A 57,671-nucleotide genomic window follows, 5' to 3' on the forward strand; every position below is an offset into this window, starting at 1 on the left:
TCCTGTCCTGATCTCTTGTCCGGTCTGTTTCACCACCCCTAAACCTGATTCCTTCTCCTAAGCCCGTCTAAATTATCTCGAACCGATCTGCTTCTCTACCAAATATTTTCTTCTCCCGAGCTTTTCTGTTTCTCTGCCAACTGATCAAACGGGATAATCGTGCAAAGAACTCCAGACAGCGAGTGTTGATCTGTCGCCCACCCCAAGAAAAGAATACTTTAAAGCGCTTGGCAGTTGATTTAGGTCGGGCTGATGGTCTATAACAATGAAAGACAACTCTTCTGTCTGATCATAGAAGCTCGTCACTCTCGCTTTACCAAACGAAGCGGTGTCTTTCTATTTTGCAAGCCGCCTTCTCAAGGATAAATCATAACCAAAGAGGTTTGATATAATACTTAGGGAACTTTATTCATTAAGATCCTGGAGAGTTTCTGAAGGGGATATGAAATACGCCGGGACCAATGATACTTGGCCCGGGCGATACCTTCGCAAGCTTGACAAACCAACGAGAATAAGTCGTAACAATTTTCATCAATCAATTGAACGAACGGAAGTATCCGATCCTGTTGAGAAGTCTTCCAGATCATGTTAAGACCGCCTGTTCTTGTCTCGTTTAACATCAAGGCATTAAAAAAGGCGTGTCTTTAGCTGGTTGTTTGCTCCCAAAAAGGGGCCAAATTGACCGATAGAACCTCAATGACTTCGTCAAACATCGTTTCCACTGAGCGATCTTGAGGGTTCCGGCTCCACTGTAAAGCCGATCCGAATATGCCCCAACTGATAACGAGCGCCATAGCTTCCAATTTTTCTTGCGAAAAGCCCTGTGTATCCACTTCATTTACCCGTTTAAGCAGGAGCCGATGAAGATCCTGATGCATGGCATTTTCAAACATCGCTTCAAACGGCTTGTCTCCCGGCGTACTATTTTGTTGAAACCGCAAAAGAAAATCGAATATGGTTTGAATAAGAATTCGCAGATTGTCCGCATTGCATCTTGTTTCTTCCGGCAGTTTATCCCTTATAGTCATTTGGAATTTTTCCGTCATCCAATATTCAAGAAAATCATATTTATCCTGAAAATGCGCATAAAATGTTGTTCGATTTACGGTTGCTTGATTCGTGATATCATGCACAGAAATGGAATAGATGTTTCTCTTTTTCCCAACCAAATCGTTAAAAGCCTGCACGAATAATTGACGGGTTCTTTTAACACGAGGATCCTCGGGATTTACCGACATTTTACCCCCCTCTTTCTCTTGAACTCAAATAACAGACAAAAGGACAAAAATGTTGGGAACACAACAAAAACAGCTTTTTGCAGGTTGTTCGCATGGGCTCAATCCTTTTATCCTTTACTTACGATTATGATTGCACAAACAAAATCGTATGACAAGAAACTCTTTATCTGATTTGCGACCGAAAGGATGAGTGTAGAAATGATTGTTGTTACAGGAGCGAATGGAAAATTAGGCCGGAAGGTCGTAGACGAACTTCTCAAGCGTGTTCCTGCCGGGGATATTGGTGTAAGTGTCCGTGATGTGAACAAGGCACAGGATCTAAAAGAACGCGGAGTTCGTGTTCGGGAAGGAAGTTTCGATGATGCCGAAAGTCTTCTTCACGCTTTTGAGGAAGCGTCTCAAGTTCTCATTGTCTCGTCCCACTCCTTGGGAGAAGTTGCTGTTCGTCAGCATCAAACCGCAATCGACGCGGCAAAGAAAGCTGGTGTTAGCCGACTGCTGTACACTAGCCAAATGTTTTCATCCGCAACTTCGCATTTTCCTCCCATGAACGTTCATGCCGCTACAGAAGAGCTGCTAAAATCTTCAGGAATGGCTTTCACGTCGCTGCGAAACGGCTTTTATGCCGCATCAGCGATCATGTGGATGGGGGATGCCTTGAAAACAGGGGAATTGATTGCTCCGGAAGATGGTCCTGTTGCCTGGACCACGCATTCCGACCTGGCTGAAGCCACAGCGGCCATCCTGACAGAGCAGAGATATGACGGTATGACTCCTAACCTTACGGCTTCCGAAGCGATTGACATGGATAGAATCGCATCGATTGCTTCCAAGGTCTTGAATCGGCCGATTCGGCGAATCGTCGTGTCGGATGATGAATATCGGAAACACTTGATGTCCCGAGGACTGCCGGAAGCGATGGTCGGCATGCTAACGGGTATGTTTCAGGCAAGCCGCCAGGGAGATTTCTCGCAAATCAATCCCGCTTTGGAAAATCTGATTGGCAGATCCCCAATGAGTTTTACGGATTTTTTAAAAGACTCGATTTCTCAATAACACTTTTGAAAAAAAGTTATAAACGCAAAGCATGAAATTGCCAAGTAAACGCTGTTGTAACCGGACGAGGCGGCTATCCAGATCTGGAGTTGAATAAGCCAATGAAGAGTTTGAACATCCTGGCATAAGAACTAAGAAGTATCGCCCGGGCCAAGTATCATTGGTCCCGGGCGTTTTTTAATTAAATGGAAACCTACCGCTTCACCAAATCTCGCGAATCGGCGTAAAGACGTCCAATTACCCTATTACGGGGGCTAAACCAGCAGCAACGACCTCCAAAACATCTCGCGCCCTGTCTTCCGCTGATCTATCTTGCGGATGTCTGCTCCACTCGACGGCCGAGCCAAATATGCCCCAGCTTGCTATCAGGGCGGTAGTCTCCACCGTCTCTCGTGCAACGGATGGTTCCGCTTGTTCGCTTAACCAGGTAAATAATAGGTCATATAGTTCCTTTTGCATCGCGACCTCAAAGAGCGTTTCATACTGACGATCAGCAAAAGTCATATACGGACGAGTACAGAAAAGAAAATCGAAAACGATTAAAATAAGCGTTCGCAAGCTCCCTATATCGGATAAAGCAGCATTCGGCAGCTCATCCTTTAGCTTCTCTAGGAATTTCTCCCTCATCCAGCTCTCAAGAAATGCGAATTTGTCTTCAAAATGCGCATAGAACGTGGAGCGGTTTACGGTCGCGTTGGCCGTAATATCTTGTACGGTAATGGAAGAGACATTCTTCTTCCTCTGCTCAAGCAATTCCATAAAAGCTTGCATCAATAGTTGACGCGTCCGTTTTACACGGGGATCGTTTGTATTAGTGGGCATGTTACGTTTCTCCCTCTCCCTCAGATTATATTAGTTAACGTGCGTTTATTGGAAAGCTAAAGGACAACAAATAAGCTCGTGTGTTGTATAAGCCACAAATGCGCTTGTTTACTGGTTGTACAGCCCAAACCGCTAAGCTAAGATTAGCACAGACAGTGTAGATTTTACTACACTGTCGGGTCAATCGCCCGTCAAAAGTAAAACACGAAAACTAGAAAGAATGGGTTCTGTGAAAGCAGTAAACACCCATTATGGTGCTTGTTTGTGCAATTTACCTACGGGCTTCTTATCCAACAATTGACCGTTAGTTTAGCAAGATTATATACCGGATAAACCAAGGGAGGAAGATGAAAATGGAAAACAATCCAGTAAGTAAATACGCAGGCAAGAAAGTAGTGATCACGGGAGGAAGCAGCGGGCTAGGCCTCGCGACAGCGAAGCTGCTGGCGGATGAAGGAGCACGCGTTCTGATCACCGGCCGTACCCAGGCTAAGCTTGACTCAGCTCGTGAACAACTTGGCAACAACGCGGTCGCAGTGCAAAGCGACGCCGCGTCGTTAACGGATATCGACGAGTTGGCCGACCGGGTAAAGGCCGAGTTCGGAACGATCGATGCCCTGTTCGTAAACGCCGGTATCACGCGCTTTGTCCCCTTCGAGTCGATGACCGAGGAAGTGTACGACGAGTTACTTACAGTCAACGCCAAAGGTCCGTACTTCACCGTGCAGAAACTCGCCCCATTGCTAAACGCAGGAAGCGGCGTGGTGCTCACCACCTCTATCACGAACGTATTGGGTGTCCCGATGATCAGTGCGTACGCGTCCAGTAAAGCAGCGCTGCGCTCCATGACTCGCAGTCTGGCCCGCGAGCTGTTGCCGCGGAAGATTCGCGTCAACGCGGTCAGCCCCGGCCCCATCGACACCGGCATCATGGACAAGTCGATGCCGAAGGAAGCTGCAGAACAGACCAAGGAACAGATGAGACAGCAGATCCCAATGCTGCGTTTCGGTGACCCCCTCGAGGTTGCCAAAGCAGTCGCATTCCTTGCGTTCGACGCGACTTACACAACCGGAGCCGAGTTCCCCGTGGACGGAGGCGGCTCTCAGATCTAAGTTCGGGAGGAAGGACGAAACCACATGACAACACCATGGACAGAAGACCACATGCCAGATCAGACCGGACGAGTGGCCATTGTAACCGGATCTAACAGCGGGATTGGATGGGAAGCGGCGCGGGCGCTAGCCAACAAAGGGGCGACGGTCATTATGGCCTGCCGCAGTATCGCCAAAGCCAACCTTGCCGCTGACCAGATTAAAGCCCTTAAGCCGTCGGGCAAGGTCGTAGGAATGGCCCTCGATCTGGGCGATCTGGCGAGCGTCCGCGCTTTTGCGGCGGCCTTTCGCCAGGACTACCAGCGGCTTGATCTCCTGATCAACAACGGCGGCGTGGCGAAGCCACCTTACGGGAAGACGGCGCAGGGCTTCGAACAGCAATTTGGGATCAATCACCTGGGGCATTTTGCGCTGACCGGTTTGCTGCTGGATAGGCTCGACGCGACGCCGGGCGCACGCATTGTGACAGTAAGCAGTTTGTCGCATCGGTCGGGAATCATTCACTTTGATGACCTGAACTTGGAGCGGAATTACACGCCAGCGCGCGCCTATGCTCAGAGCAAGCTGGCGAATCTGCTGTTCACCTACGAGCTGCAGCGCCGGGTTGTTGCGGCAGGCCAATCAACGCTGGCAGTAGCTGTGCATCCGGGCTGGACAGCGACCAATGCGCTGCGGCATTCCAGCATGATGCGGCGCTTGAATCCGATTTTCGCCCAGACCTCGAAAATGGGTGTCTTGCCGACCCTTTATGCGGCCACTGCGCCAGACGTCCGAGGTGGAGATTACTTTGGGCCAAGCAGTCTCGAATTGCGCGGCTACCCCAAGAAGGTCGAATCGAGTGAGCGCTCGCATGACGAAGCAGTTGCACGGCGGTTGTGGACGGTTTCCGAGGAGCTGACACAAGTGAAGTATGCGCTCGCGCCGGCCCCAATATAATGAAGATTTACCGTGAAGAAGGCTTCCTGATTTCGATCATAACGCCAAGTCGCACCTATGATAAGCGTTCCATACCGCTTGTCGCGCAAGGAAGGAATGGAACGTGGCAGGTTGCCAAACGTTGCTGGAAAACAAAAAATTGGAGGTTATCGAATTGGAGAATTTAGATACGTCGAGCAAAGATGTGAACTATCAAGCATCCAGCCCTGCTATTATGCGGACGATCCGTTTCCACAACTACGGCGAACCGGCCGAAGTCCTGCGCATGGAACAGGTCGCGGTCCCTGAACCAGGCCCAGGACGCATTCGCGTGACGGTGCGAGCTTGCGGGCTGAATCCGGTCGACTGGGCCATATGCAAAGGGCTATTTCCCGGCAATCTGCCCCGCGGTATCGGGCTGGAGCTGTCCGGGATTGTGGAGGCGGTCGGTGCGGACGTCACCGATGTCGTCATCGGTGACGCCGTCCTGGGCACCACCGACTTTATCGGCGCCCCGAGCGCCGGCGCGTCGGATCGGGCGATCCTGGACCATTGGGTCCGCATCCCTGCAGGACTCGAGTTCGTGCAAGCTGCGGCGCTTCCAATGGCGGTCACAATTGCATACAACCACCTTAAAGCACTAGGTGTTAAGCCGGGCCACACCTTACTGGTGCACGGAGCAGGCACAATGATGGGCTTCGCTGCCGTCCAGATCGCCCTCATGCGCGGCGCCAGCGTGATCGCTACCGCCGGTAACACTTACGCCGACCGGCTCCGTTCGCTGGGAGCGGCAGTGACTTCGTACGGTGACGGAATGGTCGAGCGGGTAACCGAGCTCGCCGGACAGCCGGTGGACTTGGTCCTGGACACTGCACCGGTCAGCGGCATAATACCCGACCTTATCCGGATCGCCGGCGGTGATCCCCGCCGTGTTCTAACCATCAGCGACTTCGCCGCAGCCGCCGAACTCGGCGTCCGCGCCAGCACCGGAGAACACCAGACCTTCCGCTATGATGTTCTCAGGGAGTTCGCCCAGTACGCCGCAGACGGCAAGTTCACCGTTCCGGTCGCCCAGACTTTCGCCCTCGAGGACTGGCGTAGAGCACTCGACATTAGCCAGAGCGGGCAAGCCCGCGGCAAACTGATCCTCCTGCCTGCCGGCGGCTGATGTAGAGACTGTTCTTCCGCGGACGGGTATGCCGGGGCCGATGGAAACAAGACGAAGCTCACGTATTGAACGATCGATCGTCACGACACCGATTTTATCGAGCAAAAAATCAAAGAATACGAGGTCAAGCCCATGGAGTATTGAACTTGGGCTTGTCTTTTTTCGTTAAATCAAAGGAGCTTCGCTTATTCGGTAATTGCTTTTCTCTTCGCTTTAAATATGTGAATCAGGTAATCCACAACAAGCCCCACGATTAAGAAGTTGGATTTTTAAGCGAACCTTTATATTTTGCTTATGGATTTGATTCTAAGCATAATACCGTACGACGTTTATACCGGTTCATCAATGGGAACTTTGAGAGGTACGACCCCGTCGGGGTTACCTGGAAACCTGATCCGGAGGATCTTTATAGGTGAAGATTGGGATTATGACGAAATAACCGAGGAGCAAGCGAATAGTTTGCATGTTGTATGTTAATTAACTCGAGTTATAGGTATTTGAAAGAAGACCATTAGTTAAGGGATCATTGTTTACTAATCGTTCTTAAACTTGTATGATAAGTGAAGGAAGGAGGAGGCTGTAAATGGCAAGACCCAGAGAATTTGATCAGGAGACCGCATTGAACAAAGCCATGGAATTGTTCTGGGAGAAAGGGTATGAGAGAACATCCATTCAGGATTTGGTCGAACGCACCGGAGTTCATAGGGGGAGCCTGTACGATACGTTTGGCGATAAAAATCAATTGTTTCTCACCTGCTTGGATCGATTCAGGGAAGTGACGAAAGATCGAGCCTTTCGCATCCTTGAGGAGGACGGGGAACCCAAAGAATTGTTACGTCGTTTTTTCGATACATTGATTGATGTGGCTCTAAGCAACGAAACGGGACGCCGAGGCTGCTTTATCGCAAATACAGCAATGGAACTGGGCGCAGTAGATTCGGCGATCTCCTCTCGGATCGAAGCTTATACGTTGGATATGGAGATCGCTTTTTATAAATTTCTGATGCGCGCTCAGCAGTTGGGTAAATTAAAGGCAAAGCTGAACGTTCGTGAGACGGCCAGATTTCTTGTGGGGACGAGGCACGGGCTTTATGTACTCGCTAAAACAGCCACGGATCGTAAAGTATTGGAGGATGCCGCTAAAGTAGCCATGTCCATTATCTTGTGATCTTAGGGTTTAGGGAATCAGCTAGCAGAGGGAAGACACGATTATAGTTGACTAATCGTTCTTAAATCGTGTATGATAGCTCTGGAGGTTGAACTTCCTGAACATTTACGAGAACGATCATTCTAGAAATGAAATTGACATAGTGGAGGGGGGAGCAGCAACTTCATAGGGGTAATATTTTTTTTTGATTATTAAAGAACGATCGTTCAAGAAAAGAAAGCCGAATCGAATAGATCCCAAATTTGTGAAAAGGAGCTGTTAACTATGGATATTTCAAAACAAGTTGCGTTGGTTACTGGTGCTAACCGAGGGCTTGGCCACCACCTTGCAAATGAGCTTCTCTCTAGTGGAGCCATGGTTTATGCCGGAGCGAGAGACCCAAAAACAATTCAATTGCCGGGAGTGATCCCGGTACAACTGGATATTACGGATCCCCAATCGGTAGCTGAAGCGGCACGGGCGGTTCCCGATCTGACTTTGCTGATCAACAATGCAGGATCACATACGGGAGCATCATTGCTTGATGGGGATATCGATCAGATTCGCTTGGATATGGATACTCACTTCTTCGGCACATTATCGATGATTCGTGCTTTTGCACCGATTATTGAAAAAAATGGCGGTGGGTCCATTCTAAATATCCTCTCCACCCTGTCCTGGTTTAGTGTGGGTGTAACGGCATATCCTGCCGCAAAATCGGCTGAATGGAATATGACGAATACGCTTCGATTGGCTCTGGCTGAGAAAAATATCAGAGTGGCCGGGCTGCATGTGGCATATATGGACACGGATATGACAGCAAATGTTAAAGCACCTAAAGCTAGTCCTGCTGATATAGCCAGAATCGCGATCGATGGGATTGCAGCTGATAGCTATGAAATTATAGCCGATGATTGGAGCCGCAAAGTGCAGCGTGATTTTGCTGGCGGCATACAAGCCGTGTATCCTCAATTGTTCCAATAAGAAAAATAAGGAGCGGAATTATTATGGCAACTGTGTTGTACGTGACAGCACATCCTTTCCAAGACGATTCTCACAGCTTGCGCGTGGGCAGACATTTTATCGAAACTTATCAGGAAGCCAACCCCGGTGATGAAGTAATTCATCTGGATCTGTATCGCATGGATCTTCCGCAAATCGACGCGGATCTATTGAGACGTTGGGGTCAACCGGCAAGCGGATCCTCCTTTGATGAGCTTAGCGAAGAGTCAAAGAAAAAAGCGGTACGGATGAGCGAAATTGTAGATCAATTCATGGCGGCGGATAAAATCGTCATTGTCAATCCGGTATGGAACTATTCTTTCCCGTCAATCCTGAAAATGTATCTTGACGCCGTTTTGGTTCCGGGTAAAACGTTTACACGAGCCAATAATGGATTGCGGGGGTTATCCGGTCTGATGGGAACGCAGCAAGGTAAGAAGGTAATGCACATTCAGGCTTCCGGTACGGTGCTTTCCCATGGAAAATTTGAAGATGTAGAATTTAGTCATCGTTATATCAAAGCCGCGATGAATTTCCTCGGGATAGAAGATGTACGAGCGATTTTTGTTGAGGGCACCAGTGAGCATCCGGACAAGGCGCAAAACATCATGGAACAAGCGATCCGGCAAGCCGTATCGGCAGCCAAAAACTTTTAAAATAATAAAGTTTTTCCGGCTACAACAAGGAATTCTTGTTGTAGCCTTATTTTATTTCAAGCGCATTATTCAGGAGCTTTTTGGGAGGAAAGCGGGAAGAAAGTGGGAGGTGATTTAATCCAGTCGCTAATCCTTTGGACCTCCGTCAGATCTTGCGAGGTAAGGATAATTGTTCGGCTTAAACATATTCGCTGAAAATCCCAGGCATCCTGAACTCGATATAAAAAAGCTGCAAGGGAAAACGAACCTTTATCGTTTAAGAGTAGGGACTTGTCGCATTCTCTACAATATTAGAAAATCTTTTAGTTGTATATGTCGTAACAATTGGTTCACGACGCAATGTACATAAATGACCCATACAAGCCACTTTGTATGGGTCATTTTTTGTAGATTGTTCAATAAAATTCTATCTCTTCACCAAATCCTCGCGAATCGGCGTAAAGACGTCAAGCAGAGCGGAGTCTTCTTCCAGCGCGGTTACGCCATGTTTTGCGTTTCCGGGAATATTAATCGTGTCTCCGGCTCCGATGCAGTATTCCCGGCCATCGATGCGGAAAATAAAGCTTCCGCGCAGGCAGTAGCTCATTTGCTGGTGGGGGTGGCTATGCTCGTAACCTTCGGCCCCTTTTGCAAAATGCACTTCCATCATCATCAGACTGTCCTCGGCTCTTAAAATGCAGCGTTTCACGCCCGGTTCGGCATTTTCCCATACTCCAATATTGCTCATAAATTTAACTCCTCCCGTATTTGGATTGCGGCAGCAGGACGCAAAGGCGGTTGGCTTCTATATGCAGCGATTGTCCGATTAGTTCGCAGCCGTTTCCTCCGTTTCCGCCATTCGCCTGATTCTGCCCGCCCAATAATCTCAATGATCCCAAGGCTGCTAGATTTAAAGTTTGCGTCCGCTTCGACCCATTCACTACAACGATACACCATGCCCCGTCGGGTTTGGTGATTTTGTAGCAGCGCACTTGCGGCCGAGGATCGGAATGGGGGGCCTCGGCTTGGTTCGACGGCCGGCTATCCAAATGGGCAGCTTGGGCTGGCAGCTGATCATCCAATTGGATAGCTTCGATACGAGCGCTTAGTTCCCCTTCTTCATGAGGATGCAGCAGCACCAAATAATCATCGCTTGCCCGGCCGTATACTTTAAAATACTGCTGCACCGGCAGAGGGTAGTTGCCGGCGACGGCGCCTTGATCCGTAACGATTACAGGCCGCTTAGGTTCGGCGATAACGGCGCTTAAGTGCATTCCGCCCAAACCGTGGGCTTCGATGTGCTGCTCCCCAATATCCGCATCGGTGCTCAGCGTGTGCAGGTTCCATACGCGTCCCGACTCACCGTCGATGTGATCCCAGACCAGGTAAACTTCCAATCCGGCTTTGATAAAAACAAAATGCCGATGATATTCGCGGATGTTCGGATCGGGGATCCGGCTTCGGACATAATCCAGTTCCGCGGAGAAAACCGCCTGTTCGCATTGGCTGCGCAGCGGGACTTCCTGCCATTCTCCCGCAGGGCCGGCAAACTGCACGACATTGTGGGCGGCGCTGGATACGTACCAATGCCTGTCGCCATTGTAGTAACCACCGGTTCCCGAATCGAGCGTCAAAGGCACTTGATGGCTCCAGATCGAGAAATGCCCCTCATCGTGATGGGCATGGTACGTAAGCGGGGAAGCCTCGTAAATTGCATAATGCTCATACCGGTTCGGACCCTGCGGATTGCGGAAAATCACGTAGCCCATGCCGGGATAATGAATCGAACCTAATTCGGGAGCTTCTTCCGGCAAATCCGGCTCGGGAAACAGCAGGGCCGCGAGCGGGTAGGGAGAAGCGCCGGAATCCCGGACGGGCGCACCCCCGCGCCGCCAAGCCCACATCATTTCCTTGGCCAACTTGGGTTCATTCTCCACGAAAGAAGGAGCCGCATAACCCAGCAGCCGGAACCAGTGCTCTTGCACATTGGCATCGCCGACCGCTGGCGTCAGCATGACGGCGGGGCTGTCCGACCCGGCTTGAATCCGGTCCGCCGGCACGGCCGTTCCGATCAAAAAACGGTACATGCTTTTGACCTTCTCACGCTGAAAATAATCGACTCCCTTGATCCGTTTCAGCAGGACAAAAAATAGAAAATAACGATGGAGCACCGCGCAATGGTATCTGATATTTTCCGGCCAGGCTCCGCAATCGTCCACGACGTGATCGAGCTGCCAATCCACCACCGCCAAGGCGTGCGCCAGATATTCCCCCGCCTTCGGCTCCTGCGGGAACAGCAGAGCATACACTCCCAGGCCTGTGGCCCGGTCCGCGTTCCAGTTGCTGCGCATCCCGCCTTTTTCATCAGGGAATTCTGCGAGGTCATAACGGTAATACCCCGTATCCATCATTAAATTGGAAATATAGCGGAAGTGCGCCAATAGCGCTGCTGTCTCATCCCGGTCAAACACACCGGAAGGGGCGATCTGACGATAGATCACCGAGATGACTGCCAAACCTCTGCCGATATGGACCGCACCGTAAACATCGTCGTCATGCCAACCCGTGGCTTTAAAAATGTCCATGCCCTGGATCATATCGCGCAGCATGTACAGTAATTTTTGCTTACAGCGCTCGGCGCTGGAGAAATCGCTTTCCACCATAAACCGGTTGGCGTCCGCTCCGGCCGCTTCAAGAAAATAAGACCAAGGGCTTGGCGTGGGCCGGTTGAAGGGAGGCGAACATAGGGGAATTTCGCGCTCCAGCGGGCCTTCGCTGCTCCGGAAACGAACCTCCGTATATACGCCAACGGTTAAGGGAACTTCCAAACTCAGCGTAATCTGGACGCTGTAGTGTTCGCCCGCCCGCATGGGAATCGGCGCGCCGTAATGCAGCACAGTGTCCGCATCCGCCGAGGCATTGGTCACGCAAACGCACTGGGCTTTTGCCGTGGAGTCCGTGCCGCTGACCGGTGTTACCCCGGAAGGCTGCATAGCCGCCGCGCCCAAGGGCAGGGGTTGAATCCGAAGCTCGCTTCCTTCGGCCACTTCGGCCTCCCAGTGGGCCAAATCCTGCGCAAAATTCGCGTTCTCCAGCTCCATGGGCAGCCCGCGCTGGGAAAACGTCAGCTTCATGCCGCTGATGCGGGCCGTCCCTTTTCCGGCGATATGAATGGAAATGAGCGCATATCGGACTCCTTCAGGCACCTTAAAAACAAACGGATACGTACGAAAATTGGCTTGCTCTCTAAGCGGAGCGGTTATGGCCCGGGCGGCATAACGCTGCGAGAGCTCTTTTTGCCGTAGATACTCCTCCTGCAGCGCGGGATTTGTCCTGATGCGGTCTCGCACGGCCTCCAGTTCACCCGCATCGTACAAGCCGTAAGAGGCTGCTGCCCCTTCGCCGTTCATAGGTTTCATCGTCCTCGTCACCTTCCTAAAAGTTGAAGTTCCAGTTCAACGATAATCATCTCTCGTCCTAATTCTAATTGAATACAGGTTACCGCCGGGATGGAGAAACAAGCGAAGGGCAGGGGACAAATCGACTGAAAAGTGATTTTCCCCCCTTAACACAGTGGGTTTCTCCCTAACCGCTTCCGCCTGCGGGCTTTTATCTTAGGATTAAGAAAGGCAACGCTTGATGACAGGAGGAAAAACAGTGAACAACGCAAAACGCCAAATCCATGCCTGGACGTTCGTCGCGCCGAGTTTGATTTTGACGCTGGTGTTTGGGGTGTACCCGATTATTTGGGCGCTCAAGTACATGTTTTACGATTATCAGGGGTATGGGGAGCCGTTATTTATCGGACTGAATAACTTCGGGCGGTTGTTCCGGGATACGGAGTTTTGGCAGTCGGTGTTGAATACGTTCGTGTATGCTGGCGGGAAGCTGCTGGTGACGATTCCTTTGTCCTTTGTGCTGGCGGTCATTTTGAACCGGGCTTTCGCGGGAAGGCAGCTATTGCGGGCGGTGTATTTCCTCCCTACCATCGTAAGTTCTTCCGTGATGGCGATTGTATTCTATGTCGTGTTCAACTCCTATAACGGGATGATCAATCAGATGCTGCTCGCCTCCGGCATCATTTCGGCGCCCATAGACTGGTTAGGGCCCAAGTATGCCTTGCTAACTTCCATTATTGTGGCGATTTGGGGAGCGATCGGCAACTATATGCTGCTGTTCCTGGCCGGGCTGCAAAATATTCCCGAAGATCTGTACGAAGCTGCATCCCTGGATGGAGCCGGACCCGTCCGCAAAATGTGGAGCATTACCGTGCCGATGCTTGGACCGGTGCTGCAAATGATCGTGATGCTGGCGATAATCGTTTCGCTGAAAGGGTACGAGAGTATCATGGTGCTGACGGAAGGCGGACCTTACGGCAAGACGAATGTCATGTACCTCTATTTGTATAAATTATTTTTCCCGGTATCCAGCGGGGGAGCAAGCGCCCAGCAATTCGGATACGGGAGCGCGGTCGGTTTTGCCACGGCGGTCATCGTCGGGGTGATCACTTTGCTTTACTTCCGTCTTTCCAAAAAACTGAACGAAATCTACTGACAGGGAGGAGTCTGGCCGATGAATAAGATATCAAGCGTTTTATTATGGATATTTCTTTTGGTCGTCGCCGTATTTACCTTATTTCCGATCTTGCTTGCTTTCTTCGGCTCCTTAAAGTCGAATTTGGAGCTGACCACGGGCGCTACGCTACTTCCAAAAGAGTGGAAATTCAGCAATTACGCGCAGGCCTGGGAGGTCGCCAATTTCGCCCGGTTTACCTGGAACAGCGTGTTTACCAGCTTTTTTACGACGGTCGGCACGCTGCTGATCGGGACCATGGCCGCCTATGCCGTGGCGAGAATCGATTTTATCGGGAAAAAATTTTATGTGCTGCTGCAATCCGGCACGCTGTTTATTTCCATCGGCGCGGTGGTCCTCAGGCCGCAATTCGATCTGATGGTGGCGCTGCACCTGCAAAAATCGCTTTGGGGCGTCATTATCTTGCTGATCAGCGCCCATGCCACAGTCTTTTTTATGCTGATCGGGTTTGTGCGCGCTCTTCCGAAGGAATTGGATGAAGCCGCTTACATTGACGGTTGCAATTTTTACAGCACGTATTATAGAATTGTACTGCCTTTGCTGGCCCCGGCATTGGGCGTGGCCGGACTTTGGAGCTTCCGCGGGGCGTGGAACGAATATATTCTGCCATTGGTGTTTACGATGACCCAGCCCGAATTGCAAACATTGACGGTGGGGCTGGCCAGCCTGAAATACGGCGTGGGCGACGCCGCGCAGCCGCAGCTGATGTTGGCCGGCGCCTGCTTGTCCATCCTGCCGATGCTGGTGGTGTATGTGTTCGCCAATAAATCGTTTATGCAAATGACGGCAGGTTCGGTGAAGGGCTGACCTTCGGCTGCCCCTATTCCGGTACCATTAGTAGTTCAACTTTTATCATGGCGGGCAGACATTACGAGGGAGCGTGACGGCATTGAAATCCTGGATCTACCGAACTTCGCTGCAAAAAAGGATATGGATCTCTTTTGCCGTGCTGACGGTGCTTTGTATCGCGGTGACGGGCCTATGTTCCTATTTGATCGCGGCCCGCGCGATGGAGCGCAATTCCGTGGAGCTGAACCGCAGCGTGCTCAACCAGTCTGTCAACGTGCTGGACCAGAAGCTGAAGCAGATCGTCGTGGCTTCGTCCACGATGACTCTAAGCGAAACTTACAAGCAAACGATTCGCGATATTCAGGCTGACAACCGCAGCCGGTATTTCGCGAATTTTTCGCTGCTTCAAGGCCCTTTTTCACAAGCCGAGCTGACGGAAAACTCGATCGATTCGATCCTGATCACCACGCCCGGCGGCGACTTCTATTCCAGCGGCAAAATCCGCAAATCCGGCGTGCCGTTTACCTCCACCGCCATTTACCAGCGGATCAAAGAACATCCCGATACCCGGTGGATCGAGAGCCATGAGGATGAGTTGTTTGCCGGAAAACACCGGGTCGTCACTTTGGTTTTGCAACCGCTAACAGAGAGTAATGTTCCGGACGTGTTCTTGATCGTCAATGTCGATGAGAAGATGCTGGGCCAGGTGGTCCGGGAAGGGCTGAATCCCGGTGCGGCGCATTTTTTGCTGATCAACACCGCAGGGGCCAGCGTGCTGGGGGATCAGGGACGGCCGGAATGGACGCGCTCGCCGGAATTTATCGATCAACTACGGGAAAATAAGGCCGGGAACTTCGAATATAAAAGTTCGGAAGGCACGATGCTGGTCAGTTACGCTTCCTCCGCGTTTGCCACGGACTGGATTTTGGTCAGCTATTTGTCGAAAACGGATCTGCTTGGCCCCGTGCTCCAGATCAAGTGGCTGGTGCTGGCGATCATGGCCTGCTGCATCCTGATGGCGCTGCTGCTGGCCCGGTACTTGTCGAGACTGCTGCTATCCCCGCTGCTGAAACTGCAAAGAACGATGAAACGGGTCGAGCAGGAGGATTTGCGGGCGCGTTTCGTGAGTCCGTTCCAGGATGAGATCGGCGAGGCCGGACGGAAGTTCAATCAGATGCTCGACCGTATCGGGCAGCTCATCACCGAAGTGAAGGAGACGGAGAAAGAGAAACGGAAAGCGGAAATTAAAGCGCTGCAGGCGCAAATCGACCCGCATTTTTTATATAACACGTTAAATACGATTTTCTGGAAATGCGAGATGGACGAATACGAGGATGTAAAGGAGATGGTGCTTTCGTTATCCGCGTTGTTCAAATTGGGTCTGAACCAGGGGCAGGAAATTACGACGCTGGGCCGGGAGCTGGAGCATGCCCGCCAATATTTGAACCTGCAGCAGCAATGTTATGAGGGATTGTTTCAATATGCCATCCATGCGCCGCCCGAACTGCTTAACTTGCCCGTGTTAAAAATTATCATTCAGCCGCTCGTGGAAAACTCCATCCTGCACGGTTTGCAGGACAAACGGGACTCCGGCATGATCCGGATCGCGGCGGAGGCGAGGGGCGGCAGCTTAATCATTACGGTGACGGATAACGGGGTTGGATTTGATGCCGAGCAAATGAACGAGAAACTGCAGCTCCCCGCGGGCGGCAAAGGGTATGCGTTATTCAATATTTGCAATCGGTTAAATCTGTACTACGGCAAGGAGGCCGGGCTGCGCTTTGCCAGCCGCCCCGAGGAAACAGTGGCCGTCATTACCATTCCAATGGAAAGCGGGTTAAGCCATGAATCAAAACGAACCGATGAAAATCTGCATTATTGACGATATTCCGGCGGTCGTGCGCGGACTGTCCACACGGATTCCCTGGGAGGAGCACGGCCTGACGGTCGCGGCAACGGCCGCCAATGGCTTAGAGGGGCTGGAGTGCCTGCGCCGGGAGCGTCCCGACATCGTGCTGACGGATATCCGCATGCCGCTGATGGACGGGCTGGAGATGATGCGGACGATTGTGCCGGAGCTGCCGGAGGTCAAAGTGATCTTTTTTACCGCGTATACCGATTTTGCCTATGCCCAGGAGGCGGTCAAATTGGGCGCGTTCGATTTTATCGTCAAGCCCTTTACCCCCCTGAGCGTGCTGGATGTGGTGCTGAAAGCGAAGGAAGCGCTGGAGCGGGAGCGGAGCAAAACCGAGTATATGCAGGGCATGGAGCGGAAGTTAAGGGAAAGTCTGCCCTATCTGCGCCAGGAGTTCATGCGTCTGCTCATCCGTTACGGCACCCGGCAGCAGAGCCAAAGCCGGCAGTGGGATTTTTACGGGATCACGATGGAGCCCAGCGGCTTTTGGGTGATGGTGGCGGAGATGGATGGGTTTTCGCAGCGGACGGCGGATTTGCCCGTGAACGAGGTGGAGCTGATCCGGTTTGCCGTGCAGAATATTTTGGAGGAGACCGTCTCTTTCTATACTAGGGGCATCGTGTTCCGCGAAAATATCAACCAATTCGTTATCGTCGCCAATCCGGCGGCCTCCCTGGATGCCGGACAGCTGGCGGAGAATTGCCGCGAAAATGTCCGTAAACATACCTATTATACTGTGTCGATTGGCTTGAGCGGCGAAGTGCAGGAGACTGCGCAGTTGTCCGTTTCGTACGCGCAAGCGCTGGCCGCGTTGGCCAACACCTTTTTGTCCGGCGGCAACAGCGTATATCAGTACGAGGAGGGGGACAGCCGGGGCGCGGCCTGGCCGCAGTATTCCTATGACAAGGAGAAGGAGCTGCTATTTTGCTTGCGTTCGGCGAATGTGGACAAGGCGGAGGAGCAGCTCCACAGTATCTGGGACGAATGGATTTCGGCCAGCAAGCATCCGAACCCTGCGCTTTTGCAAACGTTATGCCTGGAGCTGGCGCATTCGATGCACCGGGTGTTTGCGGAAAAAGGTTCGGCAGAGGAGATTCAGGAGCTGGAGAGCAAGCTGGCGGAGATGAACAAGGCGGCCACGTTTGAAGCGCTGTGCGGCTTGATCCGGGATTTCTGCCGGCAGGGCTGCGCCCAATTGCGGAAGCGGCAGGTGAGCGAATCGCGGCTGCTGGTCGAGCGGGGCGTCGCCTACATTCAGAGCCATCTGCAGCAAAATTTGTCCGTGGCGGACTGCGCCAAAGCGGTGCATTTGAGCCCGAGCTATTTTTCCAACTTGTTCAAAAAAGAAATGGGCGTCACCTTGGCCCAGTATATTACCCATTGCCGGATGGAGAAAGCGAAGGAACTGGTGCTCGAGGGGATGCAGGTGCAGGATATCGCCGGATCGCTTGGTTATGAGGATCGTCCGTATTTTACCGAATTGTTCAAAAAGCACACCGGGATGACGCCAACGGAGTTTCGGATGAAATATGCGGCGTGTGCCGAGACGTGAAAGTGCGAGTTCAAAAAGTCGGGTTTCCAGGACCGAGAAGATTGGATGAAGCTAGGGACTGAGTAGCGGAGCGTAGGTGAGCCTACGTGAGCAACGGAAGGCCCGGCTGAATTCAAGATTCGACGTCGAATCAACCCCTTGAACTGCTTCGTCATGGGAAGACGACTTTTTGAACAACCTCTGAAAGAGTCGTTTTCTCACCCCCGGAGAGTTGTTTTATCCTTCACGAGGCGGAAGGCGGATGATTTATATTTTAAGTGGAAATGAATGCGATTACATTGTTCTAAGGGGGCATATTCATGAGTGTTAGAAGGCGGTTTGTGTCGGGAATGATCTTGTTGTTGGCGGGAGTTTTGGCGGCCTGCTCACCGGCGGGCAACAGCGGTGTTTCAAAGGCAAACGCCGGCGCAGAAGACATGAAGACGAAGCTTACGTATTGGACGATTGACCGTCACGACACCGATTTTATCGAGCAAAAAATCAAGGAATACGAAGAAAGCAATCCCGATGTCGAGATTGAAATGAAGGTGATGGCGGAAAACTATGAACAATCCGTAGAAATCGCCTTTGCCAGCAATCAGGCGCCGGACATCTTTCGCATCACGGGAAAAATGCCGATTTGGGTGGAGCGAGGTTACCTGGAACCGTTTGATGATTACCTCTCGGCCGAAATGAAGGAGAACTTCAAAAACGTCCTGATCGAGGAGAAAAACATGGTTGACGGCAAAATATATACCCTGCCGAGTACAGGGCAATTCTGGAGACTGATCTACAACGTTGATCTGTTTGAACAAGCGGGCATTGACGGGCCGCCGGCGACGATTGCGGAAATGGTCGAGGACGCCAAGAAGATCACGGAAGCGGGCAAGGATACCGGTGCTTACGGGTTTGCCGGGAACTTCAAGAGCGCCAGCGGCTTTGAGCGGATCGCTTATCCGATCGTGTCGCTGAGCACAAACACGGGGAACGAGGGCTTCAATTTCCAAACCGGACAGTTCGATTTTACCGTGTATAAAGAAGTGCTGCAGGCCCTGCATCAAATCAAAGCGGACGGCAGCATGCTGCCCGGCTCCGAATCGCTTGACATCGATCCGCTGCGGGCCCAGTTCGCGCAAGGCAAGATCGGCATGTATTTCAATCACTCCGCGGAACCAAGCGTGTACAAAACGCAATTTCCGACGGACATCCGCTGGGCCGCGGCCATGCCGCCGACGATCGACGGTCAGCAGAACGGGGCCGTTCAAGTCCTTGCCGGCAGTTACTTGGCCTTAAGCAGGAATTCCGAGCATAAAGAAGAAGCTTGGAAATTTATCGAATGGATGTACAGCGACGAGGTACGGATCGCCTATCAAGAGGGAGGATACGGCATCTCCGTCATCCCGTCCGTGTCGGCCAAAGCCAAAGCCCCGGACATCGCCGGCATCGATAACTTCCTGCCGACCTCGCTGGACGGCATCTACCCCGCCACCCCGCTGGTCGCCACCGAAGGCCGCGTCGAAGGCACCAAAAAAGTCGACGTCTTCAACAAATTCATCTTCGACGGCCAGGACCTGGACAGAGTATTGAGCGATTTGAACACTCGCTACAATGCCGCGCTTGAGAAAGCCAAAGCGGTGGGGGATACAACGATTGAAGCCGATCCGGGATTTAATGCGGCGAATCTGCAGGGGTCGTTGGTGGAGAAGTAGGAGAGGGAATACGAAGACAAGCCCATTGCGTATTAACTTGGGCTTGTCTTTTTTCGTTTAATTAGGGCGTTTCGCCTTAAATATGTAAATCAGATAATCCGCAACAAGCCCCACTAATAAGAAGCTTCCAAAGTGTATCAAATAAGCCGGAAAGCGCAGGGGAATTAAAGCGCTATTCGTCATCCATTTGGGATTATTGATATTGATAATCCAACTTGTGAAAGGCTCTGTGAACTTAATGGAATCGATTAGTGGATTGAATTTTATTAATAGGATATTTGCTAGGCCGCTTCCTAAGTAGTCGCTTAGGCATATTAGGATGCTTATGATAGAGAGCCAAAGTGTGGCACGTTTTAATAGAGACAGGGGGGTCACCTCCATTGACTTCCATATTTTTATTGTATCATCGGAACTTTGAGTGTGGAAATTAAACGAATGGATGTCTGTGGTGGGGACAAATCGCTTATCAAGAGGGCGGAAATACAATATGCGAATATCGCATAAAATTCAACTTGCTGGAATCATTTGAGGTAAACTCGTCCTTGAGGGGAGTGTAGTTAAGTTAACACATTACCCCAAATTATTAAGAGGGTGAGCCAGTGAAGAATATTATAGAAGAACTATATTACGGTAACCTGCATCCCGAAGGGTTTATAGTCCCCACAGATTCCGAATATCGCCCGCTCAATAGAAAAATTTCCGATTTGATGGAAGAAGCCAAGCAAAGATTTTCGGAGGACGACTTCAAAACCCTTGAGGAAATCTTGGATTTGAACGGGGAAACTAGTTCTATGCTTACAAGTGAGGCTTTTGTACAGGGGTTTAGGATGGGGGCTTTAGTGATGGTGGAGGTGTTTTGTGGGGAGGGGAAGGGTTTTGAGAAGGGAGATTGATGGAGGCAGACTTGGGAGAGTGTTCATGAAGTTGGAATGTATATTTGGCAATATTGAGTTAAAAAAATAAGGCACTAATTTAATGAACTGTAATTTTTTTTATTGATTAATCAACCGATTCATTGAAATGAATGGGATCGTAGAGGGAGAAAAGGTATTGATCCACTTGCTTAAGGCATTTAATAATGATTCGATCCGGAGTAGCCATACAGAGGCTACTCTGTTTTTTTACAACTGTGAAGAACCAGGACTGGAGTGATAGTACAATTTTTATAATCTTCTGGTTCAATTATTTGGGAGGGGAACAATCAAATGTGATTATATGGTAAAATAAATTATATAATCTTAGGAAATTAGGCTTGCTAGATGCAGGAGGTATCCAACTTGAAAACTATTTTGTTAGATCCACCCAAAGCACCTAAGGACACTAGTCGGATATTCGATAATTCAATAGATCCACTAGTTCGCTTAAGAACAATTGAAGCCGGGGAATTTGAAGATATAGTTTGTGAATGGGCAGTAGGGTATTTAATGCAATGTGAAAATTATAAAAGTGTCGCGCAAATAGGTGGATCTAAAGATTCTGGACGTGATATTGTAGCCTATTTAGATGATTCCATGCAAGTTTTTGATATTTTTCAATGTAAAAGGTATAAAGATCCACTTGCACCTTCAGGGTATATGAGTGAGTTTGGAAAGCTCTGTTACTATACGATGATTGGAAAATATAATAAACCTCGAAAGTATTTTATTGTTGCAAGTAATGGTATTGGACAAGATTTGAGGGATTTAGTCGAACATCCATCAAAAATAAATAAAGAATTAATTGATTCTTGGGATAAGTACTGTGCAGGAAAAAGAAAGATACTTTCTTCTGGATTAAAGTTATCTTCTGAATTGAAAACGTATATTGAACAGTTCGATTTTTCAATTATTTCTGAGATTTCACCAGCTACTCTTATAGAACAGTTTGCTAAAACAAGATGGTACAAATATCATTTTGGTGGAGGACTGAAGCAACGTCCTAAAGTCAACAAGCCTCAGGAAGATATTGAAGATGAAGAATTACGAATGAAATACGTTGATCAATTACTACAAGTGTATTCAAATCATGAGAACAGACCAATAAAGGATATTGAGAGTCTTAAACTTAAGAAGAATTTGCACCGACATTTTAAGAGACAAAGAGAGAGTTTTCATAATGCACAGGCCTTAAAAAGATTTGCTCGGGATGAATTAGTTAACGATGATTCCTATGATGATGTAAAAAACCAAGTTCTTCATGGAGTTATAGCGACGTGTGAATTGGAATACGATACTGATTTGGAACGAGTAGATGAAACTGTTGGAAGATCACAACTTCTTCCCATTAACAGTTCTGAGTTAGGAGTTATTAGTATATTAGAAAAAAGTGGTATTTGTCATGAGTTGGTTAACGATGAGGAGTTGCAATGGATTTATGATGACAACGAAAATTAAAATATTTAATTCGCCCGAAGAAGTTGGTGTCAGAGTATTATTTATTTTATCATTATGTGAAAAGCGAATGAGCTCACAGCGAATTATGTACTACGATTACTTTATCCTTCATTTAAACGATATTGACGATATGCATAGTAGCTTGCATCCAGATAATCCCAATCATTCTTCTGAAATCGCGGTTAAAAGGAATATTGTAAATAAAGGATTATCACTAATAATTTCTAAAGGACTAATAGATGTTAAATACATGAAGACAGGGGTCTATTATCAGAAGAATAGTTTAACTGATCCATTCATCAGCTTATTCTCTAATGGTTATGTTGAGCGTTTGAAGAAAAACATTATTGTAGTAAATGAAAAATTCTCAAAGTTTTCTGATACTCAAATATACAAGTACATTAATAAGAATATAGGCTCGTGGACAGGTGAATTTGAAAAAGAATATAACTCGGTGGGTGAATTATTTGAGTGATTTTGGATTGATTATACAGAAACTTGTACTGCAAGGGATAGGTAAAAAAAATGCAATACTAACCTTCAATCGTGGATTAAATGTAATTGCTGGAGCATCCGATACAGGAAAATCATTTGCATTTGAATGTATCAATTACATATTAGGTGGAACTGAAATTCCAGAGAAACCTAAGGAGTCTGCAGGATATACTAATATTCTTTTAGAATTCAAAGAAAGGAAATCTGGACAGATAGTTACTTTGAAAAGAAGTTTAAATGAAAGCGAAAAAACTAATATATTAATGTACAATTCAGATATCGATCATATTAGTGATGTTTCAGAGAATGTTCTTTCAAGCGATTCAAAAGCTAAAAATAGCTTATCATCTAAACTTTTGAGTTTAATCAACTGTAAATATGAAAATGTTTTGAAATCAACATCTCAAGGTAAAACCGAAGCGTTTACATTTAGAAAATTTGTACCGCTAATGATGGTGAATGAATCGAGAATAGTGCAACGGAACTCAGCAATTTTTCTAGGTGATACAACACGCGATGCAAAATCTACTAAAGAAATAGCAACCTTCTTTACCATATTAACAGGGAATGATTATAAAAAATATGACAAATCTGAGAGCGTTGAAGTGAAGAAGGCCCAGCTTAGAGGTAGAATTGAGGAGCTAACACTTATAAGTAATGAATTAAGGATAGAAATTTCTCGGCTAGAAAATTCTCTAGAGGGAATTAATGAGAGAAATGTTGATGGAAAAATTAGTGAACTAGAGCTTTTTATAAAAGAGAAAAAATTGCAAATAGAACAACAAGAAAACAAATACACATTATTAATGGATGAATATCTTACTTTGTCGAGTGAAAGAAGACGAATAAAGGATAACTTATTTAAATTTCGAATGCTAAAAAAGAATTATGAATCAGATATTGAAAGGCTAGATTTTATTGATCAGTCTCACAATTATATTGATCAACTTGCAAATATAAAATGTCCGGTTTGTAGTTCGCAAATTGACAACGAAAATAATAATCTGCCAAAAGAAATCTACTATATTGCAATTAATAAAGAAAAACAGAAATTAAAGTCGCACTTATCCGATTTAGATGAAACGATATCAGATTTTGAGAATGATTTATTAGAGAACGATGTTTTAATGAAAAAAAACCAAAACTCAATTGATGAACTAGAAAGTTTGTTAAATACCCATTCAATGCAGATTTCTTCAAAAATATCTGATTATGAAAGGTACTTAACAATAAGAGATAATATCCTGGACATTCAAAAAGGAAAAAATAAGTTAGCTGATTTGGGTAAGCGTATTCTGGAGCTTAATGATAAAATTGAAAATACCAAAGCAGATACAAACAAGGCTGAAATCAACAAATTATCTGAGGAATTATTGGGTGAATTCTGCGATATCATAAAGATGTTTCTCGAAAAATGGAGTTTTATTAAGAATAGCGAAAATGTCCAATTTAATAATAAAACTACTGATGTTATTGTAGCAGATAAAACAAAAGCTTCTTACGGAAAAGGAGCCAGGGCAATAATTAATTCAGCCTTTATTTTGGCTATTATGGATTATTGCACCAATCGTAGTCTTTCTCATCCCGGGTTTGTTATGTTAGATTCACCTTTAACTACCTATAAGGAACGGGATAAAATGCAAAATGTAAAAAACGAAGAGGTCAATACCAGTGTGAAAGAATCATTTTTCGAACAGTTGGCAATATATTCCAATGGATTTCAAATTATAATTTTCGATAATGAAATACCTCCAGATAGTTTGAAAGGTATTACATATCACCATTTTACAGGTAACAAAGAAATAGAACGAACGGGGTTCATTCCAAATTGACTTTAAAGTTTTTGAAATGTGGCGGGTTTGCCCCCCTATCGCTGTAAGGGTTGGTTGAACGCCAAGCTACAGGATTCGCTTGCTTTTGCGGAGAAGACACTTGCTTGCTCATCGGATTAGCTTTGTTTTTTACACCCAAGCACTGCTCCTGGCTTATCAGATTGAACTTTGGTTCAGAATTTTTGCCTGTCGTCTGATCAAGCGCAGTAGCTTTATGAACAAGTTGGATCTGCAAAAGAAATTATTTCAGTTTATCGACTACTTCAACGCAACCATTCCAAACCGTTTAAGTGGACTTATAGAGGGAAACCATTTGTTTTTAACTGTTGGTTTATTTCAGGATTAGTGCACTAGGTTCATACCGAATCTATTATGTAGATAAAACAACACCAAAGAATATTTGTCAAAATTTGCAGGACTTTTGATAGTACTGCAGAATCACTTTTATTAGGAGTATGTTCAAAGAACGCTCTTGTTGACGTATATTAGTGGTTGATATAATTAAATGTAAGCTAAAAGGATTACATACTTCAACAAGAATAAACGTGGGGGCTATGAAGTGAATGAATTTTTGAACCGTTTTATTACGGGTAAATGCGAAGAAGTACTTACATTATTTCCAAATGAATGCGTGGATTTTGTGATGACATCACCACCATATGCAGATCAAAGATTTTATGGAACGGAAGAATCCAAAGTACCTCCGGATGAGTTTGTGGATTGGTTTCTCCCGAAAGCAGCAGAAATAAAGCGTGTTCTCAAAAAAAACGGAAGTTTTGTTTTGAATATAAACGACAAGGTCGTCAATGGCAAACAGCATATTTATGTATATGAGCTTGTCGTTAGAATGACTAAAGAACTGGGGTATAATTTAGTTCGGGATTATATTTGGTACAATCCTTCGACACCACCAAATGTTTTTTCTTCTGGCAGGTTCGGTAGAACTAAAAAATCGCATGAGTACTGTTTCTGGTTCAGTAAGGGTGAAGATTGGACATTTAACTTAGATCCAATTAGAAAACCTTACAGTAAAGATATGCAAAAATATTTGGACGGTAATGGGAAAGGAGATCGAAACTATAACACAAGGCCAAGTACGCATAATTTCAATTGCGAAAAGACTTGGGAAGATAAGGGGGGATCTGACCCAGGTAGTGTAATTGAAATAGGAAATACAAGTAGTAATGATAACTTTATAAAATTGTGCAAAGAGCGAGGAATTGCTCATCCGGCAAGATTTCCTGAGAAATTAGTTGAGTTTTTCATTCTGGCAGGAACAAACGAGAATGACATTGTGTTAGATCCATTTTCTGGTTCAGGTACAACAGCTGTTTCAGCTCATCGTAACAAAAGACAATGGATTGGGATTGATTCAAATCAAGATTATTGTGATCTTGCTTACGAAAGAATGAAAATTGAATTTCCAAATGAATTTGAAATAAGGGCTGAAATAAATGCTTGAGAACATTCAAAATAAAAGGTATGTAGTTCGTTGTTTGGATGGTGCTCAAGGGATGCTACTGCTTCCTGATTCTTCGATCAAACTTGTGTATGGCTCACCGCCTTATCCAAACGCAGAACGAAATTATGGAGTGTGGAAGTCTAAAGATTATATTGAAAAGATTTCTCCATTTATTGTTTCTGCTAAACAAAAGCTTAGAGACGATGGTTTCATTGTCATTAATGTAAAAGCAAATCGTGATCGTCACAAAGGGGATCATTGTACTACTCGTTCTCTGGTTATTGAGAAATTAGCAATAATGATGGAAGAAGAGTGGGGACTTAGTTGTGTAGATATCGAAATTTGGGTCAAGGACAATCCTGTATCAACCGGATTAAGAGTTGCTTGCCAAGATACTTATGAGCAAAACTTATGGTTTTCAAAAAGCCCTGCTTGGACTATTAACCTTGATGCTATACGAAGGCCATATTCTGAAACCACTTTAACTAAATATGAAAATAATGAATATAAGCCGAGAGCAAATGGTTTGAGTTATGTTAGAAAGAACAAGCGAATTGAGGCTAACCCCCTTGGTGCTCTTCCTGTAAATGTTATAAGAGGAGCTGTATCAGCGAAAAAAGGAGAACATCAAGCAATACAACCGAGTTATTTGCCCAACAAATATATCAAAGCAACTACACAAGTTAACGACCTAGTAGTTGATCCATGGATGGGCACTGGAACCACAGGCATCGAAGCACTAAGACTGGGGCGTACTTTTATTGGGTTTGATATTTTTAAAGAGTATGTAGAAAAAGCTGAAAGTACATTACGAGAGACGTTAGATGGTGTACAAGATGATTAAAAATAGAAGTCCGTTTAAGGCTTCGCAAAAAATAAACGAATACTTTATTAAGAAACTTGGACTTGCAGTTAAACGGGTGGACGATTTGGAATATCGTCCTTTCTTGCTTGAATTGAATAAGCCACTACCACTTAAAGCTAGGGTATATTTGTTTAATTGTGGAAATCCTCCAGGAGGAAGGCCGATTAATGAGTATAAGTTGGTCTTAAATGTTGACCAGAAAGAGAAACATGAAACTGGTAATTTTGATTTTTCAGGTGGCTTCTATGCAATGATAATCGGTTACATACAAGAATATGATGTATTTGTTTTTTGGGATGCAACCAAGCATAAAAACTTTGGGCGAAATAAGAATCTTCAAGTTAAAACAGATACGGTTATTCATTCACTACTTGTTCCATTCGAAACACAGACTAGAAATACAAAAAATGGAACTGAAATTGTTATTGTCGCAAGAAGTGATTACTTAGTAGATGCAATTAACGAAAGAATGCGGATATTTTATTATGAATTACTAGAGGGATAACAATGAGCTTAAACCAATTTGAGTTTAAGACTGATTACAATAAAGCTACAGATGATATAGCTTATGAGTTTTATTTGCCCTGCATGGAAAACTCGATTTACTATGATCGAGTTTCGGGTTATTTCGGCAGTACAGTGTACATAATTGCATGGACAGCCTTAAAGCGATTTGTTGAAAATGGCGGTAAAATGAGAATTATTTGCTCACCTTATATAGTCGAAACAGACCAAACAGCAGTCAACGAAGGATACGAAGCACGCTCAGCAAAGCATATAGAAGCTCTTGAAAACGAAATCAAAGATTTATTTAATGATAGCTACCTTAATAAACCAACGAGAGCATTAGCTTGCTTGGTTGCACTTGATATTATAGATATAAAAATTGCTGTAATACAGTCTAATGCAAATCCTGAAGTCAAAAGACTATTTCATGATAAAGTTGGCATTTTTCAAGATAAAGAAATGAACTGCGTTGGATTTAGAGGCTCTATGAATGAAACTTTTAAGGGTTTATCTTCAGATGGTAATATCGAATCGATAGATGTTTTTCCTAGTTGGATTGATGGAAGGGATAAACAACGTGTGGAAAATGCGACTACATATTTCAATGAATTATGGGGAAATCGCATTGAGGGGATTGAGGTATCTGACTTTCCAAAAGTAGCAAAAGAATTGTTTATTAAATATGCCTCCACAGATAAATGGAAGGAACTTGTCGAAGAGATTGAGGCAGAGATAGATTTGGGAAGAAAATGGGCGGCAGAGAGAAGGACCGGAGGGAGAATACCACGAACACATCAAATACAAGCTCTTGAAGCTTGGGAACGTTCAGGACGAAGAGGGATATTCGAGCATGCAACTGGAAGTGGAAAAACATATACTGCAATGTGCGCGATAAAAGCGGCTATAAATTTAAATGAGGTTGTCATTGTATTGGTTCCTTCAACAGAACTCTTGGGCCAGTGGCATAAAGAATTAACTCAAGTTTTTAACGATGGCGACATCATGTTTCTTGTATGCGGGGATGGAAATAATGTTTGGAAGAAACGAGGATATCTATCTGCTTGGACACAAAGAAGCTTGACAAAGAAAAAAATAATCATTGCTACTATGGACACTGCAGCTTCTGAGCAGTTCATTAACGGTATTGAACAAGGAGAGCATTTGTTTTTGGTAGCAGATGAAGTTCATCGATTAGGCAGCTTCTATCGTAGGAACGTCTTTAAAATCAATGCAGGTGCTCGCCTTGGATTAAGCGCAACACCGAGACGATTTGGTGATGAAGAAGGTACCAGAGCAATTTTTTCTTATTTTGGAGATATCATTCCTCCACCCTTTACATTAGAAGATGCCATATCATCAAAAGTATTAACTAAATATTTTTATTACCCGCATGAAATTAAGCTTAACCATAAAGAACAAGAGCAATGGGACTCAATAACATTAGAATTACGCAAATATCTTGCGATAAACAAGAAGCCAGAATCTGATTTTAATAAACTAACAAATGATCCTAAAGTGAGAAAAATGCTGATTCAAAGAGCGAGAATAATTAAGAATGCTGCCGTAAAAATAGAATTGGCTCTAGATGTAATAAAGCAATACTACCGGGAGGGTCAAAGATGGATTGTTTATTGCGACAATCAAGTTCAATTAGGAAAAGTACTCAGTATTTTATCGGAAAATTCTTTTAATGCTTATGAATATCATTCTGCAATGTTAGGGGATAAGAAAGCAACATTAGGCTATTTTGCAATTCACGGTGGTATATTGGTTTCCATTAAATGTTTGGACGAAGGTGTTGATATTCCTGCGGCTACACATGCACTAATTTTAGCATCATCCAAAAATCCAAGAGAGTTTATTCAACGTAGAGGAAGGATATTGCGCCGCGCGGATAAAAAGTACTTTGCGTACTTACATGATGCCATTGTTACTCCTAATCAGAGTGACGAGGAAAATCTTAAGCAATTATCAATAATTGAAGCTGAGCTCGCAAGAGCGATTCAATTTGGGACTTGGGCGGAAAACCCCACTTGTATTACGAAATTAAAAAATGTTGCTATTGATTTTAATGTTAACATTACTGAGTCAGTATCAGGGGGATATGAAGAAGATGACGAAGAACAGCAATCTGGATGATCTGTTTGATGCTTTAGAAGCTATAAGAATTGAAGAATATCCTGAACTGCCTAAAAGTATGCTTGAAGAATTACTTAGAATCGAATACGAAAATCAGGACAATAGAGTAGAGGCACAAACCCAAGCGCTAAAACTAATTGATAAATACTTATCTGAAATTATAGATTCATAGATAGGGGGGATCGAATGTTACATTTTACAAGTCTGTCGCTAGAGAATTTTGGGCCGTATAAAGGCAAGCAAGTAATTGAGTTTTCTTCTGAGAATGGAGTTACGATTATTTGGGGTAATAATGGGTTGGGGAAAACCACTCTATTAAACGTATTTCGTTATGCACTTTTCGGAAAAGTGCAAGGGAGAGGAAGTAAATCGCATTCCCTAAAGCAGATTGCGAATTGGGAGAGTTTCGATGAAGGCGAATACGGTTTTAAAGCAATCATTAAAATGAACAGTGACGGGATTAATTATGAGTTAACTCGGCAGTTTGTAGTAAGGGATGAGATTATAAGACCGGAGAAAGACCAGGATTATAGGGAAGAAGTGTTTTTAAAGAGAGGTGTCAGTATTTTATCAGGTGAGAAAAGGGATCATGTTTTAAATAGCCTTATGCCAGAACAGGTTTCACGATTTTTTCTGTTTGATGGTGAATTGCTTCAAGAGTATGAGGAATTACTTGTAGATGAAAACAATGTTGGAACCAAAATAAAGGAGTCCATCGAGACAATACTTGGTGTCCCGGTTTTAACGAATGGTTTGACAGATACGAATGTGGCTGTAAAGGAATATTCAAAAAAACTTACAAAAGCAGCTCAGAAAAATAAGGATACTGAGTTGCTTGGCATTGCGTTGGAGTCTAAGCAAGCTGAGTTAATAAGTCATGAATATGAACTTGACAGCTTGAAAAAGAAACTTGCTGAACTCATCTCTGAGCGGCATAATCTTGAAGAAGAATTGAAGCAAACAGAAAAAATAAGAGATTGGCAAAATCAACAGAAAAGACTTAAGGAAAATATTGATCAAAAGGAAGAATTACTCGCAACAAAACAATCGGAAATGAAAATGTTAACAAAGAATGTTTGGCAGGGAATGCTTGGTAAACGAATACAAGAAGTGTTGTTGCAATTGGAAGATGAAATTAAGATTATTGAAGAAAAAAAATCAAGACACCTGATTTCAAAACAATTATTAGAGGAATTGAAAAAAGGGTGTGAGACAGGGAAATGTCCGATTTGTGAGCAAGGTCTAACACATCACGCTGTAACGTTAATTAAGGAAAAAACAGAAAATTATGATTCCGAACACTCTGGTTTAACTGAGAGTGAAGAAAATACGTTAATTGAATTGCAGGGAAGGCGTGCGCAGTTAAAAAAATTGAGTGTAGAAGAAATGAAACTACAGGTAATATATCACGAAAACATGATTTCAGATATTACTGTTGAACTCAGTGATTTAGAACAGAAATTAAAAGACTTAAATAAAAATATTTTTGAAGCCGGCGATACATCCCGTGCAAGTAATGTTCCTTTTGAGTTAGCTAAATGTTTACAGAAGATTACAAATACAGAAAATGGAATTAAGGATCAACAGGAATTAATTGCAAGAGCTAAAGAAGAAAAAAAGCGGTTTGAGGAGAAGTTAAAACATGAAGCCTCGACAAGCGAATTGTTAGTAGCTGAACGAAAAAGAGAAGCGTGTGAGAAAATCAAAAGAATCTTTGAACGGGGAGTTGAACTGTACAGAGATAACCTGAAGCGGAAAGTGGAAAAAGACGCATCAGACATCTTTGTGAGTATTTCCAATCAACCCGAATATGTCCGACTTCAAATTAATGACAATTACGGATTAGCTATCATCCATCAAAGTGGACGAGTTGTTGAAATTCGTTCTGCTGGTTACGAACATATGGTGGCGTTATCTTTGATTGGAGCATTACATAAAAATGCTCCACTTCAAGGTCCAATTATTATGGATTCTCCATTTGGTCGTCTCGATCCAGAACATAAAAGAAAAATTACATATGCACTTCCTAATCTTGCCGAGCAAGTTGTATTACTTGTATATAGTGGAGAAATAGATGAGCAATTGGCAAGAACGATACTGGGAAGACACTTGAAAAATGAATACAAATTATATAACAAATCAGCCTTTAACACTCGAATTGTTAAAAGCTGAGGAGGGTGAACTATGGCAGAAGATAGAATTAACATTGGCCTTTCTGTTGAGTCAAATAAGATAGCTGACATACTTGAGAATACCGGATATTTTGAAGATAGAATTGCAATAGCAAAATTTGCTTTGGCATACGCTGTGAGAAACAATCTTGACACTGGATTGACAGACTATAAAGTTGGTGAGGGTGGAGGGACAAAATGGAACATTGGTTCGCTTGATGCAGATAAGTATCTTCATAGCTTGATATTGACTTTGTATCCAGAGACGGAGACCCCTTATCGTTATATTGAGGCATTAATGAATAAAGGGTTAGTGAGCATTGGTGAAAAAATAGCAGAAGAAGGAGTAAGTAAAATTAGCGAGTTTATGTGAAACCACTCGTTGATTATTTGAGCATTCGTTTGAGCGTGAATGCTGCCTGGAAACACAGCATGCCTAAATAGTATTTAAATTGAAATTTAAAGTTACATCAGATTAAATGAGTCTCATGAGACTTTTTGCTTCTCATATATGTCTTTTACTGCGGGAACCTGCCTTTATGGAGAGCAGCGAATAACTTCAAAACCTATAGTTCGAGAATAAAAGAGTGAAGCAACCATTTGTATCTAAGTTGTCACTTGGTTGAATGGTATTTTCAATAGACCAGTACGGTTCGTGCTAAGTTTGCAGATCACGAGAGTACAGATGTTCATTCCAAGTATGAGGCAGGATTCTACTTTAGGATGATAGTTGAGGGTAAGTCTAGTAACAAGAGTTTTATCATAGGGGCCAAAGACTCTCTAGAATACATAGGTCAATTTGCATTTTTGCTATTATAATAAGAAGAAAAGATATTTAGGTAAAGGCTACGGCAGTGAAGCAATTCGAATACTGCAGAAGTTTGCCTTCGAGGAATTAAATTTAAGTAAGGAAAGTATTGGGACAGTATATGTATGAGTATTCTAAGAAGTGAATTTGAGCAGGCATAATCAAAGAAGTCGTATTACGTGAAGGAAGGAGCGATAGAAGTAATATGAATTTAATGCAGTTCTATAAAAATTTTAACATGGGTCGAGAAATTGATATTGCTGGGACTTTTATTTATAACGGAATAAAGAACTTTGACGCATTGAAAGGATTTAGCCAAGAATGTGATATTTTTCATGTTTTATATTCATTTGCAGTGGGAATAGAACGTTTACAAAAAGTTTTACTGGTTCTATTAGAAGATTTTCCAGAAATAATTACTGAAGAAGATATAACGAAGTTTGAGAGAAGTCTCATTACCCATAGTCTTCAACAATTGCACGAAAGAATTGCGAACAAAGTTCAATTTTCATTTAATGCGCATCAATATGCTTTGCTGCAACTACTTACTCGTTTTTATGAAATGTGTCGCTATGATAGATTTAATGTTTCACTAAACTTTCATAAAGATAGGGATTTATTCATTGCCTTTCTAGCTGACCGTTTAAAAATGGAGATAAAGGTTGATAGAGCTTATATGGACACACCTAATGATATTCGAATTAAAAAATTCTTGGGTCGAGTTGTTGGCGGTACAGCGAGGGCGTATTATGCAATAATTAAAGATCAAGCCCGTAAACTGGGGCTATATACATATGAGTTGCGATTTGATTCACCGGCCTATAAGTTATTTCAAGGTGATTTAAAGGACAATTCATTTTATGAGTTACTATTTGAAGAGCGAATAGCATTAACAGAATTTCTAATCTATCTACTAAACCACGAAAGCGAAGAGGAAATTAGAGAAGTATTAGGGGACATAGAGCCGCTTCAGTTGGATATAAATGAACTGGAAATTTTCTTTAACGAAATATGTCACGGTAAGGTGCCAGTAGGATTAGTAGATTCAGTAGTTTATTGGTATGATGTAATTGATGATTCTAAAGAACGTTTACAGAAAATCGACCAAATATCTTCTTGCTTTTGAAAACCAGAAATTATTGAGAATATCCAAGAGAGCGCTCTCCACTCGGCGTTCTCTTTTTATATAGATACTCTATTTGAAGCTGGTAACCTGGACGTCAGCACAGCCAGCTTTTTTGCGTGAAAGGAGGCAAAGCGGTTGGCAAAATTAATTACACTCGCCGATCAGAAGGGCGGAGTTGGAAAAAACCACAACGACTGTCAATCTGAGAATAGGTCTGGCTGCTGAAGGTAAGAAAGTACTGCTAGTAGATGCGGACGCTCAAGGTCTTGCAGGTTAGTATATCCAAGGCAAGAGGAGATTTGCCGTCCCCGCATTTTTTGTGACACTGGATAGTCGTTCGCTCGGAGGACGTTCCGTTCAAACAGCCATTCACAAATATGGAGAGGCGGCCGGAATCAAGAATGTCCGAGTGAGTCCGCATCGGCTAAGACATATGTTTGCCAATATGTATATTTTGAATGAAGGTGATCCGTATAGCTTACAGGATATTCTGGGGCATACCTCACAGGACATGGTAATGAAATATGTCAATCTGTGGCGGCCAGAAATGAGATCCAAGCATAATCCTTACCAATGAGTCATTTGTACAAGGAAAGACTATTGGACAGAACATAAGGCGAGAGGTTGATTATTGTCCATGATTGTAGGGACATGTGCCCATTTTTATCATATAATAGTGGTAACATGTCCCTATTTGGAGGAATCCGTAATGCCAAACAATGTGAGGATCGCACTTGCCCAGATATGTTGCCATGCTGCATATACAGACAACACTACAAATTTTTTAATGGAGCCGACTGGAAAAAACATTGGTCTCTCTAAATTGTCAGCAAGTATACCTTCTATTAAGTCTATAAGAACTACTTTCATGGAAGAGTATATTCGATATATACGGACTAAAATATTTGCCGTTATATCTTGTTGTTCAAAAAAGGACGTTGATGTTTTGATTCTCCCTGAGTACTCTGTACCTGCTAATTTAATTCCAGAATTGCTTGAGGCTGCTAAAGAAAATGGAATTATTATTATTGCCGGTAGCCACATGATTGCAGGGAATCTAAAAGAATTTTATATGAGTGCACAATTTGAGGATTTAATAAATTGCGAACAAAATACAATAAAGGATCAATTTATCCGTAGAGCCGTTGCTCCCGTTTTATTTCCAGATGGAAGATACCAACTTGTCTTTAAAAATAAAGCTTCTCAATGGGAAACAAATTTGATTGTTTCGGATGAGGTTAATGATTGGTTTAAAGTCAACCATAAAGACAAGGATTTTTATATTGGAATAAAGATATGCATCGATGCGTTAACGGATTCAGAATTCCCCAGAGAGGCAAATGGGGATAGGTTAATGATTATTCCTTCTTTTAGTCCAAAAACTAATTATTTTGATAATACTGCTAGATTCCTTGCTGCAAATGAAGTTCCTGTATGTTATGTGAATGAGGCATCAACTGGAAAATCAAAGATTTTCGGTTGGGTTCATAGAGAGAGTAGTTCTCCTTATCTTTCTAATGATGGGACTATTGAAATTCCAAATGGTGAAGAAGCAATTCTCATTGCGGATATAGATCTAAGTGGGCAATTTGGCAAAGTATCTACAGTAGTAGCACATGAGCCTATTAAAGTAATTTCAATGATTCCCATTCTTCACTTAGCAGATTCTCGTAATGAGAAGCTGCATGATTTTTTTACTAGTACCAGTATCTCTATTGACGAAATTACAGAATTGGCTTTAGAAAATCCACATTTCTCCAAAGTTCTAACCTATAAAATTAAACATTATCTACACTTAGTTGATCTAGGTATTAACAACAAAAGCGATGATGATTTCTTAAAAGACATACTTTTTATTGAAGAAGTACTGAATTTCTGGGATTTTGAATTCGCAAATTTGGAAACTGTTTATCACCTAGCAATCAATCTAGTTGCTAGTGAAACAATGATTGATGAAGCTACAAAAGTTTTAATTAATGTTCGCGAAGAAATGAAGAGTATAGAAAATAAAACAAGCTTAAGCAAGAAAATAGTACCGAAGCATACAGAAACATCTACAGAATATATACACTCATTTAAAAGACCATATCTTGGAAGAGATGATGCTATTTCATCATTTAGGAAGTTTGTCAATAACGATACAGTGCATATTTGTGGGGTTTTTGGATTGCGAGGACTTGGAAAAACACAATTTTTATCTGATGGAATTAACTCTGTCCTTCCTGCCAATTGGAAAAGAATATTGATACGAAATACTGAGGGGACCGGTTTTAATAGATTTATATTAAGCTTTGCAAAAGAAATTAGATTTACAATTAATGAGGAGGGTATTATTTCGATAAATGACACTGACCTTACAAAAGTTGTATATAAAATGCTTGAAAAATTCGATAAGATGCCGCCTTCTATTATCCTGATTGATGACTGGCATTATTTTTTTATTAAACGTTCTTATCGAGATAGCCGCTTTAGACTTTTTATTGATTGCCTGTACAAATATGGATTTACATCAAATAATAAAATAGTACTTACTTCATTATTCAAATTTGATATTGAAGAATTATATCCAATTGTTTTATACGGACTAAACGAGGATTCATTAGAAGGTATAATTGATTGGAATATACGAACATATAACGGAGATAACAAATCTGTTTTAGTACCGCGTGAAATAATTCGTCAAGTTCATGGAAATCCTCTTGCTGCGCAACTAATGGCTCAACTTATTACTAAGTACCCTATTGAGCAAATTCTTGAAAATACGCAGGTAAAAGAGCGATTTCAGGGACGACTTATACCATTGATTCTTGACCAACTTTCTCTTTCTGAAGATGAAATTAATCTAGCTGAGTATCTTTCATCTTTTAATCTGCCTGTAGATTTTGAAGTGATCGAAATATTTATGGGGGAAAAAACTTATGAACTTATATCAAGTTTAATAGATAATTTTATCTTAGAGCTAAATATAGAATCAAATTCGTACCAAATTCACCCGCTTATAAAGGAATATTTCAATTCAACAATAAAGTTTGAGAGTAGAATTGTTTATCACAAGGTAGCTGCTGAATATTACAAAACTAAAATAGAATTGGATTCAACAAACCCAGTCTATAAGGGAGAACATATTTCTCATTTAGCCTCATCACTTCAGTATGAAGCATTTTCTGAACTCAAACCTATTTATTTCGATGAGCTAAGACCAGTCGCCAAAACTTTATTTAAGGAGAGAAAGATTTGGGATGCACTTAAACTTTATGAGATTTTGGATAAACTATACGAAGAAACTGATATAAAATTTCATATCGCACTATGCTACGCACATGAACACTTGTGGAAAAGTGCAGAAAAGTATATTAATAAAGCTATGTCGTTAGATGATAAAGCATGGTGGGTTTTGCAGGGTTATGCTGATATACTTACAAAAAAACGACAACTTGATCCAGCTGAAAAGTATATAAATCAAGCAATTGAGTTGATGGAAAAGAATAAAGCACCAACTGCTGAATTTGCTGATGCATATCAAATACTTGCCCAAATTTATGAAAAGAGAAAGAACCCTAAGGCTGAATCAATTTATAAAAAGGCTATAAGCCTTGATAAAGAGAGTGCTTTCATAAGATATGCATATGCTAAATTTCTTTATAACTGTGGGGATTGGGAGGGGGCATTAAGTGAACTAGGTATTGCTGAATCATTGGACTCATCGTTAAGACAAATACATGTATTAAAAGCTAAAATTGCTGGTGATCAGGAGTTTGCTGATGATGAGGACATTGATCAAGAAATGTAAGTAAATAAATACTAGGTCAAAGAATAAGTGAATTATTTATACATTGATTTGATGTTTACCAAAACCAAACACTGATTATTAACATTATGTGGAATAGAGTTTATTGGCTGTGTTTTCGCTATGGGCATAAATTTCCAGGTAATCGCATGTATCTTCCCAACGGATAATGCCCTGTTAAAAATGCGTATCTTACCACAATGGATGTCCACGCGGAAAAGGATTGGCGGCATTTAATACTGGGTTCAAATGCTCATAAAGCTCTCAATCTTTGGTTAGTATCTCCTCCTCCTTTTGGGGGAGATACTTATAAATGAGTTTAAACAAAATTTTTGATAGCTTCGATCTTAGGTATACCTTAGGACCTCACTCTTATAAAAACTTTAATTACTGTTACTATTCATATTTTCAACTGCACTAAACTTCTTGTGCTGCGAGAATATAGTATAGATTAAACCGTATTCTTGTGGACACTTTTCTTTTATCGCTGGACAACATCGTACATGTATAGCGAAAAATGCAGGGATAACTAATATTCCGGTGGAAATTGCAAAGTTTACAAAGGAGGAGAATTATTTGTCAACAATAGATGAACTATCCAAAAGAGCGAAACCTAGCTTATTCCATTATGTTGATGTCTATATTCGTGAACGATTAGGATTTACAAAAAGCTCGTACAATGAAAGAGATATTGAAGAAATTTTTAATGATATTGTATGGCGTTACAACAATATTGATCTCAACAAAAATTCTGAACATATAAAAGAGATTAGAGATAGAATAAACACCTCAGAACAGTTTAAAAAGGAGATTAAAAAATATATAATTTCATGGATTGAGGATAGGCCAACTAAAGAGCGGCACGATTATTATAAGTCATTGTGCTTGCAGTACGGATTGCAAGTCAAAGAGATGATTAGAAGTGAACATTTAGAAGGCCGAATAGCTAAGATTTTAAAATCAGGAGGTAAGAGCCAGAATTATAGGTAGTAGTCAAATAATTAGAAGAAAATGAGATCCTTATTATTCAGGCGGCACTTGATTTAGCAAAAGCTAAGTTGAAAGAAATCTATAAAGAAGAATATTTAGAAAATCAAATTGATTCAATAAAAGAAAAATTATCTCTTCAATTAAAAGATTTAGAACATTATCGCTAAAGCAGATGAAATGCTGATTTTGGATTATTATTTTTCTGTAGTTACGTTACAGGTTCATCTATCGATGGTGAACAGTTGAATCTCGTTGAGGTCACAAGCGGAAAAGTCGCTCATAAAAAACGAATGTTGCATAAATCATAAAATGATCGCATGGTTTGGAAGCCAGCGATCATTTTTATGTCCTGGTATTTATTACGTAGCCTTTTGTTTCAAAGCCGCGAGCTGAAGCTTTGTCTGGATTCAGAACGCAGCACCGGTGCTCTGCATCCGCTGGATTCATGCTAATTTCAGAGTTCAAAGCCCTTAAGCTGCAAAAAGGAGTTAGGGGACACTACGTCTAATATATCATTATGGAAGTGTGAAAGCGCTATCTAAGCAAACAAGATAGAATTAACGCGAGGTTTAACTGTTTTTTTCCTAACGGAGGAACCAATATGACGACTAAGAAACACCGTCCGTTCAACAAGAAACTATTCAAATTCAGCACCAAACTGATCATTTCCTTATCGGCGGCAAATCTATTGATTTCTTGTGTGACCGCGCTGATTACGTACCGGATTCATCTGTCGCTTTTTAATGAGGAAGTTAGCCGGCAATATTATATGACGACGGAGCAGGTGCTGGCTCGGCTGGATTCGAGGGTGAATGATATGTACAGAATTACTGACTATATCACCCTAAATCCGTCGGTTAGTCTGGCGATTTCGGCGCAAAATGAACGGTCGGATTCGTATGAACGGATGAAAATCGAGAAGATGCTGGATGAGCAAATCTATCAGGTGCGGCTGGATGCGCCGGAGATGATTGGTATTCGGATTTATGATTTGAAAGGGAATATCATTAATCTTGGCTCTTTTGCCGGCTCGTTTTATAGTCTTAAGCCCGAATATCTCGGGCAAATGATTCGTAAGCTGGAAGGGACTGGCGGGGAATATGTTTGGAGCCAGCGGGCCAGGAGGACTACCGGGAACAGGGAAATTCCAATTGGGTGTTGGCGGGGCGGTTCATGCGGTCGATGGATCTGGATACCTATGGCATGATGCTGTTTGTTCAATACGTCCTTGTTTGAATCGCATTTGAAAGATCTGCGCACCGAAACCCAAGTGGAAGTGTTTTGTATGATCAAGAGGGGAAACCTTTGTATTCGTTGAATGGATCTAACGGACAGATCCCGGATTTGTCCACGATGCCAGGCATCGGTAATTCGGTTCGTAAAGAGAACGGGGTTTCCTATATGTACACCAGGCAGAAGTCAGAAAAGGTCGGTTTTACTCTGGTTAGTAAGGTGTCTTTAGCCCAAATCCAAAGCAAAAGCCACGTGATTCTCAAGGTGGCGGTCGTTTCGGCGCTGGCCAGTCTAATTTGTTTGGCGATCATTATTACTGGGATTAGCCGCATGTTGCTGCGTCCGCTGGGAAACCTGGTGCGCGGCATGAAGCGTGTGCGGGAAGGCCAGTTTGATACGCGTGTGCAGATTCGGACCCAGGATGAATTGGGGTATCTCGGGGACAGCTTTAATAATATGACCGCCCATATCGAGAAGCTCATCTATGAAGTGTATGAACGTAAAATTAGTGAAAAAGAAGCCGAGTTGAAAGCGATCCAGGCTCAGTTAAATCCTCATTTCTTGTATAATACGCTGGGGATGTTTTTCTGGAAGTTTTAACAAGTACAAAGCCGGCAGCTTGGTCCATACCAGTAGGCGCAACATTCGTTTATTAAAAGTTCCAAGAGTCGGAAGTATGCGGGGCAAAATGAATACCTGCCTCCTACAGTTTCTTTGTATTCCAAGCTTCCCGGGTTTATCCGCTACCTTTGGCACCTTCCTTGAATCCCCCACCATCTCGAATCATAATAGACCTAAGGATAGACAAGAGAAGTGAAAAAAATGAACAAGCTCCTGCTGTTGGAGGATGACTTGAGCCTGATTGACGGGCTTTAGTTCGTGTTGAAGAAGCAAGGGGGTGAATTTGATATTGCCCGGACGTGAGAGAGGCGGAGGCGAAGATGGCATCGAATGGCATCAAGCTGCTTCTGCTGAGAAGCTGTTTCGATGGTGCGTAAAAATGAAAAGCGTGGTGTAGAAATTTTATGAACATACCTATATTAACCACAAAGCTGCATATTCCTCCAGCGCGAACGAAAGTGGTTCAACGCTCACATTTGTTCAAACGCTTGTCTGAGGGGCAGCAAGGAAAACTAACGCTAATCTCCGCTTCTGCAGGCTATGGTAAAACCACGTTGGTCAGCGAGTGGCTGGCTGACTGCAGACGTCGGGCCGCATGGTTATCGCTGGATGAAGGTGACAATGATCCTGTGCGGTTTCTCCTTCATCTTATCGCTGCAATAAAGAACATCGTTGATGTTAACGACCAAGGTGTATGGAGAGCGTTACAATCTCCGCAACCGTTGCCGATCCAATACATCCTTACTACTTTAGTCAATGAAATATCATCCGGTTCAGATCCATTTATTCTCGTGCTTGATGACTATCACGTCATTGAATCTCAAACTGTGCATGATGCCCTGTCTTTTCTGATCGATCATCAACCCTTACAGATGCATTTGATCATCATGACGCGCGAAGAGCCGCAGCTGCCGATCGCCAAATTGCGGGCAAGAAACCAATTGACCGAACTGCGTGGAAACGACCTGTGTTTCACCCGGCAAGAAGCGGCGTTATTTTTCAACCAAATCATGGGGCTTAATCTATCATCTGCAGAGGCGTTTTCTCTGGAGGCACGCACAGAAGGGTGGATTGTCGGGCTGCAATTAGCTGCTATCTCTATGCAGGGCTGTTCGAATACGGCCCAATTCATCTCGTCCTTTACCGGCAGCCACCGTTTTGTGTTGGACTATTTAATGGAGGAAGTCCTAATGCAGCAGTCCGAAAAGGTTCAGACCTTTTTGCTTCATACCTCCATTCTTGATCGATTTTGCGACTCCCTCTGTGATGCCGTTTTACCGAAGGGTATGGGAGGAGATGAAATCTTGGCGTATCTTGAGCGTTCCAACCTGTTCATCATCCCGTTGGATAGCGAGCGTCATTGGTACCGTTACCATCATCTTTTTGCCGATTTGTTGCGACAGCGTTTGTATCATGCCAACAAGGACAAGGCCGAGGAGGTCGCCGTTCTACATACCAGGGCAAGCCATTGGTTTGAAGAGAATGACCTTGAGATCGAAGCCTTTCAGCACGCTGCGGCGGCTCAAGATGTGGATCGGGCCGCAACATTAATCGAAGGAAGGGGAATGCCTCTACATTTTCGCGGCGCCGCTCAACCTGTACTGAACTGGTTAAAGCGCCAGGACGAGTCCACGCTTAACGAACGGCCGTCGCTCTGGGTGATTTATGCCTCCGCCTTATTGATGATCGGCCAATTGGACGGAATCGAACAAAAACTATCCGCTGCCGAAGCGGCCATGAAACCTATCGATCCCGATGAGGTAGATCATGATCTAATCGGGCATATAGCATCGATCCGGGCCACGCTTGGAGTCATTCGGAACGAGACGGATATCATTATTGCCCAATCACTCCTCGCGCTGGATCATCTGCATCCGAATAATCTGCCTGTGCGCGCAGCGACTACCTGGACGTTAGGCGTTGCCTACCAGCTGCAGGGCGATCGCGCAGCCGCCAGACGAGCTTATACCGAAGCATTATCGATAAGCAAGCGAATGGGACACCTGATTATTACGCTTATGGCAACTTTAGGTACAGGCCAGATCCAGGAGCTCGACAATCAGTTGAACCTGGCCGTGCGAACCTATAAACAAGTGATTGAACTAGCTGGCGAACCGCCACTGCCGGCCGCTTGTGACGCATATTTAGGCATGGCTCGAATCTTCTATGAATGGAACGAATTGGAGGCAGCCGAACAGCATATAGGGCAGAGTATCCTGTTAGCCAAGCAGATCGAGAATACGGATAGGTTATCCGATAGTGAATTATTTGCGGCAAAATTGAAACTCGCCAGACAAGATATTTCAGCATCGGAAGCTATGTTAACTAAAGCTCGTCATGAAGTGCAAGAACGATCCTTTACTCACCTTTTGGGCGAAGTTCAACACTTGGAACTTCTTATTTCTCTTCATCACGGCAACTTTCCGGAAGCCGTAAAGCATTTGGAAACTGGTGAATGGCCTGTTCTGCAGTCAAGAATCCATATGATCCAAGGGAACGCAAGCGCTGCTCTGGTCATACTGGCTACTTTGTATGACCAAGCGAAAGCGAAGCAATGGAAGAACGAACAGCTTAAGCTTCTTGTACTCCAAGCATTGGCGTTTCAGGTCCAAGGCAATATGGAGAGGGCGCTTGAAAGCTTAAATGATGCTTTGACACTGGCGGAGAATGAGGGCTTCGTTCGTCTTTTTGTTGACGAAGGTAAGCCCATGCTTGATTTGTTAACGGAAGCGGCTACCCGTCGGATCCAGCCGGATTATACCGGTTTTTTACTGTCCAACATGCATAATGAACAGAAACTCAATGATTTCGCTGTTCACAGTCCCCCCATCCGCTTCGAACGTTTAATCGATGCCTTAAGCGAGCGTGAACTGGAAGTTTTGCAACTGATCGCCCAAGGCCTCTCTAATCAAGAAATAGGTGATCGGCTTTTCCTGGCCTTAAGTACAGTGAAGGGGTATAATCGCAACATTTTTGACAAATTGCAGGTTAAACGGCGAACCGAAGCGATCGCACGTGCCAGAGAGCTCGGACTGATATAACTTACTCCGGTCTTAAGCAATGCCTAAAGGCAAGGCTTGGGCCTTTTTTAGTTCGAAGCATACTTTAGTATCTACTCAGTCATGCCTTGCAGCCAATATACTATTCGTAAAACACTCTGGCTGATCATCAGGTAAAAGAGGGGGGGGGAGTCATGCAAACCAACAGAAAAACGGCAGTCTATCTTGGGCTGCTGCTCATCTTCAGTTTTGTTTTTGGAATATTTAGCTCTGTTCCAGCATTAGAACGTTCGGATTACCTTGTAAAGTTGTCGGAGATCGAAATGCAAGTTTTGGTTGCAACCTTTTTTCAAGCGGCAATGGCTGTAGTGTATGTCACGATAACCGTATTGTTATATCCAATCATTAAAAAATACAACAAAAGTCTGGCAGTGGGATATTTCGGTTTCAGGGTGATTGGCTCCGGCTTTCTCTTTGCCGGCATAGGCTCACTGCTTCTTTTATTAGGTTTGAGTCAGAGTTCGGCAGCTGCCGTCCAAGCTGACTCATCGTATTTTGAAGTTATCGCTGAATTGCTCAGACAAGGCAGAGATATTCTGAATCATATAGGTATGATATTGCCCTGGAGTATTGGCGGTTTGATCCTCTATTATGGCCTATATAAAATTAGACTTATCCCAAGGTGGTTCTCAATAGGGGGGATGATTGGTTCTACCTTGACTCTTCTGGCTACATTACTGTTGATGTTGAACATCATCAAATTAGCGAGCCCAGTCTACTTTATCCTAAATGCGCCAATAGCTATTTGCGAGATGTTTCTCGCGATACTTCTGATATTCAAAGGGTTCAATCAAATTAAAGTGTGAGAACCACCTCTAAAATAAATCTAATGAAAACGGAGATGGGGTATGAGAGTATTAGTGCTTGGAGCAAGCGGCGCTACCGGCAAACATGTTGTCAGGCAATTTATCAAAAGACAAATCCATACTCGGATTCTCATCCGAAAAAATGCTGTTGTTCCCAAAGACGTACAAGAACATCCATTAGTGGAAATCATAAAGGGGAATATCAACGAATTAAATGACGCTGAAATGAATCAGCTTCTATGTGATTGTGATGTCATTATCTCCTGTCTTGGTCACAATCTTACGCTCAAAGGGATGTTCGGCAAACCTCGTTATTTGGTATTTGATGCAATCAGAAGAATCTGTGAAACCGTCCCGAAAAGGGCCGGCAAAAGGGTGAAACTCATCCTGATGAGTACAACAGGTTACACGAACACGTTATCGGGAGAGACAAATTCACTGGGAGAAAAAATCATCTTATCCTTACTAAAGCTTTTGCTTCCTCCTCATCGAGATAATGTTAAGGCAGCCAATTATTTGATTGCCAAAATGGGTAAAGAAGACGGAAATGTCGGATGGGTTGCCGTACGTCCGGATACCTTAGTCAATCATGATGAAGAAAGTTCATATGAAGTTTGTGAATCTCCGGTAAGAAGCCCCATATTCAATGCGGGTAAAACAAGCAGAATAAATGTAAGTTATTTTATGGCTGAACTAGCGATAGATGAAAATATGTGGAAATGTTGGGAATTCAAAACTCCGGTGATTTATAATAAATAGAGAGGCGGCGCATGAAGATCGAGGAAGGATTGAGTTGGGACGATGCGCATTTTGACCAATCCGGATTTTAAGCCTCTCAAGTTCGTGAATCCAAGAATGTTATCGGAAATCAGCGCAAAACCAACGGAATCATTAAAATACAGATTAACAGATAACCTGTAAGATGATCTATATGAAATGTGTTATGATAAAAATAGATGGATATCAACAAAAAGGATGGGTGATCGATAATGAAGTGGGCGGAAGTAAGAGACTTATGCCCGGATCAATTCGTATTGGTTAAGATTCTTCATTATCACGAAGAAGATAATAAAAAAATAATAGACGAAGTAGCACCTATTCGGCCGATACCTGATGAAGATGCGAATAAAGAATTTTTCCGAGCAGGACCAGGAAATTTAGTTTATCATACATCAAATGAAAAATGTTTGATTCATATACGTAGAGATCCAATGATAAGAGTGAGACAATTATAATGAAAATATTTTATAATGGTCAATTGTTAACCACATCACTCATGGTTACATTTCGAGGTAAAACGATTCGAATAGAAGATGTAATAATTGATACCGGCTCCTCACATACCAATATCAGCCCGGATGTATTAGAAAACATTGGAGTAACATACGAAAATGGCGATCCTATCTATGAAGCGTATGGGATAAGGAAATTAGAATGCGAGGAATCTTTGTAAGTAATTCAATGAAGGCGTTGACATCCGATAACAAGGCTTTTACGCTGCGGGACGTATGCCCCTTGGTTGTCAGAAGCGAATCATAAAAGAATATTCAGACAACACACGCCCCAGCCTAAGGTAAGAGCTATCTAAGGCTGGGGCGTGTCGTATCTGGTTTCGTGAGGGGCTGGTACATTTAATCAGCAGCAATCAGCTCGGTTGGGAAGTGGTCGGCGAGGCCTCCGACGGGGAGGAAGCGATGGACGCGGTGGAGTTGTATGAGCCGAATTTGATCATCACGATATAAATATGCCGTTGATGGACGGCCTGGCTTTGACCGAGTGGTTATCCCGGAATCATCCGGAGATCAAGGTGATTATTTTGACCGGTTATCGCGATTTTAAATATGCGCAGCGGGCTTTGCGGTATGGGGCGGTAGAGTTTTTGTTGAAATCGTTTTCTCTGGACGAAGCTTACCGGGTATTGCGCAAGGCGTACGATCAGTTTCGTTTGCAGAGTTTGGCGGTAAGGGTCAAAGAGCAAGAGCGGCAGACGGAATTATTTCGTGCAGCGTTATTTGGCTTGCCTTGTGATCGGTCCTGGCGGGAGGAGTGGGAGCAAAGGTGGTCGACAGCTGCGTTTTGCCTGTTGCAAGTCCATACCTATGGTTTGCCTGAAAAAAATTACACGGCCAAAGATATCGGCTTGCTCCACTATGCCGCCACGAATATTTTGGAGGAGTTGTTGCAGCGGCATCAGACACGGGGGCTTTATTTTCCGCTGCGCAAGGAAACATTTGCTTTTTTGCTGGAGCCGGGTTCTAAAGGAGAGGCGTTCCGCAGAGATGCACTGCTGGCGTTACAAAGTTTTATCGGCATCCAGACAAGTTGGATCGAGCTGGGGACCATCTGCCAGTTTGATGATTTGGCGGGGTTATACGAACAGGTGAATCACGGACCAAATGATGGAGCGGTAACAGACAGCGGGCCTGCCGGTGATTCCCGTAGGCTGAAGGAGGAACTGCTGGCCATGCTGGTCACCAGCGATTTTTCCGGATTGGAGCAGCGGTTGGCGGAATATTTAGAGGAAGCCTCAGCACTTGAGCTGCAGCCTTGCAAAACGAAGGTCTACACGTTGGTTAGCGTTTTTTCGGGCATTTTGCTGTCCGATTTCAAACATTTACAAGCGGCGGCCGCCGCCAGTGATGCCCTGAATCCCGGGCACATTCTTGAAATTCAGAGCGTTCCGGAGTTGTTGGACTGGGCCAAAGACAAATGCTGCGAATTTGTAAACCTGTTTGTTCGCTGGCTGGACGAGCAGCGGGACAACGTGGTGATCAAGGCCAAGCAATATCTCGAGGGGAATTATCAACAAACCTGCTCCTTGCAGACGGTTGCCGCTTATGTACATGTGACGCCCAATTATTTTAGCAATTTGTTTAAAAAAGAAACCGGCATCAGCTTTACGCATTATGTCAGCCAGCTGCGAATTGAAAAAGCGAAAGCATTACTAAAGCGTACCCGTTTGAGGATGACCGAAATTGCCGAACAAGTAGGGTTCGATAATTCCAGTTATTTTACGGTCGTGTTCAAACAGATCACCGGGCAATCGCCGCGAGCGTTTCGTAAGCAATACATAGAAGAAAATAAGTGATACGTTGTTAATGATGTTTCTGCCGGTCATTTTGTTTTACCTCATTTTTCGCTACGCACCCATTGGCGGGCTGGTGATCGCCTTTAAGGACTACAATTTTTACGATGGCATTATGAATAGCCCTTGGGTAGGTCTGCATTATTTCGAAATTCTGTTTCAAGATTCGCGGACATTGGAGATTATACGCAACACTTTGCTGCTTAGTTTACTGAACATTGTGGTTGGTTTTCCGGTTCCGATCCCTTTGGCGATTATGCTTAATGAAGTGCGAATCCTGGCTTTCAAGAAAACGATCCAAACGATTGTCTACATGCCCCATTTTTTGTCCTGGGTAATTATCGGCATGATGGTGACCACGATTTTTGCGCTGGAAAACGGGATGATCAACCGGCTTGTGACCGCGTTTACCGGCGGCGAGCCCTATCCGTTTATGAATGAAAAAGCTTCCTGGGTCGCCATTTTTGTGGGATCAGGCATCTGGAAGGATATGGGGTTCAACGCCATTTTCTATCAGGCGGCCTTAACCACCATCAATCCCAGCTTGTATGAAGCGGCCGGCATGGATGGGGCGAGCAAACTGGTACTTCGCATTCTGTGGTTAAATCAAAACTGCCTGGTTCAAAACTTTAGGGATTTAAAATCCACAGTTCCACAAAACGATTAGGGATATTTTTCGGACCTTATTCCAGTTCAAAGTCCTCATCTCCTATTTAAGCTCATATGCCAATTCTATAATTGTCAGGAAAAACAGCCTAATTGAGATTTTCATGGATATTTTTGAACTGTAATAAGTTATATTGTTAAAAATGAAGACTATATCTAGTATACTCTTAATATGGGATATATTATCTTTCCTGTTAAACATTTATTTGGCGGATTTTTTTTGCCATTTGGTCGATTCAAACGATTAGGAGTTGAACAAAGTGCCTCTCATATTCTTGGCTCTTGTAGAAGATGAAAACGATAAAGAGTACATAACGGGTTTATATCTAAAGTACTACCCTCTAATGAAAAAGAGAGCTTATAGCATTACTGGCGATTTTGGCATAGTGGATGATCTCATTCAAGATGCTTTTTTGAAATTGATTCCCAAAATTCCTCTTTTAAGATCATTAGACTGTTACAAAAGGATATCGTATATCGTTTATACGTTAAAACATGTTTGTTTGGATTATATCCGAAAAAAAGTACGCCGTTCGCAACGTTCTTTTTCAGGTTTAACGGATGATATAGCCGATCACGTTCCCGATCTGCAGGCTGCAACAGAAGAGAATCCTGCATGAAGAGGAAATGAAGACTTTAGAGCAAACGCTGTTCCAACTGTCTGAGAAGGATCGGAATTTATTATATTTCAAATACATCATGGAACTGAGCGATAAAGAAATTTCGGAAATTATGGATATTCCTGCTCAGCATGTCCGAATGTATATTGCGCGAGCCAGACAGAGGGCGTTTCGAAAACTGTCTCAAGGAGCCGAAAAACGTGCCTAAGATGAATAACCCAATGGATTCCAAATTGCTTGAAGAAGAATATGAGAAAATAAAAATTAAATTGCTCATGGGTCGTTTTGCCGAATTGGAAGGTAAAATACTTCTGGAAGAAAATAAGGAATTGAGCAACAATCCAATTTACCTCCCCTCGGAAAAAACAAAACTAACCTTTATCATGCGATTAAATCGTCATTTCGCCTTTTATTATTTGAAGCAGACTATACGCTTTTTTGCAACCAGTTATAAGAAAGTAGCTGTCTTATTAGCTGTCTTCCTATTCGCTGTTGCCTTGAACGTTGAGGCGGTAAGAGTCAAAGTTTTGAATATGTTCATTCAAGTGCAAGAGGAATACACGGAAATTCGATTAGGACAAGGCACTCAACACTTAAAAGACAGTCATCTTCAAATTAACTGGGAAAATGCCTATGTACCAACGGAAGTTCCGGAAGGTTATCGTATCGAAGAAGTGAAGAACCTTCAGAACATAAAATCTATCGAATATGTGAATGATTCCGATGGTTATATCTTGTTTCAGCAGAACAACGAAAACAGCGGTATGAACGTGGATACGGAAGAAGCTGATGAATTAAGCCATACAACGATTCAAGGACATGACGGGCTAATTGTCCGGAAGAAAAATGTAGTTACATTAGTATGGCAAAATGAAGGTCGATTATTTCTAATCTTGGGCGATTCGCCCCAATTAAGGAAGGAAGAACTTGTTAAAATGGCAGAGAGTGTTACGTTGGTCAAATGAATTTTTCACCATATGTGTTACATAATAGGGAATTAGGAGTTTAATATAGTTGAAAGAATAGAACCGAATGGAGGATGCATGTTGAAGAAAAAAACAATTGTAATGTTGTCGGCGGTTTTGTTGGTTTTTGTAGCAGTTCCTATTACCCAGGCTCGTGGCGATGATGTATCAATTCAGGAGGATGCTGTAATTCCTTTCTATCAATACATCTCTGTCCTGAGTTCCTCTCTATCTATTGAAAAAACAGGAAAAGCTGTTTCGAGTGGTAATGTGTATTACCCGGACTCTTATGATTCGACCCTATCCATTGAACTCCAACGCAAAAATGGAAGCAAGTGGTCGGTAGTTAAATCGTGGAGTGAGTCTTTTACGGGGAAGGGATCACACAGCCTGGAAGAGGAGTACTATGTGACATCAGGCAACACGTATAGAGTTGTTACCACAGCCAAGATTAAGGACGGAAATAAAATTCTGGAGACGGCTACCAGAACGTCGTCTGAGGTCACATACTGAAAGGGATTACATTCCTCCAGCTGGATTGTAAATAGGTATTTTAACCTATTACAAGCAAAGGAAATACCCACAACTCATATCATGGAAATTGAACCTTATATTAAAGAAATAAATACCACACACGAATCTATGGCCATCGAAAACGAGAACACAGAGAACACCGGAGATCCTCACAAACTTCGAAAAGGAGCATTATGTAACTTCGGGTCACACGTATCGAGTTGTAGTCACTGCTTCTGTTAAGGATGGTACAAAGTTTTTGAAAGATACTTCTGCGCAAGGTTACATACTAAGTTAAAAGTTTTCTCTTTGTGTTACATTCTTCCTTCAATAAACGTCATTATTAGCGGTAAACCAAATCATGGTTAAGTTTATCAAGCGATGACAAGAGTGGGTTCTTCTGCTTGTTTATTAACCCCACATTTTATTTCGGAAGGGAGGGTAGATTTCAACTTACTGATTTGATGTTTTCCAAATCAAGAACAAAAGGAGATTTTGCTGTGTTCAAAAAAATCTTGTTGCCATGTTTAGTTGCTGTAGCGATGTTTTCAAGTGCGATATCGGTAAGTGCTGAGCCTGCTGATTCCAAAGTTTTTGAATTTGGGAATGTATATCAATATGATATTGACACTTATGAAAAGACGTCTTCTTACAATGATTTGAAAGTTGTCATTAAAGACGAGGAAAATCTCGACCTCATTTTGGATGGAAACACTATTCAAAATATGAAATACGAGAAACAGGTCGATGATCACTACCAAACAACTCTTATTTCTGCTACTGGGCAAATCGATGATAGCAACAGCGCTTTCATTCGTCTGGTGTTTGACAAAAAAGAAAATGCAAACGGAAACATCATCCTGACCCACCGAAAAGAAGCGCAATCGAATGAAACCACGGATACGAATAAGGGTACGGATATTGTTGAAACTAAAGATTATATCCGTTTTGCAGCATCCGAGCCTATCGACCTTAAAACGTTGGTAAATGGTGTGGAAAAAAATATGGTTCAAGGCGTCCCGGATCCAACTTCCATTATCACCCCAACGGCAGCAGGTGATTTACCAGTAGTTAAATCCTATAAATACGGAAACTATATGTACGGCGGTGTTTTTTGGAATACAAATTATATTGCTACTGGAAGTAGTGTTATGCAACTCAAGTTTGTTCCATTGTACGGTTCACTAAATTCTTGGACTAATCCAAACGGCCGTAGTGGAACACTTATAAAAAATCAATCGTTGATTATTTCAACAAACGCTACTTACTCTTTTGTTGGAAGCGGGCCAAAAGGTTCCACTCAACCTACCGTCGACAATCCGAATAATCCCAAAAATGTCACCATTAAAGTTTCTTACAGAGGTCTTGCATTAGGAGTTACTTTCCCGCTAAATTCCTATAATAGTATATCACCAGGAACATCTGCAAATTGGAATATTAAGAATCAATATCTTGATATTATTAACGACAATGGGGATATTTTGGATCAATATTACTTAGAAGGAATTACAACGATTACTGGAGCGGGGAAAAGCTGTCAAGTATCAACTAGTGCAAAGATTGATATCGGGGCATTGTATTACTTTGGCGATATTCCTGCTCAAGATGTTGTTCTACATGACAACGTTGTTATTCCTAATTTTACTGCTTCTGTCGTTAGTGAATAAAGGTATGACTAGGGGTCCTAAATGGGACCCCTAGTTCTCAATTGAGGTGATTTCGATGAAAAAGACTATATTTTTAATACTTCTCTTTTTTCTTGTGCTCAATTCTCTTACTGCGTGCTCTACAAGCAAAGCAGATGTCATTCAAGATATGGTTGCCCCAAAAGGATCTTATAACATTTATGTATTTTGGGACGGCGAGAATACAGATTATCAAGAATTAATAGATGAAATGTTGAATGTTATCAATTCCGAAGCAATCCTTAAATCGATGAACATTAATAACATGACTTTTATTAGCGTACATGACAAGACGCAAAAGTATGATTATAAAGAGATTTTTGATATTCAACAGTCCCCGACAATCATTATATTGGATGATGAAAAGATTATCCTGCAAACCAATGATTCTAAAGATATTTATGAACTTTCGGATACATTATAGGTGAATTAACCAATTTTCACTTTTAAGATTGGAAAGAGGGGGGGGGGGCCTCGATAATCGAATTGTTGGTAAAGAACCGGTTTTCAGGTCTAGCTAATCATCTGAATGCACTGCCTGAGGGCAGTGCATTTTTTGATCTTTATTCCGCTTTATTAGGCTTATCAAATTCCTTTCAACCGTAACATCGTTTTTATATAAATTATGTCAAATCGCTTGATATTCCTGCATGCTATTTACCTAAATCGTAATATCTTTTGAAAACTGTTTCTACAATTGATAACTTTAAGGAGATTGTGACGATAGACTGGGTAAACTGGAATGATATTTTGCACCACGCCTTTGCGGGAGCGGTTCTTGCACTGCTTTTCAGTAAAAATCAAAAAGCTTGGCCTTATTTTTTCATCGGAGTTACTTCTGCTCTGCTACCGGATGTAACAAAAGTGCTGTTTAAGGATTTGTTTCTACATTCTCTATTTGTATCCAAAAGGCGAGTGGCCTTGGGAAGACAGAATCTGGTGGTACCATATAAAAAGTCAGAGAATGGTATTCACTGGAGCCCTGCTTCACAGTGAAACTGAGATAGGCGTTAATGGATAGTGACTTCATTTTCATTAGTGAAAGTAAGCTTTTTCGATAAAAGTGATGATTATATTCAAGTGGGAGAATACTAACTTATTTTTAGTAGCGAGCCGGAGGGGAAATATGACGAGAATGAACATCACTGGTATATGTCTTTTATTCACCTTACTGTTATCCGCATTCACTTCAGAATGAATATAGGTAAGACTCAAATACAAAAAGACAATTGCTTAAAAAGGACGCGAGCGAATTCGCGTCTTCAATTTTATTCGGGTGCTAGGGTAGCCACGACTAGGAAAAGAGGGAACCGGTATCAATGATTAAATGATCGACAGTCAGGGAGCAACCTTTATTACGGATCGTCATAGAGGTTTGCAGCAGGTTATCGATATATTCGATCCGCATGTTATCGGCCTCTCTAGAATGAAGGCTTTCTCATCTCGATAGTAATTTCTTCTTAGCCCGTATGGTAAACGATGTTATTATTCTTGCATTTTAAGAGCTCTTTGGTTGCCTCAGAAGGATTTTGAATGGCCCGAACAATGGCAACATCGTCAACGTACTGAATGTTATCTTCCGTATGGGAGTCGAGAATTTCAAGCAGAACATATTGATTGGGAAAGATCGTTCGAGCAATCGACGCGATCGAACTGCCTGACTTTTTTAGTCGGCGGTCCAACTCATATGCATGCAGTATCATACATAGCTTTGTTGTTGGATAGAACTTGCTTGTGGAAATCGGCTTTTTGCCGTCTTTACCGGTATTTGCAAGAGCTATCGCGTCAGGCTCCGCAATGCCCATCACTTTTCCGTCCGCCGTGTCAGGATCGTGAGTTCCACTTACCGTGTACACAATGCGCCCACTGTCCGCTAAGCGGTCAAACAGCAATTCAACCAATAGGAAATGTCCGAGGTAATTGGTTGCGAATGTTTCTTCGTAGCCGTCAACGCTGTAGGAAACAGGCCCGCCCAGGCATACTCCCGCATTGCAAACGATGCCTTGAAGGGAATCGATCTCGCCATTATCGAGCATGGTGTGACACTGAGCAGCGGCTGACCTTACTGAAGCCAGAGAGGATGTATCCGGTTTAATAGTACTCACTTTGATGCCGTAGGTCGTGCGCAGTTCTCGCGCAATGGGCTCCATTCTCTCCAAGCTGCGTCCTGCTAGAACTAGGTTAAGATGATAGCCAGAAGCGAGTTGTTTGGAGCATTCGAGCCCGATCCCTCCGTGGCCGCCTGTTATAAGAATTGTAGGCATAATATCAAACTCCTTTTATAAAGATATAGAATTAGTACATCTCGTTGTTGACAGTGTCAACTTAAATGCATAGTAGTCTTTTCCATTGACGGTGTCAACATGGGGTTGTAAAATTATAATCAATATATTTAAAGAAGAGGACACTATGAAAAACAATAATGATACAAAACAAAAGCTCATTGATGTAACAAGACAAATGATTGATAGAAGTGGTATTGATTCAGTTAGTATGCGTGATCTTGGAAAAGAAGCGAATTTATCTAGAGGTGCGGTTTATGTATATTTTAAAAATAAAGATGATTTACTTGCAGCCGTTGTCGCTGAAAATTTTGAAACACTAAAAAGTCTCCTTTCCAAATTAACTGGAAAATTAAACGATCCTAGAAAACTTGTTTATGAACTTTTGTATACTTTTTATGATTTTGGGATAAAGAATCAAGAACATTATCAATTAATGTACCGCACACAGTGGGACAAGAATCAATATGCTAACATACACATTTCAGCCTTTGAAGTATTTGGGATCATCCATAAGTGTTTGGAAAAAGCTCAAGAAGAAAACCACACTATTAATAAATCACCCAAACAATTAACAGCCATGGCATCTGCATTTATTATTGGTCTTTTTGAACTTAATTCTACTGGACATCAAGAGCCTGAAAAAGAATTAGATGATGCGGCTGGTTTAATTAGCTCATTTGTAGATTTGATTTTTGTTTAAGTCAGAATACCTGCCCGAGGGAACATTTGTTTATGATTAATCTCTATATGTTCCGTACCGCACACCGCCCAATTAGAGGTAGAGGAAAGTTCAGCTCTGGCGGGAGGGGCAAGGAACATCAGTTTTTAATGCCAGTAATAAGGAAATGAATAAAGGAAAAAGGTTAGAGTTTACTTTGATGACTGGAGGATAACGATGTCCACGATTAAAGAAATTTCGGAGAAAACCGGAATTACCCCATATACTCTTCGATTTTATGAACGGGAAGGAATACTGCCATGTGTCAAGCGCGATTCGAGTGGCAATCGATTGTATGACGAAGAGAGTATGGACTGGTTGAATTTTATTTTGGCGTTGCGAGCGACTGGCATGCCACTTGCCCAAATCAGGAAATATGTGGATTTATATCAAGAAGGCGAGAATACACTTAAAATACGTAAACAAATGATGCTTATGCACAAGGAAAAAGTGGAGAAGGACCTCTTGGAAACTATTAAATATTTGGAACAAATCAATTACAAGCTGGCACTTTATGACATGCAGGAAAAAGAATTGGCCAAGATGCTGCCCTAGATGCCGTTTTGCAACATTTCACTCTAAAGTGGAGCGCGTTTCCCGGATGGAGACGTGTCTTTTTAGGTACATATATTAGAGTAAACTCTAATATAATTTATATAATCATTTTCCATTTCCCCCCATTTATTATCCTTCATCATCTAAAACACCACGGATTTGTGGGGTTTTGCCTATGCGAATTATTTAATTATTGAGACTTGACTTATATTAAGCTCTAATTGATACCCTAGAATCAGGCCAGCGATGAGTGGCTAATAAAAGGACAAAGGGGAAGTACACATGAATACAAAAGTAGCAATCATTACAGGTGCAAGCAGCGGAATGGGAGCGGCTACGGCCAAACTTCTCGCTCAACACAACATTAAAGTCATGCTTGCCGCTCGCCGGGAAAACCGATTGCAGCAGCTGCAAGAAGAAATCCGTAACGCTGGAGGCGTAGCCAGCTACAAGGTGACTGATGTCACTTCGCGCGCTGACGTTGAAGCGTTGGCAGCTGAAACCATTAAAGTCTATGGACAAATCGACATTTTGATTAATAATGCTGGAATAATGCCTCTTTCGTTCTTCAGAAATTTGAAAGTTGACGAATGGGAGAGAATGATCGATGTGAATATTAAGGGCGTCCTCTATGGGATGGCGGCAGTATACAAACATATGGAGGATCGTAATGAGGGACATATTATTAATTTCTCGTCCATTGCGGGACACATCATTTTCCCTTCAAGCTCTATTTATAGTGCGACCAAGCATGCTGTACGGATTTTAACAGAAGGTATGCGAACTGAATTGGGACACACGCAAAATATTCGGACGACTCTCATCTCCCCCGGCGCGGTGGAGACCGAACTGTACGATACCATAACCGATAACTCAATTTATCCGGCATTGGAGAAATTGGGCAGCCAGGAATGGAGTCAACTTGACCCAAGCGACATTGCGAGAACCATACTGTTTGCTATCCAGCAGCCGACTAACGTAACCATTAACGAACTGATTGTCCGCCCCACGTCTCAAAGCTTATAAAATTAGGGCAGGTAGTTCAAGCTTGCCCGGAAGGACTTTGCACTAAAAAACCGATTAGATTTTTGGAGACTGAGCCCCGTGGATCAGAACACCTTGCAAGTTAAGCAGTCAGTCGTCGATAATCAATTGGTGACTGGTTGTTTGATGAAATTCTCCCTAAGGAAGCTCATCAATTACGATTTTTATTAGGCGGCATCTTACGATGCTGCCTTTTTGCCTTTAAAATCACGGAATTTCTATAAGAATAAAAGTATTTTCCTCTTAATTCGCTTCATCCTCCTTTAATCATCCATATAAAAAACTGTTTTATTTATATATGCTTATACGAAAGCCAAAGCTTTTTAAGCGGCAAAAAATAAATAAAGGAGATTTTTTCGTGAACTCAAACACTGCTCTTATAAGAAAAGGCGGAGCAAATGTGCCGTCTTCCAAACGTCTTCCGTGGGTCGGGCTGCTGGCCTTAGCCATGGCGGGCTTCATCTGCATTCTTACGGAAGGCCTGCCTGCTGGATTACTGCCGCAGATTGCACAGGATCTTGGGGTCACCGAAGCTCTTGCCGGACAATTGGTCACTCTCTATGCGGTTGGATCTCTTCTGGCCGCCATTCCTTTGACAACGGCTACCCGCGGGTGGAGGCGCCGGCCGCTTCTGCTGCTGTGCATCATCGGCTTTCTTGTTTTTAACACCATCACCGCGTTATCTTCTACTTATGTGCTGACGCTTGCAGCGCGTTTCTTCGCAGGTGTCTCGGCAGGTGTTCTGTGGGGGATGACGGCCGGTTATGCGCGGCGCATGGTGCCTGATTCGCTAAAAGGAAGAGCGATGGCCGTAGCCATGGTTGGCACCCCGCTGGCATTGGCGCTGGGCGTTCCGCTTGGTACGTTTTTCGGAACATATACAGGGTGGCGTCTCATTTTCGGAGCTGTCTCACTACTGGCTGCAGCCCTTATTGGCTGGGTGCTCTGGAAGGTGCCGGATTATGCCGGTGAGCCTGCCGGTGATCAGCTCCGTTTTCACAAGGTTTTCCTGATTCCCGGTGTACGGCCGATTCTGTTCGTCGTTTTGACCTGGGTACTAGCTCATAATATTTTGTACACTTATATTGCACCGTATCTTGCGGAGACCGCGTTTGCTCAGCGAGTGGATTTGGTTCTTCTTATTTTCGGAATTACCTCGGTTGTCGGCATTTGGGTGGTAGGCATGCTGATTGACCGTTTTCTAAGAATACTGGTTTTAATCAGCATCACGGGGTTTGCTTTGGCTTCTGCAGCCTTGGGGATCGGAATGGATCAGCCCGCAATCATCATTCTTGGTGTTACGGCATGGGGGCTTACGTTTGGCGGGGCAGCCACTTTACTGCAAACAGCAATAGCACAAGCTGCGGGAAAAAGTGCAGATATAGCCCAGTCGATGCTGGTTACCGCGTGGAATGTGGCAATCGGCGGAGGAGGCATTATCGGCGGGTTTCTTCTCGAGCTGCTTGGAGCCGGATTCCTTCCGGGCTCATTAATCATCCTGCTGCTTCCCTCCCTGCTTGCAGTTTGGCTAGCTAAAAAGCATGGCTTTCCTTCCTAAAGGAATCCACGAGTATGTGTAACATAAGCAAAAAAATGAATCCCCTGCAAAGGCGGATTCATTTTTTGGGGA

Annotated in this window: 52 protein-coding genes and 1 pseudogene; 48 read left to right on the forward strand and 5 right to left on the reverse strand. The window is 43.4% G+C overall.

Translation table 11 applies throughout. The annotated features are described in order from the left end of the window. Nucleotides 1-644: 644 nt before the first annotated feature. The gene (locus ACLD72_RS22080; protein WP_458476158.1) at nt 645-1,238 is read right to left on the reverse strand and encodes a TetR/AcrR family transcriptional regulator; all 594 of its coding nucleotides are present in this window, start codon (nt 1,236-1,238) and stop codon (nt 645-647) included. A gap of 198 nt (nt 1,239-1,436) precedes the next feature. On the opposite strand from ACLD72_RS22080, the gene ACLD72_RS22085 reads away from it, so the two are divergent. Beyond that, nucleotides 1,437-2,294 (forward strand): SDR family oxidoreductase, encoded by an 858-nt coding sequence (locus tag ACLD72_RS22085; protein WP_411002442.1) that lies wholly within the window; start codon nt 1,437-1,439, stop codon nt 2,292-2,294. Between the two features lie 237 nt (nt 2,295-2,531). Here the strand turns inward: ACLD72_RS22085 and ACLD72_RS22090 are convergent, their stop codons facing one another. Further along, complete coding sequence (locus ACLD72_RS22090; RefSeq protein WP_411002443.1) at nt 2,532-3,116, reverse strand: TetR/AcrR family transcriptional regulator; 585 nt, start codon at nt 3,114-3,116, stop codon at nt 2,532-2,534. A gap of 353 nt (nt 3,117-3,469) precedes the next feature. Between ACLD72_RS22090 and ACLD72_RS22095 the strand changes: the two genes are divergently transcribed. The 6 genes from ACLD72_RS22095 to ACLD72_RS22120 all read left to right on the forward strand — a co-directional run bounded on the left by ACLD72_RS22095 (nt 3,470) and on the right by ACLD72_RS22120 (nt 9,116). Then, nucleotides 3,470-4,228, forward strand: a complete 759-nt coding sequence (locus ACLD72_RS22095) for an SDR family oxidoreductase (protein ID WP_128633892.1) — start codon at nt 3,470-3,472, stop codon at nt 4,226-4,228. 24 nt (nt 4,229-4,252) lie between these two features. Next, on the forward strand, nt 4,253-5,164 hold the full coding sequence (locus ACLD72_RS22100; protein ID WP_411002444.1) for an oxidoreductase: 912 nt from the start codon (nt 4,253-4,255) through the stop codon (nt 5,162-5,164). A gap of 121 nt (nt 5,165-5,285) precedes the next feature. Beyond that, complete coding sequence (locus ACLD72_RS22105) at nt 5,286-6,311, forward strand: NADP-dependent oxidoreductase (protein WP_411002445.1); 1,026 nt, start codon at nt 5,286-5,288, stop codon at nt 6,309-6,311. A gap of 583 nt (nt 6,312-6,894) precedes the next feature. Beyond that, nucleotides 6,895-7,479 (forward strand): TetR/AcrR family transcriptional regulator, encoded by a 585-nt coding sequence (locus ACLD72_RS22110; protein ID WP_128633890.1) that lies wholly within the window; start codon nt 6,895-6,897, stop codon nt 7,477-7,479. Nucleotides 7,480-7,743: 264 nt separating this feature from the next. Further along, a complete protein-coding gene (locus ACLD72_RS22115) occupies nt 7,744-8,442 on the forward strand; it encodes an SDR family oxidoreductase (RefSeq protein ID WP_411002446.1) in 699 nt (232 codons plus the stop codon). Between the two features lie 23 nt (nt 8,443-8,465). After that, the gene (locus ACLD72_RS22120; protein WP_411002447.1) at nt 8,466-9,116 is read left to right on the forward strand and encodes an FMN-dependent NADH-azoreductase; all 651 of its coding nucleotides are present in this window, start codon (nt 8,466-8,468) and stop codon (nt 9,114-9,116) included. Between the two features lie 406 nt (nt 9,117-9,522). Here the strand turns inward: ACLD72_RS22120 and ACLD72_RS22125 are convergent, their stop codons facing one another. Both ACLD72_RS22125 and ACLD72_RS22130 read right to left on the reverse strand, forming a co-directional pair. Continuing rightward, a complete protein-coding gene (locus ACLD72_RS22125; protein ID WP_316561156.1) occupies nt 9,523-9,843 on the reverse strand; it encodes a cupin domain-containing protein in 321 nt (106 codons plus the stop codon). A gap of 4 nt (nt 9,844-9,847) precedes the next feature. Next, the gene (locus ACLD72_RS22130) at nt 9,848-12,514 is read right to left on the reverse strand and encodes a heparinase II/III domain-containing protein (RefSeq protein ID WP_411002448.1); all 2,667 of its coding nucleotides are present in this window, start codon (nt 12,512-12,514) and stop codon (nt 9,848-9,850) included. Nucleotides 12,515-12,734: 220 nt separating this feature from the next. Between ACLD72_RS22130 and ACLD72_RS22135 the strand changes: the two genes are divergently transcribed. The 37 genes and pseudogenes from ACLD72_RS22135 to ACLD72_RS22315 all read left to right on the forward strand — a co-directional run bounded on the left by ACLD72_RS22135 (nt 12,735) and on the right by ACLD72_RS22315 (nt 52,435). Further along, complete coding sequence (locus ACLD72_RS22135; RefSeq protein ID WP_411002449.1) at nt 12,735-13,649, forward strand: carbohydrate ABC transporter permease; 915 nt, start codon at nt 12,735-12,737, stop codon at nt 13,647-13,649. 18 nt (nt 13,650-13,667) lie between these two features. Continuing rightward, nucleotides 13,668-14,495, forward strand: coding sequence for a carbohydrate ABC transporter permease (locus ACLD72_RS22140; protein ID WP_411002450.1), 828 nt, complete (start codon nt 13,668-13,670; stop codon nt 14,493-14,495). Nucleotides 14,496-14,577: 82 nt separating this feature from the next. After that, a complete protein-coding gene (locus ACLD72_RS22145) occupies nt 14,578-16,359 on the forward strand; it encodes a sensor histidine kinase (RefSeq protein WP_411002451.1) in 1,782 nt (593 codons plus the stop codon). Next, nucleotides 16,322-17,944, forward strand: a complete 1,623-nt coding sequence (locus ACLD72_RS22150) for a response regulator (RefSeq protein ID WP_458476159.1) — start codon at nt 16,322-16,324, stop codon at nt 17,942-17,944. Before ACLD72_RS22145 ends, ACLD72_RS22150 begins: the two co-directional genes overlap by 38 nt. A 299-nt stretch (nt 17,945-18,243) precedes the next feature. Beyond that, nucleotides 18,244-19,632: an ABC transporter substrate-binding protein gene (locus ACLD72_RS22155; protein WP_411002452.1), complete on the forward strand. Its 1,389-nt coding sequence runs from the start codon at nt 18,244-18,246 to the stop codon at nt 19,630-19,632. Between the two features lie 599 nt (nt 19,633-20,231). Then, entirely contained in the window at nt 20,232-20,525 is a 294-nt protein-coding gene (locus tag ACLD72_RS22160) for a DUF6809 family protein (protein WP_411002453.1), read from the forward strand. A 384-nt stretch (nt 20,526-20,909) separates the two neighbouring features. Beyond that, the gene (locus ACLD72_RS22165; protein ID WP_411002454.1) at nt 20,910-22,004 is read left to right on the forward strand and encodes an ABC-three component system protein; all 1,095 of its coding nucleotides are present in this window, start codon (nt 20,910-20,912) and stop codon (nt 22,002-22,004) included. Next, complete coding sequence (locus ACLD72_RS22170; protein WP_411002455.1) at nt 21,985-22,479, forward strand: ABC-three component system middle component 2; 495 nt, start codon at nt 21,985-21,987, stop codon at nt 22,477-22,479. The genes ACLD72_RS22165 and ACLD72_RS22170 overlap by 20 nt, the downstream gene beginning before the upstream one ends. Next, nucleotides 22,463-24,331, forward strand: coding sequence for a hypothetical protein (locus tag ACLD72_RS22175; RefSeq protein WP_458476160.1), 1,869 nt, complete (start codon nt 22,463-22,465; stop codon nt 24,329-24,331). Before ACLD72_RS22170 ends, ACLD72_RS22175 begins: the two co-directional genes overlap by 17 nt. Nucleotides 24,332-24,431: 100 nt before the next feature. Then, a complete protein-coding gene (locus ACLD72_RS22180) occupies nt 24,432-24,677 on the forward strand; it encodes a hypothetical protein (RefSeq protein ID WP_411002457.1) in 246 nt (81 codons plus the stop codon). Between the two features lie 213 nt (nt 24,678-24,890). Further along, nucleotides 24,891-25,793, forward strand: a complete 903-nt coding sequence (locus ACLD72_RS22185; protein ID WP_411002458.1) for a DNA-methyltransferase — start codon at nt 24,891-24,893, stop codon at nt 25,791-25,793. Then, a complete protein-coding gene (locus ACLD72_RS22190) occupies nt 25,786-26,637 on the forward strand; it encodes a DNA-methyltransferase (RefSeq protein ID WP_411002459.1) in 852 nt (283 codons plus the stop codon). Before ACLD72_RS22185 ends, ACLD72_RS22190 begins: the two co-directional genes overlap by 8 nt. Further along, nucleotides 26,630-27,163 carry a hypothetical protein gene (locus tag ACLD72_RS22195; RefSeq protein WP_411002460.1) on the forward strand — a complete coding sequence of 178 codons (534 nt, stop codon included), beginning with the start codon at nt 26,630-26,632 and terminating at the stop codon, nt 27,161-27,163. The genes ACLD72_RS22190 and ACLD72_RS22195 overlap by 8 nt, the downstream gene beginning before the upstream one ends. Nucleotides 27,164-27,165: 2 nt before the next feature. Further along, a complete protein-coding gene (locus ACLD72_RS22200; protein WP_411002461.1) occupies nt 27,166-29,304 on the forward strand; it encodes a DEAD/DEAH box helicase family protein in 2,139 nt (712 codons plus the stop codon). Next, nucleotides 29,279-29,476 (forward strand): hypothetical protein, encoded by a 198-nt coding sequence (locus ACLD72_RS22205; protein ID WP_411002462.1) that lies wholly within the window; start codon nt 29,279-29,281, stop codon nt 29,474-29,476. The genes ACLD72_RS22200 and ACLD72_RS22205 overlap by 26 nt, the downstream gene beginning before the upstream one ends. Before the next feature lie 14 nt (nt 29,477-29,490). Continuing rightward, a complete protein-coding gene (locus ACLD72_RS22210; RefSeq protein ID WP_411002463.1) occupies nt 29,491-31,476 on the forward strand; it encodes an AAA family ATPase in 1,986 nt (661 codons plus the stop codon). Nucleotides 31,477-31,488: 12 nt separating this feature from the next. Next, nucleotides 31,489-31,848: a hypothetical protein gene (locus ACLD72_RS22215; protein ID WP_411002464.1), complete on the forward strand. Its 360-nt coding sequence runs from the start codon at nt 31,489-31,491 to the stop codon at nt 31,846-31,848. A 640-nt stretch (nt 31,849-32,488) separates the two neighbouring features. Beyond that, nucleotides 32,489-33,409: a hypothetical protein gene (locus ACLD72_RS22220; RefSeq protein ID WP_411002465.1), complete on the forward strand. Its 921-nt coding sequence runs from the start codon at nt 32,489-32,491 to the stop codon at nt 33,407-33,409. Between the two features lie 135 nt (nt 33,410-33,544). Further along, nucleotides 33,545-33,680 (forward strand): annotated as a pseudogene (locus ACLD72_RS22225) (ParA family protein); the annotation flags it as partial. 48 nt (nt 33,681-33,728) lie between these two features. Next, entirely contained in the window at nt 33,729-33,986 is a 258-nt protein-coding gene (locus ACLD72_RS22230; protein WP_411002466.1) for a tyrosine-type recombinase/integrase, read from the forward strand. A 132-nt stretch (nt 33,987-34,118) separates the two neighbouring features. After that, nucleotides 34,119-37,199 carry a tetratricopeptide repeat protein gene (locus ACLD72_RS22235; protein ID WP_411002467.1) on the forward strand — a complete coding sequence of 1,027 codons (3,081 nt, stop codon included), beginning with the start codon at nt 34,119-34,121 and terminating at the stop codon, nt 37,197-37,199. Nucleotides 37,200-37,772: 573 nt separating this feature from the next. Next, nucleotides 37,773-38,186 carry a hypothetical protein gene (locus ACLD72_RS22240; protein ID WP_411002468.1) on the forward strand — a complete coding sequence of 138 codons (414 nt, stop codon included), beginning with the start codon at nt 37,773-37,775 and terminating at the stop codon, nt 38,184-38,186. Between the two features lie 601 nt (nt 38,187-38,787). Then, a complete protein-coding gene (locus ACLD72_RS22245; RefSeq protein WP_411002469.1) occupies nt 38,788-39,393 on the forward strand; it encodes a hypothetical protein in 606 nt (201 codons plus the stop codon). A gap of 98 nt (nt 39,394-39,491) precedes the next feature. Continuing rightward, nucleotides 39,492-40,019 (forward strand): sensor histidine kinase, encoded by a 528-nt coding sequence (locus ACLD72_RS22250; protein WP_411002470.1) that lies wholly within the window; start codon nt 39,492-39,494, stop codon nt 40,017-40,019. 497 nt (nt 40,020-40,516) lie between these two features. Continuing rightward, nucleotides 40,517-43,081, forward strand: coding sequence for a LuxR C-terminal-related transcriptional regulator (locus ACLD72_RS22255; protein ID WP_458476161.1), 2,565 nt, complete (start codon nt 40,517-40,519; stop codon nt 43,079-43,081). A gap of 152 nt (nt 43,082-43,233) precedes the next feature. Next, entirely contained in the window at nt 43,234-43,905 is a 672-nt protein-coding gene (locus tag ACLD72_RS22260) for a DUF4386 domain-containing protein (protein ID WP_411002472.1), read from the forward strand. A 42-nt stretch (nt 43,906-43,947) separates the two neighbouring features. Further along, entirely contained in the window at nt 43,948-44,664 is a 717-nt protein-coding gene (locus ACLD72_RS22265) for an NAD(P)H-binding protein (protein ID WP_411002473.1), read from the forward strand. 230 nt (nt 44,665-44,894) lie between these two features. Beyond that, a complete protein-coding gene (locus tag ACLD72_RS22270; RefSeq protein WP_411002474.1) occupies nt 44,895-45,140 on the forward strand; it encodes a hypothetical protein in 246 nt (81 codons plus the stop codon). 509 nt (nt 45,141-45,649) lie between these two features. Next, nucleotides 45,650-46,993, forward strand: coding sequence for a helix-turn-helix domain-containing protein (locus ACLD72_RS22275; protein ID WP_411002475.1), 1,344 nt, complete (start codon nt 45,650-45,652; stop codon nt 46,991-46,993). A gap of 4 nt (nt 46,994-46,997) precedes the next feature. Beyond that, nucleotides 46,998-47,657 (forward strand): hypothetical protein, encoded by a 660-nt coding sequence (locus ACLD72_RS22280; protein ID WP_411002476.1) that lies wholly within the window; start codon nt 46,998-47,000, stop codon nt 47,655-47,657. Nucleotides 47,658-47,931: 274 nt separating this feature from the next. Next, a complete protein-coding gene (locus ACLD72_RS22285) occupies nt 47,932-48,276 on the forward strand; it encodes an RNA polymerase sigma factor (protein WP_458476162.1) in 345 nt (114 codons plus the stop codon). Nucleotides 48,277-48,283: 7 nt separating this feature from the next. Next, the gene (locus ACLD72_RS22290) at nt 48,284-48,484 is read left to right on the forward strand and encodes an RNA polymerase sigma factor (protein WP_411002478.1); all 201 of its coding nucleotides are present in this window, start codon (nt 48,284-48,286) and stop codon (nt 48,482-48,484) included. 1 nt (nt 48,485) lies between these two features. Then, nucleotides 48,486-49,241, forward strand: coding sequence for a DUF4367 domain-containing protein (locus ACLD72_RS22295; RefSeq protein ID WP_411002516.1), 756 nt, complete (start codon nt 48,486-48,488; stop codon nt 49,239-49,241). 81 nt (nt 49,242-49,322) lie between these two features. Further along, on the forward strand, nt 49,323-49,754 hold the full coding sequence (locus tag ACLD72_RS22300) for a hypothetical protein (protein ID WP_458476163.1): 432 nt from the start codon (nt 49,323-49,325) through the stop codon (nt 49,752-49,754). A 500-nt stretch (nt 49,755-50,254) separates the two neighbouring features. Beyond that, nucleotides 50,255-51,421: a hypothetical protein gene (locus ACLD72_RS22305; protein WP_411002480.1), complete on the forward strand. Its 1,167-nt coding sequence runs from the start codon at nt 50,255-50,257 to the stop codon at nt 51,419-51,421. 55 nt (nt 51,422-51,476) lie between these two features. Next, on the forward strand, nt 51,477-51,863 hold the full coding sequence (locus ACLD72_RS22310) for a hypothetical protein (protein ID WP_155620595.1): 387 nt from the start codon (nt 51,477-51,479) through the stop codon (nt 51,861-51,863). A gap of 254 nt (nt 51,864-52,117) precedes the next feature. Then, nucleotides 52,118-52,435: a hypothetical protein gene (locus ACLD72_RS22315; RefSeq protein WP_240751714.1), complete on the forward strand. Its 318-nt coding sequence runs from the start codon at nt 52,118-52,120 to the stop codon at nt 52,433-52,435. Nucleotides 52,436-52,899: 464 nt separating this feature from the next. Here ACLD72_RS22315 and ACLD72_RS22320 read toward each other — a convergent pair whose 3' ends face one another. After that, nucleotides 52,900-53,703 (reverse strand): SDR family NAD(P)-dependent oxidoreductase, encoded by an 804-nt coding sequence (locus tag ACLD72_RS22320; RefSeq protein ID WP_155620596.1) that lies wholly within the window; start codon nt 53,701-53,703, stop codon nt 52,900-52,902. A gap of 145 nt (nt 53,704-53,848) precedes the next feature. Between ACLD72_RS22320 and ACLD72_RS22325 the strand changes: the two genes are divergently transcribed. The 4 genes from ACLD72_RS22325 to ACLD72_RS22340 all read left to right on the forward strand — a co-directional run bounded on the left by ACLD72_RS22325 (nt 53,849) and on the right by ACLD72_RS22340 (nt 57,599). After that, on the forward strand, nt 53,849-54,424 hold the full coding sequence (locus ACLD72_RS22325) for a TetR/AcrR family transcriptional regulator (protein ID WP_411002481.1): 576 nt from the start codon (nt 53,849-53,851) through the stop codon (nt 54,422-54,424). 195 nt (nt 54,425-54,619) lie between these two features. Continuing rightward, entirely contained in the window at nt 54,620-54,997 is a 378-nt protein-coding gene (locus ACLD72_RS22330; protein ID WP_411002482.1) for a MerR family transcriptional regulator, read from the forward strand. Nucleotides 54,998-55,279: 282 nt separating this feature from the next. Further along, complete coding sequence (locus tag ACLD72_RS22335; protein ID WP_411002483.1) at nt 55,280-56,023, forward strand: SDR family oxidoreductase; 744 nt, start codon at nt 55,280-55,282, stop codon at nt 56,021-56,023. Nucleotides 56,024-56,399: 376 nt separating this feature from the next. Next, nucleotides 56,400-57,599, forward strand: coding sequence for an MFS transporter (locus ACLD72_RS22340; RefSeq protein ID WP_411002484.1), 1,200 nt, complete (start codon nt 56,400-56,402; stop codon nt 57,597-57,599). The last annotated feature ends 72 nt before the right edge of the window (nt 57,600-57,671 follow it).

Source organism: Paenibacillus lacisediminis, from assembly GCF_046567315.2.

Coding starts and splice junctions, on each gene's coding strand:
- ACLD72_RS22080 (WP_458476158.1), bottom strand. CDS start 1,238: ATGTCGGTAAATCCCGAGGATCCTCGTGTTAAAAGAACCCGTCAATTA.
- ACLD72_RS22085 (WP_411002442.1), top strand. CDS start 1,437: ATGATTGTTGTTACAGGAGCGAATGGAAAATTAGGCCGGAAGGTCGTA.
- ACLD72_RS22090 (WP_411002443.1), bottom strand. CDS start 3,116: ATGCCCACTAATACAAACGATCCCCGTGTAAAACGGACGCGTCAACTA.
- ACLD72_RS22095 (WP_128633892.1), top strand. CDS start 3,470: ATGGAAAACAATCCAGTAAGTAAATACGCAGGCAAGAAAGTAGTGATC.
- ACLD72_RS22100 (WP_411002444.1), top strand. CDS start 4,253: ATGACAACACCATGGACAGAAGACCACATGCCAGATCAGACCGGACGA.
- ACLD72_RS22110 (WP_128633890.1), top strand. CDS start 6,895: ATGGCAAGACCCAGAGAATTTGATCAGGAGACCGCATTGAACAAAGCC.
- ACLD72_RS22115 (WP_411002446.1), top strand. CDS start 7,744: ATGGATATTTCAAAACAAGTTGCGTTGGTTACTGGTGCTAACCGAGGG.
- ACLD72_RS22120 (WP_411002447.1), top strand. CDS start 8,466: ATGGCAACTGTGTTGTACGTGACAGCACATCCTTTCCAAGACGATTCT.
- ACLD72_RS22125 (WP_316561156.1), bottom strand. CDS start 9,843: ATGAGCAATATTGGAGTATGGGAAAATGCCGAACCGGGCGTGAAACGC.
- ACLD72_RS22130 (WP_411002448.1), bottom strand. CDS start 12,514: ATGAAACCTATGAACGGCGAAGGGGCAGCAGCCTCTTACGGCTTGTAC.
- ACLD72_RS22135 (WP_411002449.1), top strand. CDS start 12,735: ATGACAGGAGGAAAAACAGTGAACAACGCAAAACGCCAAATCCATGCC.
- ACLD72_RS22140 (WP_411002450.1), top strand. CDS start 13,668: ATGAATAAGATATCAAGCGTTTTATTATGGATATTTCTTTTGGTCGTC.
- ACLD72_RS22150 (WP_458476159.1), top strand. CDS start 16,322: ATGAATCAAAACGAACCGATGAAAATCTGCATTATTGACGATATTCCG.
- ACLD72_RS22155 (WP_411002452.1), top strand. CDS start 18,244: ATGAGTGTTAGAAGGCGGTTTGTGTCGGGAATGATCTTGTTGTTGGCG.
- ACLD72_RS22170 (WP_411002455.1), top strand. CDS start 21,985: ATGATGACAACGAAAATTAAAATATTTAATTCGCCCGAAGAAGTTGGT.
- ACLD72_RS22190 (WP_411002459.1), top strand. CDS start 25,786: ATGCTTGAGAACATTCAAAATAAAAGGTATGTAGTTCGTTGTTTGGAT.
- ACLD72_RS22195 (WP_411002460.1), top strand. CDS start 26,630: ATGATTAAAAATAGAAGTCCGTTTAAGGCTTCGCAAAAAATAAACGAA.
- ACLD72_RS22200 (WP_411002461.1), top strand. CDS start 27,166: ATGAGCTTAAACCAATTTGAGTTTAAGACTGATTACAATAAAGCTACA.
- ACLD72_RS22205 (WP_411002462.1), top strand. CDS start 29,279: ATGACGAAGAACAGCAATCTGGATGATCTGTTTGATGCTTTAGAAGCT.
- ACLD72_RS22210 (WP_411002463.1), top strand. CDS start 29,491: ATGTTACATTTTACAAGTCTGTCGCTAGAGAATTTTGGGCCGTATAAA.
- ACLD72_RS22215 (WP_411002464.1), top strand. CDS start 31,489: ATGGCAGAAGATAGAATTAACATTGGCCTTTCTGTTGAGTCAAATAAG.
- ACLD72_RS22220 (WP_411002465.1), top strand. CDS start 32,489: ATGAATTTAATGCAGTTCTATAAAAATTTTAACATGGGTCGAGAAATT.
- ACLD72_RS22235 (WP_411002467.1), top strand. CDS start 34,119: ATGCCAAACAATGTGAGGATCGCACTTGCCCAGATATGTTGCCATGCT.
- ACLD72_RS22245 (WP_411002469.1), top strand. CDS start 38,788: ATGACGACTAAGAAACACCGTCCGTTCAACAAGAAACTATTCAAATTC.
- ACLD72_RS22260 (WP_411002472.1), top strand. CDS start 43,234: ATGCAAACCAACAGAAAAACGGCAGTCTATCTTGGGCTGCTGCTCATC.
- ACLD72_RS22265 (WP_411002473.1), top strand. CDS start 43,948: ATGAGAGTATTAGTGCTTGGAGCAAGCGGCGCTACCGGCAAACATGTT.
- ACLD72_RS22270 (WP_411002474.1), top strand. CDS start 44,895: ATGAAGTGGGCGGAAGTAAGAGACTTATGCCCGGATCAATTCGTATTG.
- ACLD72_RS22275 (WP_411002475.1), top strand. CDS start 45,650: ATGCCGTTGATGGACGGCCTGGCTTTGACCGAGTGGTTATCCCGGAAT.
- ACLD72_RS22290 (WP_411002478.1), top strand. CDS start 48,284: ATGAAGACTTTAGAGCAAACGCTGTTCCAACTGTCTGAGAAGGATCGG.
- ACLD72_RS22295 (WP_411002516.1), top strand. CDS start 48,486: ATGAATAACCCAATGGATTCCAAATTGCTTGAAGAAGAATATGAGAAA.
- ACLD72_RS22310 (WP_155620595.1), top strand. CDS start 51,477: ATGAAAAAGACTATATTTTTAATACTTCTCTTTTTTCTTGTGCTCAAT.
- ACLD72_RS22320 (WP_155620596.1), bottom strand. CDS start 53,703: ATGCCTACAATTCTTATAACAGGCGGCCACGGAGGGATCGGGCTCGAA.
- ACLD72_RS22325 (WP_411002481.1), top strand. CDS start 53,849: ATGAAAAACAATAATGATACAAAACAAAAGCTCATTGATGTAACAAGA.
- ACLD72_RS22330 (WP_411002482.1), top strand. CDS start 54,620: ATGTCCACGATTAAAGAAATTTCGGAGAAAACCGGAATTACCCCATAT.
- ACLD72_RS22335 (WP_411002483.1), top strand. CDS start 55,280: ATGAATACAAAAGTAGCAATCATTACAGGTGCAAGCAGCGGAATGGGA.